The sequence below is a fragment of the Shewanella sp. NIFS-20-20 genome (assembly GCF_019209865.1).
Classification (GTDB): domain Bacteria; phylum Pseudomonadota; class Gammaproteobacteria; order Enterobacterales; family Shewanellaceae; genus Shewanella.
In genome coordinates, this window is sequence record NZ_JAHUTT010000002.1 from 1 (window position 1) to 57,671 (window position 57,671).

The window sequence follows — 57,671 nt, forward strand, 5'->3', positions numbered from 1 at the left end:
TAATGCGAGACAGTTCAAGCTTGATGGGAAACGGGATAGGGCCTATCCACGTGCGTTAAAAATGAGTAAAAACAAGTATCCCATTAAGTCTAAGAAAAATGCCGTTCACACTAAGTGAACGGCATTAAGCAAATGCCGGGCTTTGATTAGAGCTTATCCATAATCCTCATCGATTATGCTTAGAAGCTGATGGTAACACCTAACTTATAACGGGCTTCACCATCAAAGCTCCATACTGGGTAATCGGCCATAAACTCGGGATTAACTTCCGCATTTAATGGCGAGACACCTTTTTGGATGCTGTCTTCTTCAGTGATATTAACCGCTTCGAATACAATCGTCAGATAATCGGTCACATTATAGTTAGCACTCAAATCTAGCTGACCATAATCTTGGTGCATACGGTTACCATAGAAGCCAGGTAATTCACGGATCATGTACTCACTGCGCCAGTTATAGGCTAAACGCGCGGCAAAATCATCCATTTCATAGAAGCCCACTAAATTGACGGTGTGCTTAGATGAATCAGAGAATACCCCAACTAAGTCAGGATAGTTTTCTGCAGGAGAACCGGCATCAGCATAGGTATAGTTAGCGGCGTAACCTAAACCGTTATCGAACGAATCTTGGATTTGTAATTCGATGCCGTCAATTTTACCGCCATTGGCATTATAGCGCTCACTGACTGTCCAGCAATCGTAGATACCCACACCACAGCTACTACCGCCAGCATCAATCAAATCATTATCATTGATACCAATTTGTTGGTTTAACACCTGACGGGTAGATGAGAATGAACTAACGTCTTTGATAAAGTAAGTCGCTGCGACTAAACCATCGGCACTAAAGTACCACTCCAGCCCTAAATCTGCTTGAGTTGCCTTAAATGGATTTAATGACACACTGCCCTGATTCACGACTTCGTTACCTGGCGTACCATCATTGAACCCTGGTAAGGTTGAAGTAGCAAACAGATCCGCATAGTTAGGGCGCGAGATCACTTGCGCCGCAGAAGCACGCAGGATGACATCGGGTGCTACGTCGAATGCTAAGTTAATACTAGGCAACACATCGCTATAGTCGTGCTTATCAGTGCTCAAGTTGTTAGCAAATTTACCGTCAGCACCTAAAGCATAGTAATCCGATTGAACATCACTTGAAATATAACGCAGACCAAAGTTACCACGCAGACCATCGGCTTCAAAATTAGCCATCACATACAAGGCTAAATTCTTTTCATCCAAGGTACCGTAACCGGACTTATCTAATTGGAAACCGGTAATGGCGGCATTGGCACCATTGATCATGGCGTCATAATTAGGTTTTGGCAGCGTGAAACCCGCACCAGATGAGATAGTGCCACTGTAGTAATCTGCAGCCGTTCCGGTTGCTGCGGCGATGCTCGCATCGGTAGTGATTGCAGCTTCAGTGGTTTGGGTTACCGTATGGTCGGCGTAACGAACCCCAGTCTTGATGCTATTGATAGCGCCAAAGTCGACAGGAACGGTGAGATTAAACTGCGCGTAGGTTTCTTCATCAGAGTTTGGTTGCTTCTTTAGCGACCAACCGGCAGGACCAATCGCACCATTAAAATCTTCCGGACCAAAGCTGTTATTGGCGATATTAATGTTGATTTTGTCACCAGTGGCATCATAAGTGCCTTTGAAATCACCTGGTTGACCAATGGAGTTACCATAATTCGCCGTCAGATCGGTACCACCATCTGACTTAGTCGTTCCCACTAACCCGTCGAGGGTATAACCATTACCTTCATAGTTGATATCAAAGGTATAGGTATCAGACGTCATGCTCGCTTTACGAGCCCAAGTTTGTGCCCACGCAAATGCACCTTCACCCGTGTGCTCAACCGAGGTACACACCCCAGCAGCGTTGACACTATTACAGGTGTTGACACCTTGTTGGGTTGGGAATAGGAAGATGGAAGTGTTGGCGTTGTTCGCATCCAACTGCAAACTTAAGATATTGAGTCCGAACTCTAAATTATCGGTTGGACGGTACTGCATGGCCACGTTATACGCTTGGCGCTCACGCTCTTGTTGGAAGGTAGTTGGAACGATTTCGCCCCAGCCTAGCAGAGATTCAATACCGTTACGTTGATATTCGGTTTTTGAAAAAGAGGCCGAGCCCATGATCCCAAACGTTTCATCATCATTTGCCCAAGAATACAGGCCTGATAATTCTGGATCCGTGGCTTCAGACACAGTCCCGTAATCACCTTTGACACTTAAGAAACCCGTATTGGCTTTGATATCCAGTGGCTTGCGAGTATTTACAATCACAGTACCACCAATACCGCCTTCTGGCAGATCGGCTTGCGATGATTTGTAGACTTCAATCGAACCGATAGCTTCAGGGGGTAATAAGCTGTAGTTAAAGCTGCGGTCAATGGCTTGTTGATCATACCAACCGGTTGAAGCAACCGTGTGGCCGTTGAGCAAGGTACGGGTCAGCTGATTCGAGGCGCCGCGGATCGACACTTGTTGACCTTGACCAAATTGACGGTTGACTGTGATACCTGGAATACGCGCCAGAGACTCACCAATGTCACCGTCTGGGAACTGACCAATGTCCTCAGCGGTGATGGCATCAACGACAGCGTCGGAAAAACGCTTGGTGTTAAGACTCGCTTGCTGTGAAGCTCGAATACCAGTGACCTCGATGGTTTCGATATCTGCATCAGCCGTATTGGTTTTAGTATCAGCTTCAGCAGCAATAGCGCCCATAGATACAGCACCGCTTAACAGCAGTGCTATCTGTGACGCCAGTAGGGTTTTCTTTAAGTTAGATGATTGCATCTTTGTTTCCCTTCCATACGGTTTTTTATTGTTTTCATCCACAACCATTCACAAAAGAATGACAACGCTGTCATGACCGAGCAAACATTACACAAAAAATAACAGCCATGCCACAACAAAATAACGTAACATGTAAAAAAACCGATCTAAAATGGGCAATACCCTCGATGACGACATTTTATTTAACATTGATAAACAAGAGGTTAGAACTAATTAGATCACAAAGATGCAACATTCTGACTTAAAAGCCCTATTTTGAAGGACATTTTAAGAGTAATATACTGACAATTAAGACAATATTAAGTAAACGCTCGCTGGTATGACCATCAGCCAGCCCTGCCTAGTGGTCAAACCAGCTAGCGCGTTTATTGCCGGATAAAAAGCAAGAATACTCATGAAAGTAACCATTAATGATGTCGCTAAATATGCTGGAGTCTCGATAAAAACCGTTTCCCGAGTCACCAACAATGAGCCTCAGGTCAAACAAAGCACCATAGATAAAGTCAATGAGGCCATTAAGGCATTGCATTATCAACCCAATCAGTCGGCGCGAAACCTCGCATCGTCCAGTGCTTATGTGATTGGCTTTGTTTATGACAACCCTAATGCTTACTATATTATTGAGATGCAAAACGGGATTTTATCTGCCTGTCGCGATCAAGGTTATGAGCTCTTAATTCACCCCTGCGATGCGAGCTCTGATGATATTTGCCAAGAGCTGTGCGACTTAATTTTACACACCAAATTAGCCGGCTTAGTGTTAACCCCGCCGTTATCTGAAAACCCGCATGTCTTAGCGGCACTGGATAACATTGGCGCTCAATATGTGCGGATTATTGCCGGCGCGAGCCCAGATACGCAAACGCCAGCCCAAGGATTACAGGTATTAGTCAATGATAAAGTGGGGGCGATTGCGATTACCGAACACTTGATTGAACTTGGCCACTCACAAATCGCGTTTATCAGTGGTGATACCCAGCATCAATCCACCAAACAACGTTTTGATGGCTTTTTGCAAGCCTTAGATCAACACGGACTCAGTGCCAATCCGGATTACCTGATAGATGGCCAATACAGTTTTGAATCAGGGGTGGCTGGCGCGAATACCTTGCTCGCGCTGCCAACACCGCCGACTGCCATCGTCGCCTGTAACGATGAAATCGCCGCTGGCGCCTTGTTTGCTGCACGATTGTCAGGCGTAGCTATCCCGGCACAAATCTCGATTGTCGGCTTTGAGGATAGCCCGTTTTCTCGCCAAACCTGGCCAAAACTCACAACCGTACATCAACCCAATCAAGAGATTGCCCAGTTAGCGACGTGTAATTTAATCAATAAATGTCGGCGACGTGATCATATTGATGGTCATATCTTTATTCCCCAACCCGTGGTGCGAGATTCCACCGCCAAACCAACAGATTAAATTAAGCCTACGAAATCAACTTTTGATAATTTTCAGCTACCCTAATAGCAACATAACAATATTTAGGGGGCATGACATTGAAGTTATTACTTATTGGTGGCGCTATTGCAGGATTGTCGCTATCACTTTCGGCTCATGAAGACGATCATCATTTGGTTTCAACCCCAGCCAGTCAGCAGACATTCACCGGTGTCGCGGGGCTGCATCCGGCCAAAGATGTGTATCAATTAACCTTATTTGACACTAATTATGTCTTGCCCGTCTTTCAAACCCAATCAGTCAATCAAGCGTATTACCGACCGCAAAATCCCAATGGCGATGCCGTCGGCAATACCAATGTGCAATTTCAATTCAGCCTCAAATATGGCTTAGCCAATAATCTGTTTACCGCTAACGACGGGCTCTATTTGGCTTACTCACAAATATCAAACTGGCAGGCTTATGATAAATCAGCGTACTTTCGCGATAGTCAATATCAGCCGCAACTGTTTTGGACGTGGATCCACGGTAAGCCCGATCACCTATGGCAAAGTACCAGTGTCGGTTTCGAGCACCAGTCTAATGGCAAGGGCGGTGTGTATGAACGCAGCTGGAATCGTGTTTACGCCGAATTTTTCTTAGACTTAGGCGAGGTTAAACTCAGTATCAAGCCTTGGCTCAGAGCCAATGTCACCAGTACCAACTATAACCCAGACATCGAAGACTACTTAGGCTATGGCCGCATCAAGGCAGATTGGTATCTTGGCCAACATCAATTGAGTTTAACGGTGCGTAATATCGTTGAAAGTGGGTTGTCCAAGGGATATGAAGAACTCAGTTGGCGCTTCCCACTCTATAAAGGATTGCAAGGATATTTAACCCTGCAAAGTGGCTATGGCCTGACGATTTCAGACTATAACCACTACGACAATGCCGTGGGTATTGGTATCGCCTTTTAAGGGGCTAATCCAGATCACAAGAGGCCTACACGGCCTCTTCGTTTTCTTCCCCGGTACGAATTCGGATGACTCGCTCGACCTCGGTCACAAATATCTTACCATCACCGATTTTGCCGGTGCGAGCCGTGTCCACAATCACATCTAACGCCTGCTCTAGCATATCGTCTTGAATGACTAATTCAATTTTGACCTTAGGGAGAAAATCGACCATATATTCGGCACCACGATACAGTTCGGTGTGACCCTTTTGGCGACCGAAACCTTTGACTTCAGAAACCGTCATGCCGGTAATTCCAATTTCAGCTAAGGCTTCGCGTACATCATCCAATTTGAAAGGCTTAATCACGGCCTCAACTTTTTTCATCATCCACTCCAATCACTTACCAATATTATTAAAGCTTACCAGTTAGCCTGCGTTTGCTAAAGCCCCTTAATCGGATATCTGCATCTATAATTAAGTTCAAATAAAGGACCTTATTTCGCTGGGATGCCTCAATGGTATCGACGTATGTCACTTTATCGTCCACACGCTTTCAGCTTAGTTGAACTGATGATTATCATGACCATCTTGGTTATCTTAATCTTAATTGCCGCCCCCAACTTGACTGGCCAATGGCAAGCCTATCGAGGCAAAACACAGATTGCACTGATCCAACAAACCTTGATGTTTGCTCGTAATCAAGCCATCAGTTTTGGCAGCCGCGTGACCGTGTGTCCGTTGGCGAATAATCGTTGTGATAGCCACTGGCAGCGCGGGTTAAGCGTATTTATTGATATCAATGCCGATGGCCAGCTCGGCAGCAATGATCGCCTGTTACTCAGCACCCATTCATTTCATGCCGATGATACCGTGCAATTTAATCGTGCGCGCATCCGATTTTTACCGAGCGGACTGAGCTCCGGCAGTAATGGAACCTTTACCTACTGCCCCGGCCACAAGGAGAGTCAGTATTCCCAAGCCTTAATCATTAATAATGCCGGACGAATTAGGCTCAGCCAACGTCAGCCTATTCGTTGTCAATAAATAGGTTTAGCGGCAAATCATCACAACAAGGGTATGTTTAACCTGAACCTGATAACGAAATGATTGGGTTATTAATTTATGGGTTGAGTCCGTGCGTCTCATGTATACTTAGGGTATCAGCGGAGGACACCATGAAAACACGGATTAATACTCAGATAGGGTTTACCTTAGTCGAATTAATGATCACCATGACCATAGCCATTATTCTATTGACCATTGGCGTGCCATCATTAACTAACATGTACCAACAAACTCGCGCTGACAAAGGCTTAGAACAACTAGAACAAGCCATCATCTTGGCGCGCTCGCAGGCGGTGAGCTATCAATCCATTGTCAGCATATGCCCACTGAGTAGCATTGATATGACCTGTGGTAATAACTGGAGCAATGGCTACCAAGTATTTAGTGATAATAGTGATGCAACGCGTCCGGATAAAGTGTTAAAGCGGGTAACCGATATTCCGTCAGATGATTTCCTTTCTGGCTCAATCGCCAAGATCAGTTTTGATACCAAAGGTCATTTTGTTTCCGCAAACGCAGTGACCTTTAGTTATTGCCCCTCAAGCGTCGACAGTAGCAATACAAAAAGCCTGAGTGTCGACAATAGGGGCAACATTAATCCCAGCAGTCAGGTAGCCTGCGACAGCAATTAACCGCAACTACCGCACGGTTTGCTCATCTTTAGCCACCGCGTCGACGAGAGTAAAACTCTCGTCGCTTGCCACGCACTCCAACACATCTTTTATGTACACCATACCTTTGCCATCAGCATTGCCAATCTTAGTCGCTACTAAACCAGAGGCAATTTTACTGGTGTGTTTCACTTTGCTGCTAAAAAAGTGAATTTGATTGCCCACCGTGGTTTCCACAAAGCACTTGTAGTCTTTACGCTCACTATGTTGATTGGTGCTAGCGCTAGTATTCGCACTGAGGTTCGCGCTGATAGCTATCAATACCATCGTTATCAACCATTTCATTACCAACACTCCTTCGGTGCTTTAACACCCAATTGAGTTAACGACAACTCTGGGCAGTCAGGATCGCGAGTGGCTTGCACCCCGGTGGCTGTCGCCTTCACGATAAAAGTGCCATCACTGAGTTCGCTAGTCACAGTGTAAAAGCCAGATTCACTTACAAACGGACTGACCCCTAGCCCTAAATTTGTCATATCCGTGGTAAACACCTTATGATCCATATAATACTGCTCTTGTAAATTGGCCACTCGCAGCGCGGCGGCTTGGCCCTCGGCGCGAGCGCCTTGGGCAACATAGCGGGTATAAGATGGATAGGCTATTGACGCTAAAATCCCGACAATAACCACGACTATCATTAACTCGATTAACGTAAATCCCTGCTGAATATCAGCCTGCTTCATCTTGCTCGTCCTATTCGTCTATGTGGTAGTAGATACGATTAACCCCTAAGCCACCACCCACACATTTATTATCGCCCTCGGCGCAGCCATCACTGTTATCGGCGGGAATTTTAAGCATTTCATCGCCGGCAGCACCGATACCAATCAAGTACATGTAATTATCGTTACCATCGCCACTAGAGGGAGGTATAACCAATTGCGGCGTATCCGGTACGCGTTCACCCATCACCATATATTCTTGTTGATAACTTCGGGTACCTTTATGCAGATCAAAGCCATATAGGCGCCCTTCACCAGCAACTAAGCATGAATCAGACGCATTGGTATTTCCTGGCAAATACGATGTGAAAAACACCCGCCCTTGTAAAATTGTTGCTCCAGCTAATGTCTTCTCGCCAATGCCACCAAAATCATAATACCAGCCACGTTTTAACCCAAACTCCACATTATCCGCCTGACTTTCAGGCGCGGCATGGGTGACATTGTACAAATCACTCAAACTCAACGGCGCAGGCACGGGAGTTTGTGATGTACCAAACGATTGACTAACAACATTTCGGTCCTGTAAGACAAAAAACATATCATTACGGCGTTTATCTGTAGGATGCGGCCGATGCCCTGAACCGACCACCACGGCATCGTAAGGGACATTTTGATAACTGAGTTTAGTCGTCGTCGTGCCATCGACTGTAACCTGGACTTCATTGAGGTTACTAAACACGGTTTGGGCGACTACGGGCTCAGCAAAAAAACGGCGATCTTCAGAAATTGTATCATTCCCCAAACTGGCAAATTTAAATGCCGTCCAAGGCCTATCGCTATCAGTAGGATTAGGCCCAGGCAAATCAATTCGCCACACATTGGCCGCAGTATCGGTCGCATATATTCTATCGGTTAACCGATCGCCGTTACTGTCAAGCACGGCCACCGAGTTAGGAATACTGTCTTTCATGCTGGGGACAGACAGCACCTTACCACCAGAGCCCCGGCCAATGTGATACACCAAGGCTCCCGTTGCAGCGTCTAAGATAAAGATACCACGGCCGCGACTATCATCGAGGCCGATATCTTCAGCATCTTTACCCGCAGGCGAATAGCCCGCTCCGATGATCACCACAGGTTTCGCACTGCCACCGTCAGTATTACCGATTGGCCAGCCTGGGATCTTAGTAATAATGGGTTCAGCCCAGCTTTGACCAAGTTCACTCATGCCGTCGGAGTCTGAACCGACTTTCCACATCATTTTAGGGCTGTCAGGGTTACTAATATCTAAAGCGTAGTAGCTATTACCGCCACGACGCATCCCAACAAACAACCACACTTTCTGTTGGCCAGAGGCATCTTTAAACACATGGGCAATCGGCGGGCTATCTATGCCATACACCGAATGAACACCGGTTGGCACATTCGCTCTGAGTTCACGCACATTCGGCAATAACTCATAAGGCATAAACGCCCATGACTCAGTCACCGAATGACCGGCATCTTTGAACATATGCAAGAAACCATGATTGGTTCCCACTAAAATACGAATGTCTGGCGATGTTTCACTGCCAAAATTAATCGCTAACGGTTTAGAGTGCAGTGGGTCGCCCAAAATATCAAGACGACGCTCTGAGGTATTATTATTACCATCATCATCGTCAACATCTTGGCCTTTCAGCCAATTAAATAAGTGACTAAATTGTTGACTACTCACCCCTAAATGGTCACTAAGCGCGTCCGAACCACCGGCAAAATTGGTGGCATTATTCACGTTTAATGCCGCTAAACTGCCATGACTGCCGATGTTGCTATACAGCACTCGATTGGCAGTATCCCTTAACACTTCAGCCGCGCCGCCTAACGCGACTTCATTACCATCGCCGCCATTACTGGCACGAGTACAGGTTTGCGATTTAGTCCAATAGGAACAAGCAGAAGACTTCAACGAGCCATCACTACCAATGGCTTTAACCCCATTGACATCGACAATATCCCCCCGGCTCGACACTTTGAACTTCTTGAGGTTCCCCATCCAACGTGGGCCTTTGTTGGGCAGGAACATGGCGTAATACACCGAATCGAAAGTTTGCGTTCTATCGAAATTATTACTGGCAATGGAAGGGGAGGTGAAACTGGCATTCACTTCCAGAATCTCAGAAAACACTTGCTGTAAAGCGGCCTGCAATTGTGACGCATTCTTCGCGGCATAATATTCTCCGCCACCGAGTTCAGCCGTTTTTTTCAATAAGGGGGCCGCATCATTGGCGCCATCACTAAAGCCAATGGTATAGGTGTTAACGGTTTGCATATCGGGCAAACTGTCGTTGACATCATGCTTATGCATCCACTCGGCAAGGTTAGGTAAATAACTGCTGATATTATTTTTAGAATCGTAATACTTGGTGCTATTGACCCCCGGTAGACTGGTTATCTTGGCGTTAGCCGCTTCATCAACCGTAGGTTTACCATCAGTAATATAAACGACATAAGCTTGATTTTGGCAACTCTTGAATGGCGACTCATACCGGCCATTTTTCTCAATTGTCATATCTCGTGGCGGCGTATTAGGTCGGTAGTTGTAGTTGCTAGGTTTCTTATCATCATCACCAAAATCGACGTTTAAACCACCAAAATATTGACTGGCTTCGTACAGGGTTTCGCACAAGGGGGTATTAGTTTCGGGATCTAAATCATTAATAGTCGATAGGATTGACAGCTTAGTTGCTTCATCCATATGGCTAATGCCCTTAATGATTCGACCACCATCGGCAAAATTTTCTCTGGGATGATTAATATTAAATACCGCTAAGCCAAAATCGACCCCAGGCGTCGTGACAATGGTATTGGAAATTACTTCTTTCGCAATTTGCAACCGAGATTTCGGTTCAGTTTCTTTATCACCATGGAACCAACGTAAATAATTATCGGTATACAGCGTGAGGGGTTCACCGGTACCAAACCCGGTTAATTTCGCTTTAGTTAAGGCCGCATCAAATTGTTGTTCGGTTGAGTGGTTATCGGCATAAGTATAACGAACAGGGTTTTGTTTACTTCCTTCACTATCAACCGGGAAGCCAAAGGGTTGACCATCCGCATTGCGCCACTTTTTATTCTCGATATCTTCAAAGCAATCAAGAATCTCTAAGTTAGCACCATTGCTGTCTGGTACTTGTTGCCAGCTGCCATTTTGTCCTTTAAAACCATACTCACGAAAAAAGCCGGTAAATACCCCATAACGTTCTAAATAGGTCCAAGACGACTCACAGCCATTAATTGTCGCAAGAAATCGACGGCTCTCAGAAGGGCTGTCTGGCACTGGCATCGCGCTATTGTCTACCCCCCCTTTGGTAAAGTAGATCATACGTTCTTGCAAAGAGTTATCGCTGCCGACCGCTGGGTATGTCACGGCAGGATCATAATTCGCCTCCGCATCATTCTCGATGGTTCTCATACTGCCGGAGTTATCAAAAATGATCAGGACTTGCGGACGAGCGCCTGCACGTGCTGACGATTCATACACATAAAGTTCGGTATCATCGGCCACACTCATACTGGCCCAAACAGCCGACGCAACAAGCAGCGCCACCATAGATTGTTTCGCTAACATGGTTAACTCCCTGAGAGCACTTCTTGCTCCACTCCGGTCACTGTGGTTAAACGTCCAAGATCGTGTTGACCAAATTTGACTTGCGTCCGTATTTCGATGCGCCGACAACTAATAATATTATTGGCATTGGCTTGTGAACTACGCTGGCAATCAAGATCATCCGTTTGCATCGGGATCACTCGGCTACTAGCGTCAAGCTTTTGGTCGACATTAGTTATTTCAGCCGTGAGATTGGCTAAACCTTGTGCCGGCTGAGTTATTATTAGCCGCTGACTGGCCCCGTTTGCCCTGGCTAATGCACTGACTCGATCAGAACCTGAACCAGCCATTCGCAATGATTGGGTGGAATTAGTGGCTAAAGCCACACCAATTAACGTCATCAATAATAAGATAATCAATGACAAGAACAGCACGACTCCTTGCTGCTTTTTCCTGGTCTTCATATTAATTCCTTATCAATACTGGATTTTCTAGCATGATGGTCGTCGCCATGATCCGGCGGCGGAAATTATCATTGGGCGCAGGGATAACTTTATCTCCAAGGCGGTAACTGATGTCATTGGTATAGGTAATATCTTGATCAATCGCCCGCACTAACAAAAAAATTCTTACCGCGACCAAGCGTTGAAACAGTTCGTTATCCCACATTAAGCTGGTGACATTTTCCGCCGGCATAAAGCTATTAGCACTATCATCGCCATTACTATCGAAGCCATATAAAATACGCATATCCTCGATGCCGGCGACCAATTGCTCATCATTAGTCATGCCACTTTTGGTTAGTGTTTTGCGGCGTAGCACCGGCACGCCGTTATTGTCATCGCGAATATAGTACACATGATGCTGATACTCCCAGAAACGTGCATTAAATAGCCCTGGGGTAATTTGATCACCGGAGAAAATAACGGCTTGATTCGGCGTAACGCCCATATAAAGCCGATTAATATCATCGGGCGCGGCCATATCGGGCCCGATTAATCGTTTCAGTTGCAAAACATCCGTGCCGTCTTTAACTTCGTTGGCCCCCGCAAGGCAAGATAAGCTGTCAGGGCCCCCTTGCTCATAACCCCACAAACGCCGAAAGTGCCCCGAAGCGGCGTCAGGAAAAGTCGCATTATTGACCCCAGCCCCGATACAATCATTAGCTGGGGCAATCGGGTTAGCTAGGATTTGGGTATTGATATTCGGGATCATTTCTGTGCCAGTGATATCAGCAAAGAAACCGAGCTGACTGACATCAGGTTCCATCAAGGCGAATGCCAAACGGCCATTCTCTTGCAGTTGATTAAATTGACTGGTGGTAGTGACATTACTGGAAGACATGTTGAACATGGTGAATAAGCCCAAGGTCAAAAACAGGGCGATCAACATGGTCACCATAAGTTCGACTAACGATAATCCACCCTGATATAGCCCTCTCACGAATGACACCCTCTCAGTTACACTATGACAGTTGAGACAGAATACTGCCGACGTTTGGGATTGGCGCTTCCACAGCTCTTAGCAAAGTCGTTGGCCAATGCCGCACCATCACTGAGTTGTCGAACGCCTTGCCAGCTAATCACTACTTGCACCTCGCCACTGGCATTGACATCGATACATGCCGTCGCTTGGTTTAATCCACCGACGGCAGAGCCATTGAGCGTTTCATAACTACCATTGAGGCCAAATTGCCATTGATAGGTATCCCACGCCCGAATTTCACCGCTATTGCACAGCACTGCAGGATCCACCACATCACATGATTTGGGCGCTGTAGCCGTGGCGCCGGTGGCGACCACGTAGGTCCCTTTATAATTGATAAGCTCTGGCGTGTTTAATTTCATGCGACTAAGCATATCGTTCGCATAATATGCCGCCAATGTTTGCTGGTAGGATTCAAAACTGCCGCGTTTTGCCACGATATGTAAATTGAAGATGCCAACGAGACCGACGACTAAGATCACTAAAGCGACCAGCACCTCAATCAAGGAAAATCCTTTGACATTTGCCCCCATGGTGTCAATTCTCCGTAAGTCGGCATTATTTTGACGCAGATGTAGTCAAAATAATCTTTGAAATCTGTGATTTATACACACAAAAACCATTACACTAATGTTATATAACAAATCAAATACTAGCCAGCAATATTTAGCCAATAAAGCCCACATTTACGGGCTATTTTCAGTCATTGCTGGCCAAAAAAAAGAGACCATAAGGTCTCTTTTCTGTTAAAACAATTGCTTAGTTAAAAACTCATCTCAGCTCTGCGGGCACCGCGAATACAATATCTTCTTCACGGCCTTGAACTTCGGTGATGGTATTAGGCGCCATGGCAGCGATCGCATCAACCACCTGCTTGACTAAGACTTCGGGAGCAGAAGCCCCAGCGGTAACCGCAACCTTGTTGACGCCAGAAAACCAAAGGCCATCAATATCGTCAGCGTTATCGACCAAATACGCTTGGGTGCCGGCTTTTTCAGCCAATTCTCGCAAACGATTCGAATTGGAGCTATTTTTCGAGCCCACAACCAACAACAAATCGACATCATCGGCCATCTTTCTTACTGCATCTTGCCGATTTTGTGTTGCATAACAGATATCATCTTTACGTGGCCCTTCAATCGTTGGAAACTTTTGCTGCAACGCCGCAATAATATCCATCGTATCATCGACTGATAGGGTAGTTTGGGTAACAAAGCACAAGTTGTTAGGGTCTTTCACTTGCAGCTTAGCTACATCCAGCGGAGACTCCACCAAATAGACGCCACCTTGCGGGTTATCATATTGCCCCATGGTGCCTTCGACTTCAGGATGTCCCTCGTGACCAATCAAGATACACTCCACCCCTTTGCGGCTGGCACGCGTAACCTGCAAATGGACTTTAGTTACCAGCGGACAGGTCGCATCAAACACCTTAAGTCCCCGCTGTTTTGCTTCTTTACGTACCTGCTGCGACACCCCATGCGCACTAAAAATCACTATGCTATCATCCGGGACTTGATGCAATTCATCCACGAACACGGCGCCACGTTGCTTGAGGTTGTCGACCACGTATCGGTTATGTACCACTTCATGGCGTACGTAAATCGGTGGATTAAACAGCTCTAATGCACGTTCAACAATGCTGATCGCTCGATCGACGCCCGCACAAAAACCGCGGGGATTCGCCAGAAAAATATCCAATTGTTTTACATCCAGTCGCGTTGTCATCACAGTACCTGCAACACTTCTAATTCAAAGGTTAATTCATGACCTGCCAGCGGGTGATTAAGATCAACAGTCACCGAGTCGCCAGCAATCTCTCTGATAATGCCTGGAATTTCACTGCCACCTGGGCCGGCAAAACTAACAATCACACCGACCTCTAGCGCCATATCAGCAGGGAAGCGACTGCGGTCGAGATGGTGGATAGCATCAGGATTAACTTCACCAAATGCATCTTTAGCGGCCAAATTGAACCTGTGGCTATCGCCTTCGTTCAAATGACTAATGTGAGCCTCAAATGCTGGACTCAAACTCGCGTCGCCTAACATAAGCTTGGTCGGCTTTCCTGACACTCGCGTGCTTTCAGCCGTGCTGCCATCCGCTAGCAGAATATTCATATGACAGACTAATGCCGTTGTCATGTTAACCTCCTTGATTACGACTTAGGCTCTACGGCCTCAGGTTTTGGTTGTTTAAAGGCGTCCCAAATCATTAATATCGCCCCAACACAAATTGCTGAGTCAGCAATATTGAACGCGGGGTAATGACTGGTTTTCCAATAAAAGTCGATAAAGTCGACCACATAACCATGCATTAATCGATCGACCAAATTACCAATCGCGCCGCCAATCACTAAGGTGTAAGCCAAATTTAAGCGCCATTCACTGGCAGATTGTCGTCTTAGCCAATAGGTCAACACCACGCTAAAGCCAATCGCGATAGCCGTAAATAACCAACGCTGCCAACCGCCAGCATCGCTTAAAAAGCTAAACGCTGCGCCATAATTTCGCACATAAGTAAAATTGAAAAACGGTAATATATTCACCGACTCATATAATGAAAAATTGGCCAGTACCCATTGCTTTGAGAGCTGGTCTGCAATGAAGACCAGCACCGCTACAAAGTACCAACGCAAGCCACTGTCCTTCCAGCTTGTTGGCATGTCTTAATCCCTATGCAAATTGGCGAACTTCGCCATCGCCGTCAATATTAGTCACACAGCGTTGACACAAGGTTGGATGGGCATCGATGCTGCCAACCTCGTGACGATGATGCCAGCAACGCTCACACTTTTCGGCTTCACTCTTAGCTAACACTAACTTCAAGTTCGCCATGTCAGTGGCAATCGCATCACTTGGGGCGCTTGCAAAGGACTCAACCTTGACCATAGAGGTTAACAGTACGAAACGCAGCTCATCGCCAATGCGAGCCAATTGCTCGGCCAATTGATCATCGGCAAACAATGTGATTTCAGCATCCAACGAGCCCCCTAAACGCTTATCGCGACGAGCTTGTTCAATCACCTTGTTGACTTCAGTACGAACGGCTAACAGCTGTTGCCAGTAATCGTCGGCCAAGTCATCTGCCAGAGTGACGGCCGCTAAACCTTGATACCATTCTTGGGTAAATACAAAGGTGTCGCGCTCACCAGGCAGTAATTGCCACACTTCATCAGCCGTGAAGCTTAAAATTGGAGCAATCCAACGCACCATGGCTTCACTGATATGGAATAATGCGCTTTGGCAGCTACGACGTGCATGACTTTCAGCTTTAGCCGTATACTGTCTGTCTTTAATGATGTCTAAGTAGAACGCACCAAGCTCAACCGAGCAGAATTGCATCAACTTTTGGGTCACTAAATGGAAGTTATACTGCTCGTATGCTTCTACAATTTCTTGCTGCAAGTTAGCCGCACGACGCACAACCCAGCGATCTAAGGCCACCATATCTTCAACCGCAACCATATCGGTCGCCGGATCAAAGCCATTAAGGTTAGCCAATAAGAATCGCGCTGTATTACGAATACGACGATACGCATCCGCACTGCGGTTTAGGATCTCATCAGATACGGTCATTTCACCGCTATAATCGGTCGCCGCCACCCACAGGCGCAGAATATCCGCGCCCAATTTATTGGTAACAGTTTGCGGTGCAATCACGTTACCGATGGACTTGGACATCTTGCGGCCCTTACCGTCAACGGTAAAGCCATGAGTCAACACTTGCTTGTATGGTGCTTCACCATTCATCGCGGTTGAAATCATTAACGATGACATAAACCAACCACGGTGTTGATCTGAGCCTTCTAAATACAAATCAATTGGATGACCATTAAATTCAGGGCGAGCAGCCACTACAGTTGCAAAGCTAGAACCCGAGTCATACCACACATCTAAAGTATCAGTGACCTTACGGTATTGATCGGCTTCGTCACCCAACAGCTCTGTTGCATCGAGATCCCACCAAGCTTGAATACCCTGTTGCTCAACCCGACTAGCAACGCGCGCCATCAGAGAAACACTATCAGGATGCAGCTCTTCGGTCTCACGATTAACAAATAAAGTAATCGGTACGCCCCAAGTACGTTGGCGCGAAATACACCAATCAGGACGGTTCTCAACCATTTTTTCGATACGGCTTTGACCCCAATCAGGGATCCATTGGGTTTGCTCGATTTCAGTCAAGGCTTGCTGACGTAAGCCATGGTTATCCATAGAAATAAACCATTGCGGCGTCGCACGGAAAATAATGGGTGTTTTATGGCGCCAGCAATGTGGGTAGCTGTGACGATACGCTTGATGATGCAGCAATACGCCCTTTTCTTTTAACAGCGCAACCACCGCGTCGTTGGCTTTAAATACATGCTGCCCGGCGAAAATCTCGGTGTCGGCTTTATACACACCATTATCCGCCACCGGGTTAGCAATTTCTAAACCGTATTTTTGTCCCACCACGAAATCGTCTTGGCCATGGCCTGGTGCAGTGTGCACGATACCCGTACCGGCATCAGTGGTCACATGGTCGCCGAGAATCGCCGGGACATCGAAATCGTAAAATGGATGATTAAAGCGCAATAACTCAAGCTCTTGGCCTTTAACAGTGCCCAGTTCTTGATGAGATTCAGCGCCGAAACGACTCAAACAGGCTTCAGCCAGCACAGAGGCCAAAATCACCGCCCGCGTTTGACCTTCTTTTTCAAACTCAACCAGCACATAGTCGAGTTCTGGGCTCAACGATAGCGCGCGGTTAGCGGGTAATGTCCAAGGGGTCGTGGTCCAAATCACCATGGCCACTGAGTGTGGGTAATCACTTACACCAAACTTAGCTAATACCGCGGCTTTATCGCTAGCCTCAAAAGCCACATCGATAGCAGGTGACGTTTTATCTTCGTATTCAACTTCCGCTTCAGCCAGCGCAGAGCCACAATCAGTACACCAATGAACGGGCTTAACCCCTTTATGCAAATGACCATTTTCGATCACTTTTGATAATGAACGAATGATATTGGCTTCGGTGCTGAAATCCATGGTCAGGTACGGGTGTTCCCAGTCGCCTAATACACCTAAACGAATAAAGTCATCACGTTGGCCATCGACCTGGGTACGAGCATACTTGCGGCATTCTTCGCGAAACTGAGCCGCCGTGATTTTCTGACCAGGCTTACCCACTTTTTGCTCAACTTTTAATTCAATTGGCAAACCGTGACAATCCCAACCCGGTACATAAGGCGCATCAAAGCCTGACAAGGTTTTAGACTTGATAATAATGTCTTTAAGGATCTTATTTACCGAGTGACCAATATGAATACTGCCGTTGGCATAGGGTGGGCCATCGTGCAGGATAAAAGGTTTTTTACCAGCGCGGCTATCACGGATCTGCTGATAAAGTTGCTCTGAGGTCCAACGCTCCAGCATTTGTGGTTCCCGATTAGCCAGGTTGCCACGCATTGGAAACTCGGTTTCCGGTAAATTCAAAGTTGATTTATAGTCGCTCATTGATCCCATACCATTCACTCAGCTAGAAGGCTAGCTTGCATCATTGCTAAATAAGGCCCGAGCCTTATCCGCATCATTTAAAATCTGTTTTTGTAACGCCTCGAGAGAGTCAAAGGGTTGTTCGTCGCGGATCTTCGCCACTAACTCAACCTCAATGCTCTTGCCATAAATTGACTCATTAAAATCAAAAATATGCACTTCGAGTTGGCACTTTTGGCCGTTAACTGTCGGTCGAAAGCCAATATTGGCAACGCCCTCATAGATATCACTACCAGGCCAAAACACCCTGACAGCAAACACACCGCGCACCGGCACGACTAAGCGCTTGAGCGCAATATTGGCTGTCGGAAAACCGAGGGTTCGGCCAATTTTTTGGCCGTGGGCCACTCGCCCACTCATAATGTAAGGATGGCCAAGCAAACGTCTAGCTTGCTCTAAATTACCCTTAGCCAGTTGTTCACGCACTTCTGTTGAACTGACTCGATGCGAACCCACCATAAAACTTTGGGTACTCTCGACGGCAAATCCAAATTTTTCACCCGCTCGGCACAGCATGGCGTAATGGCCTTGGCGTTGGCGGCCAAAACAAAAATCATCACCGACCACTAAATACTTAACGCCGAGCTTTTTCACTAGCAGTTCTTCGATAAAATCTTCAGCGGTCATGTTCGCAAATGCACGATTAAAATTAACGCACAAGACGCGATCTATGCCCAATTCATCGAGCAACAGTAACTTATCTCGCAATAAACTCAAGCGAGCAGGCGCTTGATTACCGGCAAACATTTCTTGAGGCTGGGGCTCAAACGTCATCAATACTGCAGGTAGACGATACTGCTCGGCTTTAGCCCGTAAATTGGCGATGACCTTAGCATGCCCTCGATGAACACCATCGAAATTACCTATGGTCAGTACGCAGCCTCGATGCGTCGGTAATATATTATGTATTCCGCGGATTAATTCCATATGTACCCAGCATTACCTAACGCAAATGGGCGGATTATATAACAGCTAGCCAAGAGAATCAGCACCGCTGTTCAATTTCCACGGCTTAACGCCGCAAATAATCATCATCCCTAAGTATACTCCCGCACCGACACCAATCAGTTTCAGCAAGATAGCGGTTCGCTCAGCGATGTGCCAATCGAGCCACGCTTGCTGTTCCGGCATCATGTATAACAAGCAGGCGACCATGGCGACGGTAGCGAGTAAGGTTTTAGCGAAGAACACGACCGTTTTACGACTAACTTGGTACACCCCTTGGCGATGCAAGCCCCAGTAAAGCATACCGGCGTTGAGCAAAGCCGACATCGAGGTCGCAATGGCTAAACCGACATAACCAAACGGCACGGCTAAGACTAAGTTGAAAGCCATATTACTAACCATGGCAATAATGCCGTAGCGTACCGGCGTTCGAGTATCTTGACGGGAAAAGTAACCGGGCGCTAATACCTTGACCATCATAAAACTGAGTAAACCAGAGCCATAAGCGACTAAGGCATAAGATGCCATTTCAACATCCTTGATCTCGAACTCACCGCGCATAAACAACACCATGAGCATTGGCTTAGCCAAGATAATCAATCCAAGCATGGCCGGCATCCCCAACAACAAGATAGCGCGCACCCCCCAGTCCATGGTGGCCTTAAAGCCATCGCCATGGTCATTCACATGGCGCCGCGATAACGCAGGCAAAATCACCGTACCAATGGCAATGCCGAAAATGCCTAACGGGAACTCCAATAAGCGATCCGCGTAATACAACCAGCTGATCGAGCCCGTCATCAGAAAACTGGCGATAAAGGTGTCGAGCAGCAAGTTGATTTGCGACACGGAAACCCCAAATAGCGCCGGTATCATTAAGGTGCGGATTTTGACCACCCCAGGGTGATGCCAGCCCCAGCGAGGTTTAACTAAGGCATCTTCGCGCCACAAAAACGGAATTTGAAACAATAATTGCACCACCCCGCCCATAAACACACCAATGGCCAAGCCGATTTCCGGCTGTTCCATACTCGGCGACAACCAAATAGCCGCAGTAATAATGGCAATATTTAAAAACACCGGGGTAAAGGCTGAAACAGCGAAGCGACCACGGGTATTTAAGATGGCTCCGGCTAACGCGGTAAAGGTAATAAACCACAAATAGGGAAAGGTAATCTTTAACATTAAAGAGGCTAATTCATACTTGGCTCCTGCAGGTTCATCATGCAGCCAAGCCCAAAACCAGCCGCCGCCAAAGAGTGCCGTTAATACCGGCGAGGCAATCACGCCGACAATGGTCACGCCAGTCACAAGCACCCCCAAGGTGCCACACACTTTAGCGATTAATTCTTTGGTCTCAGCGCTGGTTTTTTTTTCTTGATATTCAGTCAACACTGGCACAAATGCTTGTGCAAATGCGCCTTCCGCGAACAAACGCCTTAAAAAGTTGGGGATTTTGTTGGCAAAGAAAAAAACATCGGCACTGCTACCAGCCCCCATTAAATTGGCAATGACCATATCGCGGATCAAGCCTAATATGCGTGAAATAAACGTCATGGCACTGACAATTGCGCCAGAACGCATCAATTTTTTACTCAAATGAGCCTCTCAAAAGCTATTTCTTATCAATATCGGTGGCTTTGTAAGCCAAATTCGAGCATTTAATCTGCGTTAAACCCCAGCTAGCTAAAGGGATGTGCGCCAGTTCGTAAAAAATCATCACTCACGCTGTCATAGCAATCCATTTACTGGTAGAATTGCGCCACATCTTACACGAGTTGGGTTGAAGATAGCCAAGTCAGGTTGGATTATTTTGTATTAATGACCGATATTCACTCATTGGCATTGACAAAATCACAAAATGCGGGCATATTCCTCGGCCTTTGAAAAATATTAAACCCAGTTTTTAGGAGTTGCACCTTGGCTAATAGCAAGTCTGCAAAGAAGCGCGCGCTTCAATCTGAAAAGCGTCGCCAGCATAACGCCAGCCGTCGCTCAATGTTACGTACCTACGTTAAGAAAGTTATCGCTGCTATCAAAGCTGGCGATCACACTAATGCTGTTGCTGCGTTCAACGCTGCCCAGCCTATCGTAGATCGTATGGCGACTAAAGGCCTGATCCACAAGAACAAGGCTGCCCGTCAAAAGGCTCGTCTGAACGCAAAGATCAAAGCACTGGTTGCTTAATCTTTACGTTAATAAAAAAAACCGGCCTAGGCCGGTTTTTTTATTTGTAACGCTTAACTACAGCGGTTGATGATTTCCGTAAAGGTCATTCAGCAGCTGAATAATCGCCTTCACTTCATCACTCTTCAGTGAATAGTAGACCGTTTGCGCTTCTTTTCTTGTTGTGACTAAATTATCTTTGCGCAGCCAAGCTAAGTGTTGAGACAGGGCTGATTGGCTAAGTCCCAATTTCTTGTTCATTTCGCCGACGCACATTTCACCTTCTGTCAGTAAATAACACAGAATAAAAAGACGACGCTCGTTCGCTAATGCTTTTAATAATACAACCGCATGGTCTGCGCGTTGTTGAATTAATTCTATACTCATTTTGAGCTCTATCTCCGTAAGCAATCACCACCCCTAATATAGCCTTAGCTTAGGAATATAGTCGGGACATATCCCACACTTTTTGCTAACTTGTTTTTAAAAATGAGAGGTACGTAAAGAAATATAAGGATAGCTATGAAATTACCTAAGTATAAATGGCCGATTTTGCTGTTATCAGCCTTATTAACTGCATGCTCTACTAACGAACCTATTGTTAAAAATCAAAATGTTAGCTTGCAATTATTGCAAAAAGGTCAAGATTCAGAGTTAGCATATCAATTACTCGAATCATTAACAGTTGAAGTGGGTCCAAGATTGCCGGGATCGCCTGCTGACTTACAGGCGGTTAATTGGGCTGTAACCCAATTGAATCGCCTAGGGTTTGATCGCGTCTATAAAGAAGCGGTGACCGTTCCCGTGTGGCATAGAGGTCAGGCTCACGCCGACATTGTTGCCCCCTACCCCCAACCACTAGTGATCACGGCTCTCGGAGGCAGCATAGCCACCCCAGCGGAAGGCATCACCGCCGATATCATTCGCTTTACTAGCTTAGCCGCCCTCGAGCTCGCATCTGTGGATGAGGTATTTGGTAAGATCGTGTTTATCGATCATAAAACTGAGCGTCATATCAATGGCCAAGGCTATGGGCAAACGGTACCCGGCCGCAGCAAGGGCGCTGTCAGCGCCGCGAAGAAAGGCGCGGTGGCGATTCTTATTCGCTCCATAGGTACTGACAGTGATCGCATGCCTCATACTGGCATGATGCGCTATCAACCGGATGTGAAGCCCATTCCGGCGGCCGCGCTCTCCAATCCGGATGCCGATCTGATAACCGCCATGCTCAAGCGCCAACAAGGCGTGCGGATCCAGCTTGACCTATCGCCACAGGATCAAGGGACGGCCACCTCTTACAATGTTATTGCTGAGCTCACCGGCAGCAGTAAGCCTGAAGAAATCGTCCTGATAGGTGCTCACCTTGATTCTTGGGATGAGGGCACTGGCGCGTTAGATGACGGCGCAGGCGTTGCTATCGTCACTGCCGCCGCTAAATTAATTGCCGATTTGCCGACGCGGCCCGCTCGCACCATACGAGTGGTACTCTTTGCGGCTGAGGAAATTGGGTTAGTGGGTGCCAAACAATATGTCATCGACCATCAACATGAACTGAATCTGCACTATATTGCGGCAGAATCTGACTTTGGTGCCGGCAGCATTTATCAACTGGACGTCAATGTTAACCCGGAAGTATTGACTGCCGTACAGCATTATATGATGCCCTTGGCTGACTTAGGGGTCAACGCCGGTAACAATCAAGCGCGGGGGGCTCCTGATGTTTCTCTATTTCCTGCGCTCGGCGTTCCAGTGGCGTCACTAAGGCAAGATGGTCGGGATTATTTTGATTATCACCACACCCCCAATGACACCTTAGACAAGGTTGACCCTATCAGCCTTAAGCAAAATGTAGCGGTGTGGAGCCAATTTACCTATTTGATGGCCCAATCAGAGTTACCCTTGCGCCCGATAGTAGAACAAGACTAAACCGTTAGGCCTCAGTTACTAAGGCTGAGGCCAACCTTGCTTGCACTGTGGACAGTTATCATCAATGCGATTAAGGGGCGTCGCGCAAAAATACCGGCGAGTCAGCGCTTGAGCCTTGCGGGCTGTAATAATATCCATCACGATTAAAAGCCAGTATTTGCTCAACACTATCAACTTTATTTTCAAGTAAATAGCGTGTCATCAAGCCACGCGCTTTCTTGGCGTAAAAACTAATAATTTTATACTGACCATTCTTAAAGTCTTTAAAGACTGGGGTGATAACCCGAGCCGCCAATTGCTTTGGTTTAACGGCCTTAAAATATTCATTAGATGCCAAGTTAACCAACAAACCATCTTGATGGTGTTCCATTTCGAGATTCAGCTCATCAGTGATGATGTCGCCCCAAAAAGCGTAAAGGTTGTTACCACGAGGATTGTTAAGGCTGGTGCCCATCTCGAGTCGATAGGCCTGCATTAAATCCAAAGGTTTCAGCAAACCATATAAGCCCGATAATATTCTCAATTGCTGCTGAGCTTGGTTAATCACCACGGCATCCATGGAATCAGCATCTAAGCCGGTATACACGTCACCGCGAAAAGCAAACATCGCTTGCTTGGCATTGCTGAGGCGAAATGGCGGTTGCCAGCTGGCAAAACGCGCCGCATTTAATCCCGCAATTTTATCACTCACCTTCATCAAACTCGCGATATCTATTGGCGTTAGCTCGCGACACACTGGGATTAATGCTTGGCTGTGGGCTAATAGTTTGGGTTGCGAAAATTGCTCAGTGGGCGCTGGCTGCTCAAAATCCAAGGTTTTGGCCGGTGAAACTAAAATAAGCATGAGATATTTCTCCATAAATTCTTTTATCATCATACCTAACAGACCAAAAAAAACCACGCACTGCTGGCGTGGTTTTTTCGATAATGCTAAACGAAACCTTTAATTTGACTTAACCGAATGGTCATCTGGCAACCAGATATCATCATCTAATTGCTCATTCAATTCTGGAAACTGACTACGGTCAAACTCAGGGGTTTTGCCTTGATCCACTTGGCTGCGATAATCATTAATCACGCGAATAGCCAGGCCCGATAACAACAGCAATGCGATAATATTGACTAGTGCCATCAATCCCATCGAGACATCAGCTAAATTCCACACCAAATCGATCTTCGCTACAGCGCCAAACATCACCATCCCCAAGACACAGACTCGGAACAAAGGCAGCGCTTTTTTGCTATTGCCGCATAAGAACATGACGTTGGTTTCGGCGTAAGAGTAATTGGCAATAATCGAAGTAAAACAGAATAATAAAATTGCCACGGCGACAAAACCGCCGCCCCAAGAACCCACATGTTGAGTCATGGCAGCAATGGTCACTTGAATACCATCACCAGAGCCTATGGTATCGCCAGCCAATAAAATAATGGCGGCAGTGGCCGTACAGATCACTATGGTATCAACAAATACCCCCATCATTTGCACAAACCCTTGTGAAGCGGGGTGATTAGGGTTAGGTGTTGCGCTAGCAGCAACGTTTGCCGCCGAGCCCATGCCGGCTTCGTTAGAAAACAATCCGCGCGCAATCCCCGACTGCATCGCTTGCGCTATGGTATATGCCACACCGCCCGCGGCAACTTCTTGCCAACCGAAGGCGCTTTTGACCACCAGCACTAAAATTGCGGGTAACTGCTGGATGTTCATAATCACAATCACAAAAGCAATTGCGATATAGGCCAGTGCCATAATTGGTACAACGATTTCTGATACCTTGGCAACTTTTTTCAAGCCGCCCATGATCACCAAAGCACTCAAGAACACCAATACAATGCCCATATAAGTAGGCGGTACATCAAATACCTGATCCATGGCCGCTGAAATGGTATTGGACTGGACGGCATTAAACACTAAGCCGAACGCCACGATCAAGAAGATAGAAAACAAGATCCCCATCCAACGCTGACCTAAGCCCTTTTCCATGTAGTAAGCTGGGCCACCACGGAACTGACCGTCATGATCTCGCACTTTATAGACTTGAGCTAAGGTCGACTCAACCATTGCGGTCGCCATCCCTAAGACGGCGATCAACCACATCCAGAACACCGCACCCGGTCCACCACCGACAATCGCGACGGCAACACCGGCCATATTACCAGCCCCTACGCGGGCCGCCATACTCGTACAAAACACTTGAAATGAAGATAAGCCCCCTTCAGAGCCTTGGCGGCTTATGGCCATAATTTTAAGGCCGTGGCCAAAATGGGTTATCTGAATAAATGCGAGGCGCAATGTGAAATATAATCCTGCGCCAACTAGGCCGTAAACTAACAACTTGCTCCACAGCAAGGTATTGAGGAAATTAATAGTCGTTTCTAACATATCGTTTTACTTCTTCCCGTTGCAGTGGCGCCAAACAACAACGCCAACTGTGGTGAATGAATACTTCTGATAACAGGTTACAGAATCTTGTTGTAATTTAATTATCCGTACACTAAAGCGGTTAGTGTTTCTGAACCAGCGGAGCAAAATAGCATAGATTTTACAAAAACCAGCGTGATCTACGTCGCAGTAAACCACTTGACTAACAGCAAGCTCACAGCCGACCAGTAGTCATAAACAAACCAGCAACCTATCTACATGCCCCATCGCACTGGTAATCTCGCGAACAACTTGCCGGAGTGACTCATCAGCATCCACAGCATAGCCTGCGAGATCGAAGCGCGCGTGTATCATAAAGATTATCTTAATCGGGGCTAATATACCGAGCCATGCCCTCAATCCAAAATATTTTCGTGTTTTTACGCCTCTCACCACAATAAACCGCCAATTTACACAAAAAAACAACGAAATCGCCGTTAAAAATTATTAATTAGCAACAAATGAACTACAACTGGTAGTTTGCGTTATATCGACTAGAATTTTCAAAACATATCACATTATAAAAAGTACCCAATGCAGTAGCGTGATATGGCTTAGGATCTCAGTGATGAGCTGATTGCATTGGCAATGGACTTGGAGAATGTATGAAACATCTATCAAAGTATGTGTTGGTCGCTGCCTGTATCCCATTTGCGGCATCAGCAGCACAAGAGTTGACACCTTGGTATTTGGGTGCTGGCCTTGGCGTCAATAACTATGAGCCTGTTTGCGATCTAAAAACCATGAAAACATGCCATGATGAGAATCCTTACGCATGGGATGTCTTCGCTGGTTATATGCTCAATGACTATTTTGGTGTGGAATTAGGTTACCGAAATCTTGGCCGAACTCAGTGGACAGATTACAGTAACAAGTTAAACGACGTCGGGGCTAAAGGCATGACCTTAGGTTTAGTCGGCGTGTGGCCATTTGCCAACGATTGGAGCCTATCGGCCGAAGTCGGGGCCATGGATTACATTTTATCTAATAATAAGCAGTGGGGAACAGAGTACTATTCTGATCGTGGTGTAGGCTCTTATTTTGGCGCTGGTATTGGCTATAACTTCACTGAAAACCTCAAGCTACAAGCCAAATATCGTCGCTATGAAAATCTCGACGACGATAAATGGAATACCTTAGATTTAGAAAGTAACTATTGGGGTTTAGAACTTAGCTATCGCTTTGGGCGTGAAGTTGCCGTACCCGCTCCAGTCGCTGTCATCCTTGATTCTGATAACGATGGAGTGCCTGACAATATCGATGCTTGTCCTGACACGCCAGCGGGTTACCTGGTCGATGCCAATGGTTGCACCGTGATGGTTGAGTCCGTACAAGAATTGGCTATCGACGCTAAGTTTGCTAACAATTCGGCCGTACTTGATCAAACCAGCTACGATGAAGTGAGTGTCCTGGCGCAATTCATGAACCAACATCCTGAATCAAGCGTCGTCATTAAAGGCTTCGCCTCAAATGTCGGCAATGCCGACTATAATATGACGCTATCACAAAAGCGTGCTGAAGCAGTCGCCAAAGTCCTTGAAGAAAAGTATGGTATTGCGGCAAATCGAATTTCAGCAAAAGGCTATGGTATAACCCAACCATTAATCGCTGGTAGCTCAGCTGAAGCCAATGCAGCAAACCGTCGTATTGAAGCCCATGTTACTGTGGTAGAAGTTGGACCTGCCATGCGTTAACACTCGCTAATACGATGCAAAAGCCGCTATTTTAGCGGCTTTTTTTTCGCATTCTGACCACGAAGGTCACCCACATAAATCTGTTTTCATTCAGAAATGTAATTTTTTTTCAGCAAAGGTTGGAAAATCGGTAAAAATCGCTTCTAATACTCGACATGCCTATTTTCGGCCACCATTGAGAAGGATGTATTCCATGGCAAGCACATTAGCGCAACTAAAAGCATTAACGACCATAGTCGCCGACACGGGCGATATTGAAGCCATTAAAAAATATCAACCACAAGATGCAACGACCAACCCATCATTGATCTTAAAAGCATCAGAAATTCCCGAATACGAATACCTGATTGATGATGCGATTGCTTATGCCAAATCACAAAGCCAAGATCTAGCCACACAAATCGCCGATGCCGGTGATAAATTAGCGGTCAATATTGGTGTAGAAATCTTAAAATCTGTGCCAGGCCGTATGTCGACTGAAGTTGACGCCCGCTTATCGTTTGATAAAACCGCCTCGATTGCCAAAGCCAAAAAACTGGTCGCATTATATCAAGCCGCTGGCATTGATACTTCTCGCATTTTGATCAAACTCGCATCAACTTGGGAAGGGATCTGCGCCGCTAAAGAACTCGAGCAACAAGGGATTAATTGTAATCTGACCCTATTATTTAGTTTTGCTCAAGCACGCGCATGTGCCGAAGCTGGTGTCTACTTAATTTCTCCATTTGTTGGCCGTATTCTCGACTGGTACAAAAAAGACACAGGTAAAGATTACAGCGCCAGCGAAGACCCAGGTGTCGTGTCGGTGACTGAAATCTACAACTACTATAAGCAGCACGGTTATAACACGGTTGTCATGGGCGCAAGCTTCAGAAATACCGGTGAGATATTAGAGTTAGCCGGTTGTGACCGCTTAACCATTGGCCCGAATTTATTAGAAGAACTTGCCAATGATGATGCCCTTGTTGTTGCTAAATTACAGCCAGCGAAGTCATTGTCACCGGCGCCGGCGCCGATGACCGAAGCTCAGTTCCGTTGGGAATACAACCAAGATGCGATGGCGGTTGAAAAGCTGGCTGAAGGTATTCGCAATTTCGCCATCGATCAAGCGAAATTAGAAGTCATGCTGGCCGCGCGTTTATCGGCCTAAATAGCAAAGGAGTGTGCAATGACTCGCTTAACCCAAAGCCAACATTGGCAACGTTTACAGCAATATGCCGCTAACATGCTGCATATGCGCCAAATGTTCGAAGACAATCCAAATCGTTTCTCAGATTACTCTTTGAAGCGCTGCGACTTATTGCTGGATTATTCAAAGAATCGTATTAATAACTCGGTATTAACAGAGTTATTTGCATTGGCAAATGAAGCTGGGCTAACGCAAAAGATTAAGGCCATGTTTCATGGCGATATTATCAATACCACTGAACACCGTGCCGTGCTGCACACGGCATTAAGAGCCGCGGCAACTGATGATATCCGAGTCAATGGCATCAACATCATTCCTGAAGTGCAAGCCACACTGGCTAAAATGGAATCCTTTGTTAATTGCGTCACCACAGGTCAATGGCTTGGTTATACTGGCAAGCCCATTAGTGACATTGTCAGCATTGGTATCGGGGGCTCATTCTTAGGACCTAAAATCGTATCAGAAGCCTTACGTCCTTATTGGAATAAGAATTTGCGCTGCCACTACGTTGCTAACGTCGACGGTACCGCCTTGACTGAAAAGCTGAGTAAGCTGAACAGCGAAACCACCTTGTTTATCATGTCATCGAAGTCATTCAGCACCCAAGAGACATTGACTAATACCTTAAGTGCCAAGGCGTGGTTTCTAGCGCAAGGGGCCAAGCAAGCCGATGTCGCTAAGCACTTTGTTGCCGTGAGCTCAAATGTCGCTAAAGCCACCGAATTTGGGATTGATGCTGATAACATTTTCCCTATGTGGGATTGGGTCGGTGGCCGCTATTCGCTGTGGTCGGCGATTGGTCTTCCTATCGCCCTAATGATAGGAATGGATAACTTCCGTCAATTGCTCAGTGGTGCCAAAGCCATGGATGATCACTTCCAGCAAGCTGATTTATCCGAAAATATGCCTGTCATTATGGCGTTGGTCAGCCTATGGCATAGTAACTTTTATGATGCCCAATCACATGTCGTCTTGACTTATGATCATTATTTGCGCGGCTTACCGGCTTACTTCCAGCAATTGGATATGGAAAGTAACGGCAAATCTGTCACCTTAGCGGGTGACCCGGTCGATCATGCTACCGGTCCAGTGATTTGGGGCGGTGAAGGGACCAATGGCCAACATGCTTACCACCAATTACTGCATCAAGGTACAGCTATCATCCCGGCAGACTTCATCATGCCACTGCAAAGCCATAACCCACTCGGTGAGCATCATACCCAACTCGCCTCGAACTGTTTTGGGCAAACACAGGCATTGATGCAAGGTCGCACCTATGAGGAAGCGTTAGCAGAACTGGCAGACAGCGACTTAACGCCAGCGCAGAAAGACCTGATTGCCAAACATAAACATATGGCGGGTAACAAGCCAAGCAATACGCTGTTGATGGATAAACTCACTCCCAAGACCTTAGGGACTATGATCGCCCTTTATGAGCACAGAACCTTTGTACAAGGCGCAATCTGGGACGTGAATTCTTTCGATCAATGGGGGGTAGAGTTAGGTAAGACCTTAGGCAATGATATCCTTAATCGCCTCAGTGCAGCACAAGATTGCAACGAACTTGACTCATCCAGTAATGCCTTAATCAATTTATTCAGAAATAAACAGATTTAACAAATTTCTCTTTAAAAACAGCCTACGGGCTGTTTTTTTATTTAAACCTTAAAAATAATTTAACAACTTTGAAACATTCGTATTGCATAGTCCTCCTCAGATATGGTATTTGTTTGTTAGACCATTTAATACACAGAGGAGGTCGCCATGGATCGTTTGGACTATGGAAGTGCACAAGATAATGTTGTAGAAAAGCCAAATCGACGCAATAGCAAAAAACGTAAATGGCGTGAAATTGAAGCAATCAAAGATAAGCGTCGCTTATTGAAAGAATTGCAAGATATTAACGGCCTCTGTGATCTCGATATTGATATTGATGCCATCTTATAAAAAAACAGCGCCAATGGCGCTGTTTATATTAGTGGCTATCTTGAGTAATAAAGTCTTTCAGCTCCTGGAAGACTTGACTATCATTATCGCTAAATAAGGGATCCTCAATCAGTTTGATCTGACAACGGTCGCCGACAGCCTCCCAATCATCAGGGGTTAGCTTTTGATCTAACATGGGGAAGATAACGTGCTCTTCATAGTGCATATGGGCCCGTTGCGATGACACATATTGATGAAGATCACGGATCAACTTGTCACGCGGGATCACCACATCGTTCAGTATCATGGTTAATGACGCCATTAATATCGCGGTATCACCACTGAGTTTAATATGTTCACTCGCGAGTCGATTAGTGGTCTTTTCATCTTGAGTGAGCTCAAGATAATACTCATAGATAATATCTTCAAAGGGATGATGGCTATGTTCTGCATAATCTTGCATATAGCTAACAATGTCCTTGATTAGACTAAAATCTACATGTTCTCCGCGCTCAAGCTTGCTCGCTTTACGATCGAGTATCGAAATTAATATACTGATATGCCGATGGTCTTGCATTAAACGTTTTAGCATCATGGATCCTTAGCCGTAAGCGGCAGTGATCGAGCGTTATTTAATCACTATACCCTGTATGTGTCATCGGGTAACATGACGCTGATCACATTTAGTCACTTGTGGTTTCAAGCACCGACATCACAGTATTTAGCGAACGCTGGAGATGCAAAAAGGCATCTTGGGCCGAGTTGGCTTGCTTGAGGTTCTTTTTCACAATACTGGCAAAGTAATCTTCTTGCTCTTCAGACATATCTAGCACATGGAAGCTAGAGTGAATGTCGGCATTGATCTTTTGCAACGCCTGATGAAACTTCTCGTCGTTTTCTGAAATAGATTTCCCCAACTGCTTCAGCAGCATTTTGATATCAATGATCGCTTTAGACATGGCTTTTTCACGGCGAATATCCATGACGCGAGCTTCGACACCTTCAACGACCACCGCAATCACATCGCGAATTCGACCATAGAGAACTTCATCGTTCATCGGCATGTTTTTAATCAAAAATGACACATGCTTATCACTACAGACGGTGCGATTTCCAAAATCATACAGTCGGCCTTGTTTGTCTAATAATTCAAGAATATTAGTTTCAATCGGACTGATCGGCATCCCCGCGGGCGCAAAGTACTCGGGTTTATCCGTGACGATTTCCAAACAAGTATTAAGACTAAATTGCGCCATTAAATCGAAAAATGCATCCGCCAAACTCTGATAGTCATTACATAAAAAAAACTGCCTAAAAAATTGCATGACGTAACCATATTGCGCTGATTCAGTCATGGACTGAAAAGCCATATTACGTGACATATTTTCGGCATGCATTAAGCTCTTTTGCTTTTGCTGATAACTGGCAACCGCACTGACCTTAAATAATAATTCTTTGATCTCAAAAGGCTTTGCTACAAAATCGACACCACCGGCATCATATGATCGAACCCGCTCTTCTAAGGTATTCATGCCAGAGACAAAAACCACCGCAATGTTTGACTGGTGTCCTTGTAATTCTTGGCACAAGGTCACCCCATCTTTATCGGGGAGATTAATGTCCATCAGAATAATGTCAGGATGGCTATCTAATAGCGCCGCTTCATAATCTTTGGCGTTCTCATAGACCCTAAGATGATAGTCATCCGTCAAAACTTCACTCATTAACTCACCATAGTCTTTATCGTCATCCACAACCCAAATTGTCAGCTTTTCCATAATTCATCCTTGTCATCAACACCAATAAACGTAACCCCAAGTTTTAACATCGCCTTAATTAACCCCTTAATATCAAAGGGTTTATTAAGTACCTGAAACGGCATCTCTTGCTGTTCACTAATGCCAATATCATGGATATAGCCAGAGATCAGTAGTACCGAAAGTTCGCTATTATTTTCTTGTAAATTCTTCGCTAATTGGTAACCATTCATGCCACCAGGCATTAGCACATCGGTAATCAATAGGTTGGCATCACAATTGCCAGCGCTGTATTGACGACTCACCGCAATTGGGTCAGTGCAGGTTTCAATTTCCATCCCTAGCATTTCACAATAATCCTGTACTACAGCGATAATTTCGGCCTCGTCATCAACGATCAACACCTTAAATGGGCCTTTGACTTGCGGACAACGCTGGAGAATATCTTCCGCTGCGCTTGGCGGTTGTTGAGCCTTCTTTTCTTGAGCTGGGAACCAAATTTTGAACTCAGTGCCATGTGGGCCAGTATCCACCACACTCATATAGCCACGAGAACGTTTTACGAAACCATAAATCATCGATAAACCGAGGCCGGTGCCCTTACTTTTATCTTTCATGGTAAAGAAGGGTTCGTAAATTTTTTCCACCAGATGCAATGGAATGCCAGAGCCAGAATCTTTGACTGAAATCCAGACATACTCACCACCGCGAACTTGGGTATCGGTCAGCGAACCGGGTAATTTGCCTTCAAGCCATTCTTGCCCAGTCGTAATGATTAGCTCACCACAGCCATCCATAGCATCCCTAGCATTAATCGCCATATTGAGCATCGCATCTTCAAGATCGCCGCGATCGATACAGATATCATCGAGTTGCTCGGCAAAGTTCATTTGAATATGGATTTGGGATGTCAGTGATTTATCAAAAATATCTTTAAGGCTACTGATCACTTCGTTCACACTGCAATTTTGGGCATTAAATTGCTCTTGCCGCGAAAATTGTAATAAGCGTCGTGTCAGATCTGTGCCTCGAGAACAAGCTTTAAACCCTGTGGTTAAATATTTATCTAAACTGTCCTGACGATTCTTAAGTTGCATTAACTCAAGATTGCCTTTCAGCACCCCCAGAATATTATTAAAGTCATGGGCAATGCCCCCCACCAGCTGCCCCAATGCCTGCATTTTTTGGGTACGCGACATGGCTTGCTGCATTTGTATTTCTTCGGAGATGTCATGAGCCATTAACACCATTAATGGTTCAGGAGTTTCGATACACAACAACGTGGCTTTCATCGAGGTATATTCGCCATCACCACATGTCATCTTAATTTCGCCATCAAATTCTTGTTGCTGAATGATGGCTTCATTAAAGAATTTAATGCCAGACAGTTGCTTGTCGTGTTCAGCAAATAATATGGATAAAGGTTGATTGAGCAGTTGTTCATGACTGAACTGACTAATTTTGCTCGCGGCCTCATTGGCATAAATTATCTTGGCGCCATTACCGGCATTAACGATAACCAAGGTCATATATTCAAAACTGTCAACGATGGCTTGGAAGATATTGCTGTCACTTGGCTGACTGACCACCACCGGTGCTTGCAGGCGAACAGCGGGCTCCAATAGCATTGGCATCAATATTGCCGTTAATGTCGAGGTATGCGCTTCGAGTAATGACAGCCATTGTTGATGGGGTTCAACAAAGAAAAACACCAAGTTTGGGGTTGGGGAAGGCCACACCGTAAAATGAAGCCAAGTGTGGGCACACTTAGGATCGGTCACCAATGGCCATTGCCGCACTTGTTGCCATAGGATCTGATTCTGTTGCGGTTCATTTGGCCAACACACTGTCGTGGCCGGTAAGTCTTCACAGTCAAGCGCATTAATATCCACTAACAGCACGGTTTTAGCACCACTCGCTTGGGCCAAGCTAGTGCAAAGAGAGATAAGAACACTTTCTCCTTGTATCGACTGAGCCTGTAACCTGCCTAGATTGGCCAGCAACTCTGCCGGAAGAGAAATTAGGTCATTGGCTGTCCCGACCTGAGTTTGAGATAACGCGTTAGAGTCCATTCCAACTATTCCACTGTATTTGATTGCTTCCTTTTATCAGCATAGTTCAAAATACAGTATGCGCACTCGAGGGGTTATTTTTTACAAATACAGCATGGATCTTGATGATATTAATGACTGACAACAACCCATGGCTTAGTGAAACATAGTCCATGGAGGTGCTGTCAACGTCGACCACCACAAAATAAGGGGGTATTGGGTATGGGTGCTACTGTAGGCATTTATAGACAACGGCAACCACTCGGGTCGGATCCCCCATATCGGTTTGTAACCAAACGATATGTGTGCCACCCAATTCTTCAGCTTGGCCCTTGGCAGAATCTTGCGCTTGTCTCAAATTATCAGCTTGACGGCTGACTCCTGTGACTAAAGCAAAGCTATCGCAATGGCTCACTTCAAAATTATACGCTTCGTTGATCCTTGAATATAATTTTGGCGGTTCACTGACGCAGGCCGTCAATAGGCCGGTCAATAGTAAGCAGACAAATTTTAACATAATCGCCCTCTTCAAGATGAGGGGCGATTATTAGAAAATGCAACCTTGGTGTAAACCGTTAAAATCACGTTTCTTAGGTTAACTAACAATTAATTCGCTGAAACAATCCCCTTGTTTGCAGAGCTCACAGTGGCGAAACATGCCAGCAACACCGCCACCCACCAATACACTACAAGTAGCCAACAAGCGCATCATTTCCCTGCCGCCACCGTGGTAAATAGATAGCTCTTTAAATCAGCAAAGCTCACTGGCATGCTCTGCGCCAAACACTTAGCATTGGCCACTTGGCGTAATGCTGGCGGCAACGGCACATCGATAGATAATGCCTCATCAACTACATCTTTGAATTTTGCCGGGTGGGCAGTAGCCAAGAATATACCAGCTTCATTGTCAGTTAAATTCTCGGCTAAGGCTCGTGCAGCTATCGCGGCATGGGGCTCAGAGAGATAACCTCCTTGATGTAATGCGAGGAGCTCTGCAATGGCTTGCTGATCACTGAAACTGGTTCCAATAAGATCTGATAATGGCCATGACATGACCTCACAACACGCCTCCACACGAGGCCAGTTACTGGGCTCTGACACATCCATGGCATTACTTAAGGTCGCCACTGTTTTATGGGGTAACCACTGACCGTCGGCTAAATAACGCGGCACTGTGTCGTTAGCATTGGTGGCCGCCACAAAACGGCCAATAGTAAGTCCCATCGCTTTGGCTAATAAGCCTGCCGTTAAGTTACCGAAATTACCACTGGGTACAGCAATCACTGCTTGCTTGTCAGGGTGCCGTTGCTGGAACTGAGCGACGGCCTCAAAGTAATAACAGACTTGTGCAAGTAAGCGACTGATATTAATTGAATTTGCAGAGTTTAACCCCAAGCCTTGACGAATATCTTGATCCTCAAATGCCTGCTTGACTAAGTCCTGACAAGCATCAAAATCGCCTTCAATCGCTACGGTATGAATATTACCGCCTAAGGTAGTGAACAACTTTTGTTGCAGCTCACTAATCTTGCCTTTGGGGAATAACACCACCACTTTTACATTCTCAAGCCCATGAAACGCATGGGCAACTGCCGCACCGGTATCGCCTGAAGTGGCGGTTAAGATAGTTAAGGGCTGACCGTCACCAAGTGCATCAATACATTGCGCCATAAAGCGCGCACCAAAATCTTTAAAGGCTAAGGTCGGCCCATGAAACAACTCTAAGCAATAACGCGCTGCATCGACCTGTACGAGTGGAGCCCCAAACTCAAAGGCCTTAGCCACCATGTCGTCCACCACCTCATCGGCTAACTCGCCTTGAAGAAACTGCTTAATAATAAATTGGCTGCGCGCCACAAATGGCAGCGCTAATACCGCATCAATATTGTCGAGTTTGGGAATATTACTTGGAAAAAATAACCCGCGACCTTGGCCGAGCCCCAAACGCACTGCGTCACTAAAACTGACTTTCTGTTCAGGATGACTCAAATTATATAATTGCATATTGTTGTCCTTAAAGCTGGCGACTACCCTGTTGATCGATGTGACACACATGGGCAAAGCCGGAATCTGATACTAAATAATGTTGCTGCAACCACTGCTTAGCTGCTACAGCTAATGCCTTATCTGTGGTCACCGCAAACAACGACGGGCCGCTGCCCGATATTCCGCAAGCACTAAGTCCCATGGCTAATAACTGGTGTTTGGCCTCATTAAATTGCGGTATAGCATCGCAACGATAAGGTTCGGCGATAACATCTGTCAGCAAGGACAACGCCAGCGTGGAATCGTGAGTATGCAACGCATGAATAAAACCACTGAGCTGTTGTCCAAATTGTAAGGCAATCGATGTCGGCAGTGATGTCGGTACCAACTCTCGCATCATAGAAGTTGATAACGAAATACCCGGGTAGGCGACCACCCAATACCACTCCTCCATCACCGGCATACCTGCGCATAACATCGATGGCGCCGATAGCATTAATTGCATGCCTCCCAAGAAGCTCGGGGCCACGTTGTCATAATGTATGCTGCCGCTGATCTTGCCTTCAAACTCCCCCATCATCAGTAATAATTCATCTCTCGAGTAGGGCTCGCCGAAGAAGCTGTTGATGGCCACAAATGCAGCGACTACCGAGCTGGCACTAGAACCAAGACCACTGCCCACAGGCAAGTTTTTGCTTAATACCAGCGAGAGGCCACCAGTGTATTGTCGCTGCAGAGCAAAATACTCGGCACATTGATAGACAATATTATCCTGCACTTGTGCGGGTAATTTATGAGCGAATGGGCCGGTGACGGTTAAGCTAATCCCCGTAGCCGCAGCCTCAATACTGACGGTATCGCCCAACAAACTGCCATCAATGGGGGCTAATGCCGCCCCTAATAAATCAAAACCGACACTGACATTACCCATTGACGCAGGGGCATAGACGGTGATCATGCTGTCACCTCCCGACTCCAGTTTAAGGTTCTTAACACATCGGCAAATACCCCTGCCGCCGTGACATCAGTACCCGCACCATAGCCCCGCAACACAAATGGGATCGGTTGATAGTATCGACTATAAAAAGCTAAGGCATTTTCTCCGCCTTTAACGCTATATAAGGGGTTATCAGCGCTCACCTCAACCACTTCGACTCGGCATCCGGCCTCATCGATAACGCCGACATAACGAAGTAAGTTATTGTTTGCCTTGGCAGCCGCCACTCGCTTGGCAATCGCAGCATCGACCTCGGGTAAACGTGCCATAAATTGATCGACATCACCGCTGGCATCGAAATCGCTGGGTAATACGCTCTCTACCTGAATATCACTAAGCTCCAATACCATGCCTGCTTCGCGCGCTAAAATTAACACCTTGCGCGCCACATCCATGCCATTAAGATCATCACGCGGATCTGGCTCAGTAAAGCATTTTTCCCGCGCCGTCGCCGTGGCCTGAGATAAACTCAGTCCGTCATCGAGGCAACCAAAAATATAGGACAATGAGCCTGACAAAATGCCACTAAATTTGTGTAACTCATCGCCGGCACATAATAGTTTTTTAAGATTATCAATAACTGGTAAGCCAGCACCCACGGTGGTTTCATATAAAAATTGACGTCGCTTAGCGCGCGCCATCATCTGCAAGTTATGGTAGTAAGCAAATTCACGAGTATTGGCTTTCTTATTGGGGGTTACCACATGCAAGCCTGCATTTAGGGCCTGCAGATAACAGCCAGCAACCTCGGCACTGGCGCTGCAATCCACCAGCACAGGATTCACCAACTGTTGCTCCCGAGCGAAGGTCAACATGCTGGCAATGCAAGCATCTTGGCCATGATCACTGAGCAGACTGTGCCAGTTGGCTAAATCGATGCCATCGATATTAAGTAGCATCTTGTCAGAATTCATAATGCCGCACACTCGCATCCGAATGTCTTGCTTAGCCAAGGCCGCTTGCTGACCTTTTATCTGCGCGAGCAAGCCCGCCCCCACATTGCCGCAGCCAACTAAAAAGACATCCAAATATTGACTGGCACCAAAAAAGCCTTGATGACAGGCGCGAATAGATTGCGATACCTTGCGTTGCTCTACCACCGCCGAAATCGAGCGCTCAGACGAACCTTGAGCCAAAGCAACAATATTCGCTCCAGCTTGTGCTAACGCCTTAAAGAAACCTGCCGCCACGCCACGATGAGTGCGCATGCCATCACCAATCAATGACACAATGGCCAGTTGATGGCGCATCGCGACCGGTTCGAGTAACTCAGTTTGCAGTTCCAACTCAAACTCAGCCTCTAACGACTGTTTAACCTTGGCAGCATCGACACTGGCAACACAAAAACTGATACTATATTCACTGGAACTTTGGGTAATCAATGAGACCGACACCCCGATTTGCGCAATGGCGCCTAACACTCGGCTCGCCATGCCCACCATACCTTTCATGCCAGGGCCCGAGACATCAAACATGGTTTGCTGATCTAGATTTGAAATGGCTTTTACTTGCAGGCCGGTTTGATCTGGCTCGTTGGAGACCAAGGTGCCTATCGCTTGTGGATTGAGGGTATTTTTGATGTAACAAGGGATATGAAATTGTGCAATCGGAGCCACAGTTTTAGGATGTAATACTTTGGCGCCAAAATATGATAATTCCATGGCTTCTTGATAACTGAGTTGAGTCAATAATTTTGCGTCTTGCACCAGCCGCGGGTCGGTATTATAAACACCATCAACATCGGTCCAAATTTCACACATCGAGGCGCGCAAGCAAGCCGCTAACACGGCCGCGGAATAGTCAGAGCCATTTCGACCAAGACACATCACCTGCCCTTGACCATTACCCGCGGTAAATCCGGGCATTAACCATACCTGAGCTTGCGATAAATCAAGATCGGCAAAATGTAATTGACTGGCACGAATATCAACCACAGCTTCCATGACAGGGCCTTGACCACTCAATAACACGACCGGATCTAATACGCCGACACGCAGCCCTTGATGATTGAGGATCGCCGCCATCAGCGCCACAGATAAACGCTCACCACTGGTTAATACTTCCGCGCGCACCCCGTCGGGGCATTGCTGCAACAGCGCGATGCCGGTGAGTTTTTGCTGCCATTGTTGCCATTGCAATTGCCACTGCTGATCAAGCCTTGCCATGGCCTCATCGCTAAGCACAGGTTTAGCATCAGCAAATAGTCCATCAAAGATGGCTTCCAGTCCCGACAATACCTCGTGAGTATCTTGCCCTAAGGTGGCGCGCTCCATTAAATCGACCAACAGATTGGTCACCTTAGCAGGCGCAGATAACACCAGCGCCACAGGCTCAGCCTGTGTGGCAACGATCGCAGCGGTCTTCATAAAACGCTGCCAATCACCTAGCGAGGTGCCACCAAATTTCATGACTTTCATTGTTAACTCTCCATGTGCCGCCCACTAAGAAACAAAAAAGCCCGCTCCTTGGTGGGGAGCGGGCTTGTGTAAGTGATTTTCAGGGTGTTGTTAGCCCGCCCCCATTATGGTGATAATGGTGGTGGTAATAATGCGAGTGAACATAGCTAACTGTGTCATCGACCTAACCCTGATTAAAATGTGATTTTAGAATTGCTTGAAAGGTCTATGTTTGTCAACCGACTTTATGTACTTTTTAATCATGGCTTTTAATCGCTTGCGACTGAAAGTGGGCTGAAACTCATATAAGAATCAATAGAAATATATATATCACTTAAATATCAATGACATAAGCTTTACCCTTACGTCAAATGCTAGGTGATTGTCGCCCACTCCCCTCAACATGAAGTCTTTTCAGCATCAAGGCCAATCCCTTAAAGCTCAACAATGAGGGCCACCAAAGCAAAAACGTGGCAAGGATTACAGAAGCAAGCGGTAACTATCGCACTGGCAAATAAACCGATGTATGATGCGCGGTCAATTATTTTCGGAGGCGATATGAACATCACTCAACATAATGCGGTAACCATTCACTACCGCTTAACCAACCAGCAAGGTGAATTGCTGGAAAGCTCTTTTGAAATGGAGCCAATGGTCTATCTGCACGGCGCTCAAAACCTGATCCCAGGTCTTGAAAAAGCGCTCGAAGGCAAAGTGGCTGGCGATGTGTTAGATGTGACTATTGATGCTGAAGAGGCCTATGGCCCATATCATGATGGCTTACGTCAGGAAGTGCCTTTAGCCGCATTTGGTGATATCCAAGATATCGTCCCAGGTATGCGTTTTGTGGCTGAAACTGAAATGGGCCAACGCCCAGTGCAAGTCACTGAAGTACTCGATGACACCGTGATTGTTGATGGTAATCACCCTTTGGCAGGGCAAGCGCTTAATTTCCACGTTGAAGTGATGGATGTGCGTGCCGCCACTGAAGAAGAAATTGCTCACGGTCACATCCATAGCCATGGCGGCTGCGGTGGTGGTGGCTGTGGTGGCCATGGTGAGTGCGGTGACAACGAAGAAGGTTGCTGCGGCGGTAAAGAAGAAAAGCAAGGCTGTGATAGCCACGGCGGCTGTGGCTGTCACTAAATGAGTCAATCATCAACGCGCCAATGGCGCGTTGTTGTTAATCCAAGTGCTATCGCTGTAAACTCAGCGCTCACGCTCTAAAATCAATTGACTGATCTGCATCCGCATTTGCGGCGGCATATGCTTTAGATAATTGGAGCAACGGGTTATCGTCGCGATACTCACGCCTAATTCAGCGGCTATTTGTCGCTGGCTTTTTTCGGCAGCTAACAACAATTGAAACACCCGTAAGCGCCCAGCGATTGCGTGCCGCTCCTCTTCGGTCATTAATAATTCAAACCAAAGTTCAAGCTGATGACGCTCCGTTAACCCCATCAGATTATCTATCGCCATATTCCACTGTGGTTTCATTATGCAATATTCAAGTACTAGTACATCAATACAGTGTACAACAGTTACGCAGCGCTGTCCTGATGGCTGTGCTTTGATAAATTTGACAAACTTTTACATAAAACTCATAGAGTAAGCACATATTTACAAGGTACACTTGCCAGTGTAAGTCACACTAACTACTAAAACTGTGAGGGAACCATGAAACGAATTGCTGCTGTACTGCTTTCTGGCTTGATCTGTGCGCCGGTGTTAGCCGCTGATAACTTCAAAAATAACGAAGATGCCATCGAATATCGCCAAGATGCATTCGGTTTGATTGCCTACAACTTTGGTGACATGGGTGCCATGATGAAAGGCAAAAAACCTTTTGATGCGGCTGTATTTGCCGTTCGTGCTCAGAATGTTGCGGCATTATCCCTATTACCTGCCGAAGGTTTTATCAGAGAATCCAGCCAAGGCGACACCGGCGCAAAGGCCGAGATTTGGCAAGATAAAGCCGAGTTTGATGCTAAAATGAAGCAATTCCAAACTGATGCAGCGAATTTAGCGGTAGTGGCTAGCGCCGGTAACGAGAAAGAAATCAAGCAAGCCTTCCAAGCCACAGCCAAAAACTGCAAAGCATGTCACGACACCTTTAAGAAAGACTAACAATCATCAAGCTCAAGATGTCAGTCTAAAAAAAGCGCCTAAGGCGCTTTTTTTGTCACATGAGTCAGTTACATCCACTCGACCACGGGCCATATCAATAGATAGGCGATAGGGAAGGCAATCACCAAAAGCAATCCCCACGCAATCCAACTGGATGTAAACTGTAATTGAGATGGGGGAACTTGCGAGGGCGTCTCATGCCAATGTCGTGTTCCGGTGAACATCGCACCAATAAGCTTATCGCCTGCCACTCTATGCCCAATGACAGCCACAACGTGAATGCCTGAACAGGCCAAAATTAAGTTGAAGTTCCATTTATGCAACCAAGTTAACCATTGACTTGTGGCCGCAGAAACACTGCTATATAAAGGCCCTTCCGTAAACACCTCATCACTGGCAAATAAGCCGCTAACTAATTGGATCATCAATAGCACCAATAAACCGATGACCATATACCCCCCCAAAGGGTTATGACCAATATGTGGCTTAATACCTGTGACTAACAATTGACGAGTGTAGGCCAATACCCGTCGAGGTGATTTGACGAAGTGCCTAAAGCGAGCGGTCTCACTGCCAAACCAGCCCCACAATAGGCGAAACAGAATAAGCACCATCACGCTATAGGCTAAGACTTGGTGCCACTCCATATAAGCTTGTTCGGCTGTCCACCATAAACCCGCCAGTAAAACCACAGTTAACCAATGAAACAGGCGCGTCGGTTTATCCCATACCTTAATTTGTATTGCCACTGTCACCTCCAAGTGAGCAAATGAAGAGCGCACATCATAGCGATTATTAACAATGGCACCAAGAAGGATGCTGATAAAATGTGGCAACGAGAGGGGAAAGTCGGGGGTGAAAAGCTAAATCTGGCACAATAAATCCTATCAAATATGCCCCCTTGCGGATCAAGATGCAATCAAAAATCGCCAGTTTTCTCACCATTTTGCTTGTTGGCTCAAATTGTCAGCAATCAATCCCATTGGTGCAAACAAGTGTGATCTAGATCACGACTTTCTTGTGAAAGATTGTTAGTCTGATCTCAAGGGAAACAAAATAAGGTTCAACATATGCTAAAGATTACCAGTAAGCACCTTGAAGTCACCGCTCCCATCCGCGAACGAGTAGAAAGCCGTCTAGCGAAACTTGAACGCCATGATATAACGATGATTAACCCCCATGTGATCATCACCGAAGAAAAGCCCTTATTCAAAATTGAAGCATCGATTAAATTACCTCAAGGGGAACTCTTTGCTCAGGCATCCCACGAAAATTTATATTCCGCCATTAACGCCATGGGGCAAAAACTAGAGAAGCAACTTAATCGGTTAACTCATAAACCCGAAGCATCCAGAAATTCAGGCAAAGCCGATCATAAAGAGGCTTTAGTCGATGATGCCATTGACGATGACTTTGAAGACGAATACCAATTTGCTTACGAAACCGAAAAAGCATAAGCCACTAATTTAGGAATAAAAAAAGCGCACTTAGTGCGCTTTTTTTATGGATTTCAAATAGCTGAGAATTTTTTGATTGACAGTCTCGACCACTGGCCTTAGTTTTTCAAAGAGACAGCGTAAAATTATCTTCTATTGCTTACTGATATTTCGCCACACGACTGCAGTCAATGACCCTTAATGAGACCTGATCATGGATAAACCCCAGCCTTTAGACAATTTACGCATCGCCATCAGCAGTCTCGATGAAGACTTATTAAAATTGTTGGCACAACGACGTCAATTGAGCATTGAGGTTGCCCGCAGCAAGGCAGTTGATATTCGCCCGATTAGAGACATTGAGCGGGAAAAACAGCTACTTTCTCGTTTGGTAGCACAAGGCAGAGAACAAGGCCTAGATAGCCATTTTGTCATTAACTTGTATCAGGCAATCATCGAAGATTCTGTATTAAATCAACAGGCTTACTTACAGAATATTGCTAACCCACAAGATAAAAAACAACAATATTGCATCGCCTATTTAGGCGCCAGAGGCTCTTACTCTCATATCGCGGCCAGCCGTTATTGCCAACGTCGTCAAATGAGCATGCTTGAACTTGGCTGCCAAAACTTCGATGACATCATCTCTTCCGTCGAAAAAGGCCACGCCGATTATGGATTTCTCCCCATCGAAAACACCTCTTCAGGCTCAATCAATGAAGTGTATGATTTACTACAACATACGCGCCTTTCGATCATCGGCGAAATCACCATCGAAGTGGGTCACTGTTTGCTAGCAAAGCCTGGCTCGCAACTGACGAATATTACTCAGCTGTGTGCACACCCTCAGCCAATTAGCCAATGCAGTCAATACTTGCAACAACATAGCCACTGGCAATTGCAATATTGTGCGAGTAGCGCCGAAGCCATGAAAATCGTGCTCGATAACCCCAGTGACACTATCGCCGCCATTGGCAGTGCCGAAGGCGGTGAGCTGTATGGATTAGAGGTCATCGGTTCGGGATTAGCCAATCAAAGCATCAACCAGAGTCGTTTTATTGTTGTCGGCAGAAAACCGGTATCGGTCCCGAGCCAACTTCCAGCGAAAACCACGCTAATTATGGCCACAGGCCATAAACCGGGCGCCTTAGTCGATGCCTTGTTAGTGCTAAAACAGCATCAACTCAATATGGCTAAATTGGAGTCGCGGCCGATAGCTGGCACCCCATGGGAAGAAATGTTCTATCTCGATATCGAGGCTAACCTAGCCGATGCCAATTTAATTGCCGCCTTAAAAGAGCTGGAAAAACAGACCCGTTACATTAAGGTACTCGGTTGTTATCCAATAGAAACCGTCAAACCGGCAGAATTAACTCAGCAACAATTACTGATCGAGCCGCCCTCATCGAAAGAAGAACCCGCTGCTGATAGCAGCAACAGTCGTTCAAGTTTGAGTTATAAAGCCGACTGCTCGAGTATTCAATTAGCAGGTCACGCCTTAGGTGATGAACATAAACTCGCCATGGCAATGGTAAGCCAAGTGCCGCAACAGGGATGGCGTTCGTCGTTGCAAGCCCTTAAGAACAGCGGCTTTAGCGCCATTATTCTCGCAAAAGAAATTTGGCCCCAATGCCAAATGGAAGTGATACACCCTATTTGCCAACAACTTGGCATGGCCTTGATCATTGAGGTCACTCAAGTCCAACCGCAATTGCCCGCTTGGATTGATGCGATTTACCTGCCCGGACAACAAATGAATAACCCGGCATTGATCCGGCAAATGGGCCAACAAAAGCGCCCGGTACTATTGGAAAAAGATCCGAGCTCAGATATCAAAGCCTGGTTGGCTGCTGCCGACAAATTATTAGAGCAAGGCAATCAACAATTGGCCTTGATTGAGGCGGGGATGCAAGATTATCAGGGCAATAGCCGCGCCGATCTCGAAGCCATCAGCCAGCTAATTAATGTCAGTCATTTGCCGGTCATTCACCGTAGCCGCAGTGATAGCCTGCATGCAAAAACCAATATCATGGCGGCAAAAAATTTAGGGGCAGAAGCGGTGATTTTATCGGCCAGTTTACCGACTGAGACCTTAACGCATTTGGTTGCGCACTTTATTCACGATAAGCAGGGTTAAGCTCATTGGCAGCTTAGGGCCACTTAAGCTGCCAATGAAGCACCTACACGGTATTGCCGTCGAGCAAGCTTAGCCAGCCGCGAATGATGCGCAGGCAAAACCAGGCTAACGCAGCAGCGTAACACAACAGCCCCACCCAACCTTGGCCAGCAAAATAGCCTAAGGTCAATAAAAATACTAAGCCTAAAACACTGTGACGCTGATAACGCAGATGTGAGTTAAGTAATGCTCCTTGTGGGCGCTGAACTAAATTAATCAGCAAGCTCACCAACACAGGCAGCAGAAAGAGCGCAAAGGCAGACTGTAAGCCGTAAAGCACGTGGCCAAGACTGACATCTTCGGGCATAACATTTTCAGTGGAGCTTATTGACATAATGCCCTCTCTTGGCTCGAAAACATTCCTCTGGTCGGTATAAACCTTACCAAAGCGCTATCTCAACAATACGTTCTAGAATTCAAAAGTGCAATATAATGTCAACTATCTTCCACGTTATAAAGCCGCGATAACCACATCGGAATTGAGCGTGGTTGAACATGCCAGTACCACACCCGCTTCGATTTCTTGATGAGTTAAATGGGTTAGCTTATGTTTAGTCACCTGACCAGACACTAATTGGCATTTACAACTCCCGCAAACGCCACTACGGCAGGGGCTAATAACAGGTAATCCCAACGCCTCTACGCCGTCAAGGAGCGTAGCACCTTTAGCAAGAACATGCTGATGCTCACCACAGGTCAGGCTCACAGTGTCATGGGAAGATACCATGCTGGCTCTGGGGGTTGCCTCAAAGCTTTCTTGATGAAAACGCTCCATCTCGAATCCGCTGTTTGCAAGCTCATCCTGTAATGACTGGATAAAGCCGCCTGGTCCGCAAACAAACACCGTACGCTGCTTGTAATCTGGGATACTGTGCTGCAATCGTGCGATATCAAGCCGCCCTTGCGCCCAATGGGTCCCGAATTGATCACCTAGCTGCCCATCGCCATGGGTTATAAAATAACTAAGCTGCCTATTGCGACTGGCACACTGCCATTGCTGTAATTCTTGCCGAAAAATAATATCTGCCGCAGTAGATGCGCAATGTACAAAAGCGATATCAGCATGGGGATCACTATCCGCTAAAAAGGTGAGCATCGACATCATGGGCGTAATGCCACACCCCGCACTGATGAATAAATATTTGTCTGCTGCAATATCAATCAGATTAAATTCACCTGCCGCTGGCTGTAACGTCAAGCTATCGCCACAATTAAATGCATCAACAAGGTAACTAGATACCTTACCATTCGGCACTTTCTTAATGGTCAGAGCCAACGTCAGCGGCCGCGAAGGTGACGAAGAAATCGAGTAACTGCGATAATATGCTTGCCCATTGATCATGACTTTTATCGTGACAAATTGACCGGGCTTAAACATAAATGGCCGTGGCTGCTTAGCTTGAAACACCAATGTGACCACATTGGCAGTTTGCCAGATCTTATCGACGCACACTGACTCAATTGGGCTATCTGTATCAGCCTGCTGCTGCAATGCCCGCCATGATAACTGCGTCGCTGCCGCAGGTTTAATGGTTTCGATCGCAGTGACCACGCCTGAGTCGCACCTTGGCAGCGCCCTTGTTTTAGCGTGTATTTGAGATAACACCAGCGCCAGTGGATTGCTCATCATAACTCCTCATGTGATGATTTGATGCCTTGCACCCTGCTTAATGGTGTGATGCAAAGCGCTTTGCATAACCTTGCCATGCAGACACAAGGTAGTGCCTGGTGTCTGCGCTGATTGCCTTGTGAGTCGCGCCTAGTACGGCTTCAATTCATCAACTTAATGGTTAGTGAGATGGATATAAGCTCGCTAAATCAGCCTCAACGCTTGTGGTGGTTTTTAGCCCAAATTGTTGTTCAAGCACTTGCAATAAGTTGGCGCTAAGAAACGCAGGAGGCGTTGGCCCAGTGCGGATATTGTTCACTCCGAGCGACAACAAGGTAAGGAGGATCACTATGGCTTTCTGTTCAAACCATGAAAGCACTAAGCTCAAAGGGAGTTGGTTAATATCACACTCAAAGATCTCACTAAGCGCTAGAGCCAATTGAATGGCTGAGTAGGCATCGTTACATTGACCGATATCCAACAATCGAGGGATCCCATTGATATCGCCAAATTCCAACTTGTTGAATTTGTATTTACCGCAGCCCAAGGTCAAAATGACACTGTCCTTAGGAGCGGCTCGGGCGAAGTCGGTGAAGTAGCTACGTTGCGATTTGTCCCCATCGCAGCCACCGATCAGGAAAAAGTGCTTAATACTGCCATTTTTGATATTTTTAACCACCGCTGGTGCCGCCGCCATCAGCGCATTACGGCCAAAGCCAATGGTGATTAAATGCGGAATGTGGTCATAGTGAAAGCCATCTAATTCAAGCGCTTTATTGATCACCGCGCTAAAGTCATCGCCTTCAACATGCATCACGCCGGGCCAGCCGACGATGCTCCGAGTGAAGATACGTGCGGCATAATCTCCAACAAATGGATCAATAATACAGTTAGATGTCATCACCACTGCACCGGGAAAATTAGCAAATTCTTGCTGCTGATTTTGCCAAGCACTGCCATAGTTACCGACTAAATGTGGGTATTGCTTAAAGTGCGGGTAAGCCAGTGCCGGTAGCATCTCGCCATGGGTATAGACATTAATTCCAAGCCCCTTTGTTTGTTGCAAAATGAGCTCAAGATCTTGCATGTCATGACCTGACACTAAAATGGCTTTGCCTTTCACTGGTACCGTATTGACTTGCGTCGGTTCTGGATGACCAAAACATGTGGTTTCGCCTAAATCCAACATGGCCATGATGCGATAGTTTAATTGACCGATCGCCATCGCAGTGTCAAATAAGGCCGCGGCATCGGTACTATCTGAGCCGAGAAAATCCATCAAACGGTGGAATTCGCCTGCGACCTCATCGCAGGTTTGACTGAGCACTCGCGCATGTTCCATATAAGCGGCAGCTCCTTTTAGTCCGTAAAGACACAAGAGCCTAAGGCCAATAATATCTTCATGAATTTGCTGACTCCCCCGATTGGGGGCGGCGCGTTCAGCCAAAGTTAATAGCTGCTCTTTAGTGGCTTCAATGGTGATTGACGCATAATCCGGAGCGGTTGCGAGGTCTTCATCGTTGTATAGAGGTGCGTACGCTTGCAGCAATTGCTGACGGTACTTAAGGGCTTGCCTGACAAGCTCAATGATCCGCGCATCATCGAAATTGACATTGGTTAAGGTCGCGAAAAATGCTTTAGGGACAAATGCGTTGAGCTCACGGTCAATAATGCCCACCGCTCTTGCCTTTAAGGCATGATAGGACAGCCCTTGTAAGAGATAGATCAACACATCTTGTAGATCCGAAGTGGCCGCTAATTTACCACACATGCCTTGTGAGTAACTGCAACCATTGCCCGCTGGAGTTCTTATCGTTTGTTCACACTGAATACAAAACATACTGCCGCCTATTACATGCATTTAAATTACATGTAAAAGCATAACGGGGACTCAACGAAGACAAAAGTTAAACATTCATAGTATTTACATGTTTATAGTAAGGATCTCATTTTGAGGATTTTCATGATCAGGCTCACATCCAGCGTCGGCGAATTGTTAGGCAACAGACACCGAGATCATCGCCATGACTCGGTGTTGACTGTGCAGCGTAGGGTTTATTGAGGTGGACGTGCGAGCGAACTAATATCATTGACCGATTGTAGCATTTGCCGGCTTTCCAATTGGAATTGCGGCGCGAAATCACCAAACCATTGCGCCACCTCATTAAACCATGCCACAAACGTGTCACGATCACGATTCTTTAGTAATTCAAGCGCCTGAGTATAATTATCCAGGTAATCTGCAATCACAGTTTCGCAGCCAAGCTCGGCAAAAATAATATCTGCATACAATTCAGGGCTTTGGGCAAATAAGCGCCCGACCATGGCCAATTCTAATCGATATATCGGCGAACTAAACTGGAGTAGTTGCGCGATATCAGCCTGCTCTCTGCATAAATTAAGACCATAAACAAACGTTGAAAAATGACGCATGGATTGCACTAACTGCATGGCATCATCATGGACTTTGGCATCTGCTTCTACCAGTTTTGCCCCCCAAATCGTGATTTGATCTAATAACCATTGATACTGACTTGCACCGCGGCCATGACAGATCACCACGACTTGCTTAGCTAAGCTGCCAACATCGGGACCAAACATAGGATGCAGACCGACAACCGGACCGCGATGAGCAGTTAACATGCTCGTCAATGGCGCCGATTTTATCGAGGTCAGATCGGCCAAAATACAGCGTTCAGGCAGGCGAGTGAGCTGGTTACGGATCAACTCGCAAGTTTGGGCTATCGGCACGCTGACAATCACCAATCCAGGATTAGCGAGTAAATCATCGGCACGATGCCAATCCTCTTTATCCAATACATCGACCTGATAGCCCGATAGCGTCAGCATTTGCACAAAGACCTGACCTAAGGCGCCAGCCCCACCGATGATCACCACACGACCAAGATCTGGGTTAACTTGCTTGAAGCCAACATCCTTTTCATTAAGATAAGATTCGCGCATCATTCGTCTAAGCAAGTCTTCTATTAACTGAGGAGGAATGGCAAGGTCCATGGCCTCTTGCCGGCGTTTAGCCAACATTTTAGCCTCACGCTCAGGCGCATAGATGGGCAAGCCCGCTTGATGTTTCACCATGCCAACGCGGGCCACTAAATCTAAGCGGCGCCTAACCAGCGCTAATAACTCCTTATCGACCCCATCAATTTGCTCCCGCAAATGTTCGAGCGCCTCTGTCGTTCCTTCACTCATCATACCTCTCCTTGGGATCTGTCACGCAACGCTTGCCTGACAAGCGCAGCACTTTGTCGTAATAAGGTCTCAGTGGCCGACCAATCAATGCAAGCATCGGTGATCGATTGCCCATAGACTAACTCACTTGCCACGGCTTCCTGCTGACCTGCGACCAGATGACTCTCCAGCATGATGCCAATAATACTGGTATTGCCAGCAGCAATTTGAATCATCACATCCTGACATACAGGGACTTGGCGACGATAATCTTTATTGGAGTTGCCATGACTACAATCGATCACTAACCGCGCAGTTTGCCCCGCCGCATGTAGGGCATCAGCGGCCATAGCTACGGCACTGGCCTCGTAATTAGGTTCTCGCCCGCCGCGGAGGATCACATGGCCATCGGGGTTGCCGTCAGTTTGTAGCAAAGCCACTTGGCCATCGCTATTAATCCCCATAAAACGGTGGCTACTGGCGGCAGACATGAGGGCATTAATCGCTACCTCCAGCTTACCATCGGTACCATTTTTAAAGCCAACCGGCATCGATAAGCCTGAGGCCATTTCACGATGAGTTTGCGATTCGGTGGTGCGTGCACCAATGGCCGACCAGCTAATGAGTTCTGAGAGGTATTGGGGACTGATAGGATCGAGGGCTTCAGTGGCCGCCGGCAATTCAAGTTCGGCCAAGAACAATAAAAACTCTCGCGCTTGTCGTAAGCCTTTTTCAACATTAAAAGAACCATCGCGATCGGGGTCATTAATTAGCCCTTTCCAGCCCACAGTAGTGCGCGGCTTTTCAAAGTAAACCCGCATAACAATAAAAAAATCGTCACACAGTGCTTGCTGTAATGCCTTTAATTTATGGGCATATTCTTTAGCGGCAGTTAAATCATGGATAGAACATGGACCGGTGATCACCAACAAACGCGGATCACGTTTATGGACGATATCAGCAACCGTTTGTCGCGATTGACGAACAAACTCAAGATGACGCTCTGTCAGCGGTAATTCTTGTTTTAGCTGGTTGGGGCTCTTCAGCACCTGTTCATTACTGATGTGAATATTGTCAATCTTGGCGTCAATCATAGCGGCTCCTAAATCCTGTAACAGCGTAATGCTACACCATTACACTGCCTGAATTTACCGTGACTGGCAACTGAATTTTTTTCGTTAAAAACAAAAACCCGCCTCAAGGGCGGGTCTTCGTGCGAACACTTTACGTCGGTTTGTTGGTCTACTAAATAATTACTTAGTAGCCAGCTTTTCACGGATACGTGCAGATTTACCTGAACGCTCACGCAGATAGTACAGCTTGGCGCGACGAACGCGGCCACGACGCTTAACTTCAATGCTTCCGATAGCAGGGCTGTGAGTCTGGAAAGTACGCTCTACACCTTCGCCATTAGAGATCTTACGTACGGTGAATGCAGAATGCAGACCGCGGTTACGCTTAGCGATAACTACGCCTTCAAACGCCTGCAGACGCTCTTTTTCACCTTCTTTAACACGTACCTGTACAACTACTGTATCACCAGCGCCGAAATCTGGTACGTCTTTCTTCATTTGCTCATCGTTGAGCATTTTAATGATGTTGTTCATAAAAACTCCGTTCTAGATTTAACTGAGCATCGACTGTTTACGTCTTCGTTGTCGCAACGAATTGGGCCAGCAGTCTGGTTTGTTCGTCAGTCAGAGCTAGATTGTCAAATAATTCTGGTCGTCTAAGAAAAGTTCTTCCGATACTCTGCTCAAGACGCCAGCGTCTAATTTCTTCGTGGTTACCGCCAAGTAACACTGCCGGTACAGTCAAACCATCCAAACACTCAGGACGGGTATAATGCGGGCAATCGAGTAAGCCATCAGAGAAGGAATCCTGCTCTGCACTTGCTTGTTTACCGAGGACGCCTGGCACTAACCTGGCGACCGCATCTATCAATGTCATGGCTGGTAGTTCACCACCTGAGAGCACATAATCGCCCACAGACCACTCTTCATCGATTTCCGTCTGAATAATGCGCTCATCAATACCTTCATATCGACCACACACTAAAATCAGTTTATCTGATTGTGCTAGTTCAGAAGCGCCAAGCTGAGTCAGCTTACGTCCCTGAGGCGACAGGTAAATTACCTTAGCGCCTTCACCTGCTGCAGCTTTTGCAGCATGGATAGCATCACGTAAAGGCTGCACCATCATTAACATCCCGGGGCCACCACCATAAGGTCGGTCATCCACAGTACTATGTCTATCATGGGTGAAATCACGAGGATTCCACGTGTGCAGTTCCAGCAGGCCATTGTTAACGGCCCGACCCGTCACTCCAAAATCGGTTACGGCACGAAACATTTCAGGAAACAGGCTTATCACCCCTAACCACATATGTTGTACCTCGACTTAGAAGTCAGGATCCCAATCCACTGTAATCTGTTTGGCCGCAACGTCCACCTCGAGGATGAACTGTTCCGTGACAAAGGGGATCAATCGCTCCGCTTTGCCAAAAGCATCTTTGGCATTGGCTTTCACCATGAGAACATCGTTAGACCCTGTTTCCAAGATCTGATCGACCACGCCCATGTTGTAACCTTTAGTGTTGGTTACAGTACAACCGATAAGATCACGCCAGTAAAACTCGTCTTCTGGCAATGAATCCATCTGTTCAGGCAGAATGGCAATTTCACTGTGTGTTAATGCCTGTGCCTCTTCCCGGGTGTTGATCCCTTCAAGTAAGGCGACTACCGCTTTACCTTGAGGACGCCACTGTACTACCTTCACTTCTCGCCATTCACCTTGCTGCATCAGCAGTATGGGTGAATAGTTAAAAATACCTTCAACAGAATCGGTATAAGATGTGATTTTCATCCAACCTTTAACACCAAAGCTGGCGCCAATTTTTCCCAATACGATTGGTTGTTGGTTACTGCTCATCAATCTATACCCTTAACGCTATTAAGCAGCTGCTTTACGAGCGTCTTTGATCAATTTGGCAACGCGATCAGTCGTCGCAGCGCCATTAGCAACCCAATGCTCAACACGATCCAGGTCTAAGCGCAGAGCTTCTTCCTGACCGCGAGCCATAGGGTTGAAGAAACCAACACGCTCAATGAAACGACCGTCACGAGCATTGCGGCTATCAGCAACTACGATGTTATAAAATGGACGCTTTTTTGCGCCGCCACGAGCTAAACGAATGGTAACCATGCGTTCTTAATCCTCTAATGATTTGCTTGAAGCAAAAATAAAAACTGGAACTCCGTGTTCGCGAAGAGTCCCAGCATAGAAAGCCGGAAGATTTTACCTGACTTTTCAACGAATGCAACCAAATCTGCCGATTTTTACGCCTCGATGGCCGTTAGGCCAAGCTAAGTCAGGCCAAGGCTTTGACCAATTTGGTCAGTCTCCGAGCCCTTAAATTTTAGGTTACGCCTGCAACATCAACGTCCTGGAAACTTCATTCCCGGAGGCAGCATACCTTGCATACCGCGCATCATTTTTTGCATGCCGCCTTTAGCAGACATTTTTTTCATCATTTTTTGCATTTGGCTAAACTGCTTAAGCATCCGGTTGACGTCTTGGATCTGGGTACCAGAACCGGCCGCAATCCGGCGTTTACGAGAGCCTTTAATGATGTCGGGATTACGGCGTTCTGCTGCTGTCATCGAATTGATGATGGCTTCCATTTGACCGGTCATTTTACCATTTTGAACTTGCTCTAATGCCTCAGGCGGTAATTGTCCAACGCCTGGCAACTTTTCCAGCATGCCCATCATGCCGCCCATGTTCTTCATTTGCTGAAGTTGGTCGCGGAAATCCTCTAAGTCAAACTTGCCGCCTTTTTTAACCTTAGTCGCCAATTGCAGCGCTTTTTCTTTATCAACGCCGCGCTCGACTTGCTCGATTAAAGACAGCACATCGCCCATGCCCAGAATACGAGAGGCAATACGGTCAGGATGGAAAGGCTCTAATGCATCAGTTTTTTCGCCAACACCTAAGAACTTAATCGGTTTACCCGTAATATGGCGAATCGACAGTGCGGCACCACCACGGGCATCACCATCAACCTTGGTTAATACCACCCCGGTTAATGGCAGTGCTTCATTAAACGCTTTCGCGGTATTCGCCGCATCTTGACCCGTCATGGCATCAACCACAAACAGGGTTTCCACCGGATTAATTTCAGCGTGTAGCTGTTTAATCTCATCCATCATGGCTTCGTCAACGTGCAGACGGCCTGCCGTATCCACTAAGACCACGTCGATGAATTTTAGCTTAGCATGAGCAATCGCCGCTTTAGCAATATCTACCGGCTTTTGCGTTACGTCCGATGGGAAGAATTCAACTTCCACTTCAGCGGCTAAGGTTTCAAGCTGCTTTATCGCTGCAGGACGGTACACGTCGGCACTGACCACTAATACCGACTTTTTATGCAGAGTGCGTAAAAACTTAGCCAGTTTAGCCACACTGGTGGTTTTACCGGCCCCCTGCAAACCTGCCATCATAATAATCGCTGGAGGCTGGGCCGCTAAATCCAAAGCTTCATTGGATTCGCCCATGGCTTTTTCCAATTCACTCTGAACAATTTTAATGAAGACTTGACCTGGGCTCAGGCTTTTGCTGACTTCTTGGCCGACCGCACGTTCTTTTACGCTATTGACGAACTCCCGCACCACAGGCAGAGCCACGTCAGCTTCAAGTAAAGCCATGCGCACTTCGCGTAGCGTTTCTTTGATGTTGTCTTCAGTTAAGCGACCACGCCCGCTGATGTTCTTTAGCGTTCGTGACAATCTGTCAGTAAGATTCTCAAACATCGTCCTGTCTATTACCTATGTTGCGCCATCTAATGGGTCTGTATTATAACGAGGTGCACGTATTATGCTACCGACTTCCATCTCGTTAAGGACTGCAATGTGCGATTACAGAAAAAAACCCAGTTTATCATCAATTACTGCTGCTTTTTGCCACCTGTATCACTGCCCATTCTTGTCAGTGTCATGGTATTCTAATGAGGTTGGGGAATATCATGACCCGAACAACACTATTTTTTAATATTCATACTTAACAACAGGTTTAATGCCATGGTCATTTATTCTGCTGCCGCCATGTTTTTCTACTGCATCGCCTTAATCTTGGTGACCAGCAGGTTATTTCATGCCGAGGGACCCCGTCGCCCCTTAGTAGCCGCCATGGCGGGTGTCGCCGTAATGTTTCATGCCGCGGCACTGTACCAAGCCATTTTTACCCCCGAAGGTCAAAATTTTAGCCTGACCAATGTGATCTCCATGGTCAATTGGATTATAGCTTTTGCCTTTACCGTGATGATGTTCCGCCTTAAGGTGATGATTGCAGTACCTGTGGTTTATGCCTGTTCGGTTATCTCAGTCGCATTATTATGGCTAGTTCCGCCTGAATATATCACCCACTTTGAGCTTCATCCTGAAATGCTGGTGCATGTAGTCTTATCGCTGATGGCCTACTCCACCCTGATGATTGCGGCACTGTATGCCATCCAACTGTACTTCATCCAAAAAAAGTTAAAGCAAAAACAGTTTATGTTAAACAAAGCCTTGCCACCGCTGATGACGGTTGAAAAACAACTGTATCATTTAGTCTTTATCGGCATGATATTACTAAGTTTATCCCTAGCAACTGGCTTTGTGTTTCTCGATGATATGTTTGCTGATGGCAAAGGCCATAAGGCCATACTGTCCATCCTCGCGTGGGCAGTATACGCGCTGATGTTATGGCAACATTACCGGGTGGGTTGCCGCATAAAGACCGCCATTTTATACACCCTCTCGGGTGCCACATTATTATCGTTGGCCTATTTTGGCGCACGAATTGTCAAAGAATTGATCATTAGTTAAGCTTGCTGAGGGAGGATGGGTCCGTACCTCCCTACGGTTCACAGCCGTTGCCCTCGACACTAACGTAATGGAGCCATTTTTTGGAAACCATATCAACAGGTACATTGTTTTTATTGCTGTTTTTGTTTTTACTGATTTCAGCGTACTTTTCGAGTTCTGAAACCGCCATGCTCAGCCTTAATCGTTATCGGTTAAGACACCTCGCCAAGCAGGGTCACCATGGGGCAATGAGAGCCCAAAGCCTCTTAGATAGACAAGATAAACTCATTGGCTTAATTTTAATTGGCAACAACCTAGTCAACATCGGCGCCTCAGCGATTGCCACATTACTCGGTTTACGCCTGATGGGTGATGTCGGTGTGGCCATCGCCACCGGCGTGCTAACCCTAGTGGTGTTAATCTTTGCAGAAGTCACCCCCAAGACTATCGCCGCCCGCCACCCTGAGATGGTAGCGTATCCTGCTAGCTGGTTACTCAAACCGTTATTATGGCTATTTTCGCCCTTAATTTGGTTCGTTAACATTTTCACCAGCAGTGTATTAAAACTATTAAATATCGGTGATGTCGACTCGCAACACGCCCTCAGCCAAGAGGAATTAAGAACCGTAGTACACGAAGCCGGTTCCATGATCCCGGCCAATCACCAAGAAATGCTACTGTCGGTACTCGATCTTGGTAGCATTACCGTTGAAGATATTATGGTGCCGCGCGCCGAGATCTACGCCATTAATATCAATGATGATTTCCGCTCGATCACCAAGGCGGTTACCCAAAGTCCTCATACTCGGGTCATGTTATACCGCGATACCATTGATGATGCCGTGGGCTTTATTCATTTACGTGACGCATTAAGGTTGCAATCAAAGAATCAGTTCAGTAAATCCTCGTTGCTGCGTGCTGTCAAAGAGCTCTATTTTGTCCCTGAAGGCACGCCGTTAAATACCCAGTTACTCAATTTTAGACAAAACCGTCATCGTGTGGCGTTAGTTGTTGATGAGTACGGTGATATTCAAGGTTTGGTTACCTTAGAAGATATTCTCGAAGAAATCGTGGGCGACTTCACCACCTCAATGGCCGCCAGTCCCGAAGAAGAAATTTACCCGCAGCAAGATGGCAGCTTCTTGATTGAGGCCGCCATCAATATTCGCGATTTAAATAAGCAAATGGCTTGGGAATTACCGACCGATGGCCCGAAAACATTAAACGGATTAATTATTGAGTATTTAGAGGATATTCCATCGGTAAACACTAGCCTGCGGCTGTTTGGTTATCCGATGGAAATCGTGGACGTGTCCGGCAATATGATTAAGAGCGTTAGAGTGATGCCACAATATTATCAAGCATCAAATTAGCGTCTGTTTCTTCTGCTCTATCTCAAGGCGAATAGCTTCCGCCTTGGGGGTAATCTCAGCCAATAATTCTGACTCCCAGCCCAACATAAAGTACAGCTCTGCCATCAAGAATATGGGGCCTATTAGCAATTGATTGATATCGTCAACAAATGCGGGTTTTGCGCCTTCAAACTTATGCCCTACCCCTTGAAAAATCCAGCCGACAATAAACATAGCCACCGCGATTGGTAGTCCATATTCGAGCTGACTGGCCCACTGCGCGCTATACACCAGCGGGATCATGACTATCAACAT

The 57,671-nt window shown here is 46.5% G+C and carries 53 protein-coding genes (1 of these 53 running past the window's edge); 16 read left to right on the top strand and 37 right to left on the bottom strand.

Annotated features, from left to right (window positions below):
* Positions 1–179: 179 nt before the first annotated feature.
* Positions 180–2,816, bottom strand: coding sequence for a TonB-dependent receptor (locus KU855_RS00585; protein WP_218528406.1), 2,637 nt, complete (start codon positions 2,814–2,816; stop codon positions 180–182).
* Positions 2,817–3,210: 394 nt separating this feature from the next.
* Here KU855_RS00585 and KU855_RS00590 point away from each other — a divergent pair, with 394 nt between their 5' ends.
* Both KU855_RS00590 and KU855_RS00595 read left to right on the top strand, forming a co-directional pair.
* Positions 3,211–4,236, top strand: coding sequence for a LacI family DNA-binding transcriptional regulator (locus KU855_RS00590; protein ID WP_218528407.1), 1,026 nt, complete (start codon positions 3,211–3,213; stop codon positions 4,234–4,236).
* A 77-nt stretch (positions 4,237–4,313) separates the two neighbouring features.
* Positions 4,314–5,174, top strand: a complete 861-nt coding sequence (locus KU855_RS00595) for a phospholipase A (protein WP_256260815.1) — start codon at positions 4,314–4,316, stop codon at positions 5,172–5,174.
* Positions 5,175–5,199: 25 nt separating this feature from the next.
* Here KU855_RS00595 and glnB read toward each other — a convergent pair whose 3' ends face one another.
* A complete protein-coding gene (gene glnB / locus KU855_RS00600) occupies positions 5,200–5,538 on the bottom strand; it encodes a nitrogen regulatory protein P-II (protein WP_218528409.1) in 339 nt (112 codons plus the stop codon).
* Positions 5,539–5,682: 144 nt separating this feature from the next.
* Between glnB and KU855_RS00605 the strand changes: the two genes are divergently transcribed.
* Both KU855_RS00605 and KU855_RS00610 read left to right on the top strand, forming a co-directional pair.
* Positions 5,683–6,198, top strand: a complete 516-nt coding sequence (locus KU855_RS00605) for a GspH/FimT family pseudopilin (RefSeq protein ID WP_218528410.1) — start codon at positions 5,683–5,685, stop codon at positions 6,196–6,198.
* Between the two features lie 131 nt (positions 6,199–6,329).
* Positions 6,330–6,851: a GspH/FimT family pseudopilin gene (locus KU855_RS00610; RefSeq protein ID WP_218528411.1), complete on the top strand. Its 522-nt coding sequence runs from the start codon at positions 6,330–6,332 to the stop codon at positions 6,849–6,851.
* A gap of 6 nt (positions 6,852–6,857) precedes the next feature.
* On the opposite strand, the gene KU855_RS00615 is transcribed toward KU855_RS00610, so the two are convergent.
* From KU855_RS00615 to murJ, 12 genes are all read right to left on the bottom strand, one after another.
* Positions 6,858–7,175 (bottom strand): TapY2 family type IVa secretion system protein, encoded by a 318-nt coding sequence (locus tag KU855_RS00615; protein ID WP_218528412.1) that lies wholly within the window; start codon positions 7,173–7,175, stop codon positions 6,858–6,860.
* Positions 7,175–7,573, bottom strand: a complete 399-nt coding sequence (locus KU855_RS00620) for a type IV pilin protein (protein ID WP_218528413.1) — start codon at positions 7,571–7,573, stop codon at positions 7,175–7,177. Before KU855_RS00620 ends, KU855_RS00615 begins: the two co-directional genes overlap by 1 nt.
* A 10-nt stretch (positions 7,574–7,583) precedes the next feature.
* The gene (locus KU855_RS00625; protein WP_218528414.1) at positions 7,584–11,165 is read right to left on the bottom strand and encodes a pilus assembly protein; all 3,582 of its coding nucleotides are present in this window, start codon (positions 11,163–11,165) and stop codon (positions 7,584–7,586) included.
* A 2-nt stretch (positions 11,166–11,167) separates the two neighbouring features.
* The gene (locus KU855_RS00630; protein WP_218528415.1) at positions 11,168–11,608 is read right to left on the bottom strand and encodes a PilX N-terminal domain-containing pilus assembly protein; all 441 of its coding nucleotides are present in this window, start codon (positions 11,606–11,608) and stop codon (positions 11,168–11,170) included.
* A gap of 1 nt (position 11,609) precedes the next feature.
* Positions 11,610–12,545, bottom strand: a complete 936-nt coding sequence (locus KU855_RS00635) for a PilW family protein (RefSeq protein WP_218528529.1) — start codon at positions 12,543–12,545, stop codon at positions 11,610–11,612.
* Between the two features lie 59 nt (positions 12,546–12,604).
* Positions 12,605–13,162 (bottom strand): type IV pilus modification protein PilV, encoded by a 558-nt coding sequence (gene pilV / locus KU855_RS00640; RefSeq protein WP_218528416.1) that lies wholly within the window; start codon positions 13,160–13,162, stop codon positions 12,605–12,607.
* Positions 13,163–13,400: 238 nt separating this feature from the next.
* A complete protein-coding gene (ispH, locus tag KU855_RS00645) occupies positions 13,401–14,330 on the bottom strand; it encodes a 4-hydroxy-3-methylbut-2-enyl diphosphate reductase (RefSeq protein WP_218528530.1) in 930 nt (309 codons plus the stop codon).
* 26 nt (positions 14,331–14,356) lie between these two features.
* Positions 14,357–14,773: an FKBP-type peptidyl-prolyl cis-trans isomerase gene (gene fkpB / locus KU855_RS00650; protein WP_218528417.1), complete on the bottom strand. Its 417-nt coding sequence runs from the start codon at positions 14,771–14,773 to the stop codon at positions 14,357–14,359.
* A gap of 14 nt (positions 14,774–14,787) precedes the next feature.
* Positions 14,788–15,294, bottom strand: coding sequence for a signal peptidase II (gene lspA, locus KU855_RS00655; RefSeq protein WP_218528418.1), 507 nt, complete (start codon positions 15,292–15,294; stop codon positions 14,788–14,790).
* Between the two features lie 10 nt (positions 15,295–15,304).
* Positions 15,305–18,127: an isoleucine--tRNA ligase gene (ileS, locus tag KU855_RS00660; protein WP_218528419.1), complete on the bottom strand. Its 2,823-nt coding sequence runs from the start codon at positions 18,125–18,127 to the stop codon at positions 15,305–15,307.
* A gap of 30 nt (positions 18,128–18,157) precedes the next feature.
* Positions 18,158–19,093: a bifunctional riboflavin kinase/FAD synthetase gene (ribF, locus tag KU855_RS00665; RefSeq protein WP_218528420.1), complete on the bottom strand. Its 936-nt coding sequence runs from the start codon at positions 19,091–19,093 to the stop codon at positions 18,158–18,160.
* A gap of 45 nt (positions 19,094–19,138) precedes the next feature.
* On the bottom strand, positions 19,139–20,710 hold the full coding sequence (gene murJ, locus KU855_RS00670; protein ID WP_218528421.1) for a murein biosynthesis integral membrane protein MurJ: 1,572 nt from the start codon (positions 20,708–20,710) through the stop codon (positions 19,139–19,141).
* A gap of 321 nt (positions 20,711–21,031) precedes the next feature.
* Between murJ and rpsT the strand changes: the two genes are divergently transcribed.
* Positions 21,032–21,298 carry a 30S ribosomal protein S20 gene (gene rpsT / locus KU855_RS00675; protein ID WP_218528422.1) on the top strand — a complete coding sequence of 89 codons (267 nt, stop codon included), beginning with the start codon at positions 21,032–21,034 and terminating at the stop codon, positions 21,296–21,298.
* Positions 21,299–21,355: 57 nt separating this feature from the next.
* On the opposite strand, the gene KU855_RS00680 is transcribed toward rpsT, so the two are convergent.
* A complete protein-coding gene (locus tag KU855_RS00680; protein ID WP_218528423.1) occupies positions 21,356–21,664 on the bottom strand; it encodes a metalloregulator ArsR/SmtB family transcription factor in 309 nt (102 codons plus the stop codon).
* 135 nt (positions 21,665–21,799) lie between these two features.
* Here KU855_RS00680 and KU855_RS00685 point away from each other — a divergent pair, with 135 nt between their 5' ends.
* A complete protein-coding gene (locus KU855_RS00685; RefSeq protein WP_218528424.1) occupies positions 21,800–23,203 on the top strand; it encodes a M20/M25/M40 family metallo-hydrolase in 1,404 nt (467 codons plus the stop codon).
* Positions 23,204–23,273: 70 nt separating this feature from the next.
* Here KU855_RS00685 and yaaA read toward each other — a convergent pair whose 3' ends face one another.
* Both yaaA and KU855_RS00695 read right to left on the bottom strand, forming a co-directional pair.
* Positions 23,274–24,047: a peroxide stress protein YaaA gene (gene yaaA / locus KU855_RS00690; protein ID WP_218528425.1), complete on the bottom strand. Its 774-nt coding sequence runs from the start codon at positions 24,045–24,047 to the stop codon at positions 23,274–23,276.
* A gap of 99 nt (positions 24,048–24,146) precedes the next feature.
* Entirely contained in the window at positions 24,147–25,586 is a 1,440-nt protein-coding gene (locus KU855_RS00695) for a sodium:alanine symporter family protein (RefSeq protein WP_218528426.1), read from the bottom strand.
* 644 nt (positions 25,587–26,230) lie between these two features.
* On the opposite strand from KU855_RS00695, the gene KU855_RS00700 reads away from it, so the two are divergent.
* From KU855_RS00700 to KU855_RS00715, 4 genes are all read left to right on the top strand, one after another.
* Positions 26,231–27,319, top strand: coding sequence for an OmpA family protein (locus tag KU855_RS00700; RefSeq protein WP_218528427.1), 1,089 nt, complete (start codon positions 26,231–26,233; stop codon positions 27,317–27,319).
* A gap of 193 nt (positions 27,320–27,512) precedes the next feature.
* Positions 27,513–28,469, top strand: a complete 957-nt coding sequence (gene tal, locus KU855_RS00705; RefSeq protein ID WP_218528428.1) for a transaldolase — start codon at positions 27,513–27,515, stop codon at positions 28,467–28,469.
* A gap of 18 nt (positions 28,470–28,487) precedes the next feature.
* The gene (pgi, locus tag KU855_RS00710; protein ID WP_218528429.1) at positions 28,488–30,125 is read left to right on the top strand and encodes a glucose-6-phosphate isomerase; all 1,638 of its coding nucleotides are present in this window, start codon (positions 28,488–28,490) and stop codon (positions 30,123–30,125) included.
* A 147-nt stretch (positions 30,126–30,272) separates the two neighbouring features.
* A complete protein-coding gene (locus tag KU855_RS00715) occupies positions 30,273–30,455 on the top strand; it encodes a DUF3545 family protein (RefSeq protein WP_218528430.1) in 183 nt (60 codons plus the stop codon).
* A gap of 28 nt (positions 30,456–30,483) precedes the next feature.
* On the opposite strand, the gene KU855_RS00720 is transcribed toward KU855_RS00715, so the two are convergent.
* The 7 genes from KU855_RS00720 to thrA all read right to left on the bottom strand — a co-directional run bounded on the left by KU855_RS00720 (position 30,484) and on the right by thrA (position 39,642).
* Positions 30,484–31,029, bottom strand: coding sequence for a hemerythrin domain-containing protein (locus KU855_RS00720; protein ID WP_371316297.1), 546 nt, complete (start codon positions 31,027–31,029; stop codon positions 30,484–30,486).
* Between the two features lie 88 nt (positions 31,030–31,117).
* On the bottom strand, positions 31,118–32,212 hold the full coding sequence (locus tag KU855_RS00725; RefSeq protein ID WP_218528431.1) for a response regulator transcription factor: 1,095 nt from the start codon (positions 32,210–32,212) through the stop codon (positions 31,118–31,120).
* On the bottom strand, positions 32,200–34,263 hold the full coding sequence (locus KU855_RS00730) for an ATP-binding protein (RefSeq protein WP_218528432.1): 2,064 nt from the start codon (positions 34,261–34,263) through the stop codon (positions 32,200–32,202). The genes KU855_RS00725 and KU855_RS00730 overlap by 13 nt, the downstream gene beginning before the upstream one ends.
* Positions 34,264–34,471: 208 nt before the next feature.
* A complete protein-coding gene (locus KU855_RS00735) occupies positions 34,472–34,759 on the bottom strand; it encodes a hypothetical protein (RefSeq protein ID WP_218528433.1) in 288 nt (95 codons plus the stop codon).
* Positions 34,760–34,950: 191 nt separating this feature from the next.
* Entirely contained in the window at positions 34,951–36,246 is a 1,296-nt protein-coding gene (gene thrC, locus KU855_RS00740; protein ID WP_218528434.1) for a threonine synthase, read from the bottom strand.
* A 10-nt stretch (positions 36,247–36,256) separates the two neighbouring features.
* On the bottom strand, positions 36,257–37,186 hold the full coding sequence (thrB, locus tag KU855_RS00745) for a homoserine kinase (RefSeq protein WP_218528435.1): 930 nt from the start codon (positions 37,184–37,186) through the stop codon (positions 36,257–36,259).
* Positions 37,183–39,642 carry a bifunctional aspartate kinase/homoserine dehydrogenase I gene (gene thrA / locus KU855_RS00750; protein WP_218528436.1) on the bottom strand — a complete coding sequence of 820 codons (2,460 nt, stop codon included), beginning with the start codon at positions 39,640–39,642 and terminating at the stop codon, positions 37,183–37,185. The genes thrB and thrA overlap by 4 nt, the downstream gene beginning before the upstream one ends.
* 537 nt (positions 39,643–40,179) lie before the next feature.
* Here thrA and KU855_RS00755 point away from each other — a divergent pair.
* Positions 40,180–40,767 carry a peptidylprolyl isomerase gene (locus KU855_RS00755; protein ID WP_218528437.1) on the top strand — a complete coding sequence of 196 codons (588 nt, stop codon included), beginning with the start codon at positions 40,180–40,182 and terminating at the stop codon, positions 40,765–40,767.
* 63 nt (positions 40,768–40,830) lie between these two features.
* On the opposite strand, the gene trpR is transcribed toward KU855_RS00755, so the two are convergent.
* Entirely contained in the window at positions 40,831–41,118 is a 288-nt protein-coding gene (gene trpR / locus KU855_RS00760) for a trp operon repressor (protein ID WP_218528438.1), read from the bottom strand.
* A 180-nt stretch (positions 41,119–41,298) separates the two neighbouring features.
* On the opposite strand from trpR, the gene KU855_RS00765 reads away from it, so the two are divergent.
* The gene (locus KU855_RS00765; RefSeq protein WP_218528439.1) at positions 41,299–41,748 is read left to right on the top strand and encodes a cytochrome c; all 450 of its coding nucleotides are present in this window, start codon (positions 41,299–41,301) and stop codon (positions 41,746–41,748) included.
* Positions 41,749–41,816: 68 nt separating this feature from the next.
* Here the strand turns inward: KU855_RS00765 and KU855_RS00770 are convergent, their stop codons facing one another.
* Positions 41,817–42,503, bottom strand: a complete 687-nt coding sequence (locus KU855_RS00770) for a cytochrome b/b6 domain-containing protein (RefSeq protein ID WP_371316298.1) — start codon at positions 42,501–42,503, stop codon at positions 41,817–41,819.
* Positions 42,504–42,818: 315 nt separating this feature from the next.
* Here KU855_RS00770 and hpf point away from each other — a divergent pair, with 315 nt between their 5' ends.
* Together hpf and pheA are read left to right on the top strand one after the other, a co-directional pair.
* Complete coding sequence (gene hpf, locus KU855_RS00775) at positions 42,819–43,205, top strand: ribosome hibernation-promoting factor, HPF/YfiA family (RefSeq protein WP_218528440.1); 387 nt, start codon at positions 42,819–42,821, stop codon at positions 43,203–43,205.
* A gap of 193 nt (positions 43,206–43,398) precedes the next feature.
* Positions 43,399–45,321: a prephenate dehydratase gene (pheA, locus tag KU855_RS00780; RefSeq protein ID WP_218528441.1), complete on the top strand. Its 1,923-nt coding sequence runs from the start codon at positions 43,399–43,401 to the stop codon at positions 45,319–45,321.
* A 43-nt stretch (positions 45,322–45,364) separates the two neighbouring features.
* Here the strand turns inward: pheA and KU855_RS00785 are convergent, their stop codons facing one another.
* The 10 genes from KU855_RS00785 to ffh all read right to left on the bottom strand — a co-directional run bounded on the left by KU855_RS00785 (position 45,365) and on the right by ffh (position 54,969).
* A complete protein-coding gene (locus KU855_RS00785) occupies positions 45,365–45,694 on the bottom strand; it encodes a hypothetical protein (RefSeq protein ID WP_218528442.1) in 330 nt (109 codons plus the stop codon).
* 117 nt (positions 45,695–45,811) lie between these two features.
* Positions 45,812–46,990, bottom strand: coding sequence for a flavin reductase family protein (locus tag KU855_RS00790; RefSeq protein WP_218528443.1), 1,179 nt, complete (start codon positions 46,988–46,990; stop codon positions 45,812–45,814).
* A gap of 160 nt (positions 46,991–47,150) precedes the next feature.
* Positions 47,151–48,809 carry a hydroxylamine reductase gene (gene hcp / locus KU855_RS00795; RefSeq protein WP_218528444.1) on the bottom strand — a complete coding sequence of 553 codons (1,659 nt, stop codon included), beginning with the start codon at positions 48,807–48,809 and terminating at the stop codon, positions 47,151–47,153.
* A gap of 215 nt (positions 48,810–49,024) precedes the next feature.
* Complete coding sequence (gene tyrA, locus KU855_RS00800) at positions 49,025–50,179, bottom strand: bifunctional chorismate mutase/prephenate dehydrogenase (protein ID WP_218528533.1); 1,155 nt, start codon at positions 50,177–50,179, stop codon at positions 49,025–49,027.
* Complete coding sequence (locus KU855_RS00805) at positions 50,179–51,252, bottom strand: 3-deoxy-7-phosphoheptulonate synthase (RefSeq protein ID WP_218528445.1); 1,074 nt, start codon at positions 51,250–51,252, stop codon at positions 50,179–50,181. Before KU855_RS00805 ends, tyrA begins: the two co-directional genes overlap by 1 nt.
* 159 nt (positions 51,253–51,411) lie before the next feature.
* Positions 51,412–51,765 (bottom strand): 50S ribosomal protein L19, encoded by a 354-nt coding sequence (gene rplS, locus KU855_RS00810; RefSeq protein WP_218528446.1) that lies wholly within the window; start codon positions 51,763–51,765, stop codon positions 51,412–51,414.
* A 37-nt stretch (positions 51,766–51,802) separates the two neighbouring features.
* Positions 51,803–52,543 (bottom strand): tRNA (guanosine(37)-N1)-methyltransferase TrmD, encoded by a 741-nt coding sequence (gene trmD, locus KU855_RS00815; RefSeq protein ID WP_218528447.1) that lies wholly within the window; start codon positions 52,541–52,543, stop codon positions 51,803–51,805.
* 15 nt (positions 52,544–52,558) lie between these two features.
* Positions 52,559–53,089 carry a ribosome maturation factor RimM gene (gene rimM, locus KU855_RS00820; protein WP_218528448.1) on the bottom strand — a complete coding sequence of 177 codons (531 nt, stop codon included), beginning with the start codon at positions 53,087–53,089 and terminating at the stop codon, positions 52,559–52,561.
* A 21-nt stretch (positions 53,090–53,110) separates the two neighbouring features.
* Positions 53,111–53,362, bottom strand: a complete 252-nt coding sequence (gene rpsP, locus KU855_RS00825; RefSeq protein WP_140931542.1) for a 30S ribosomal protein S16 — start codon at positions 53,360–53,362, stop codon at positions 53,111–53,113.
* Between the two features lie 233 nt (positions 53,363–53,595).
* Positions 53,596–54,969: a signal recognition particle protein gene (gene ffh / locus KU855_RS00830; RefSeq protein WP_218528449.1), complete on the bottom strand. Its 1,374-nt coding sequence runs from the start codon at positions 54,967–54,969 to the stop codon at positions 53,596–53,598.
* Positions 54,970–55,236: 267 nt separating this feature from the next.
* On the opposite strand from ffh, the gene KU855_RS00835 reads away from it, so the two are divergent.
* Together KU855_RS00835 and KU855_RS00840 are read left to right on the top strand one after the other, a co-directional pair.
* A complete protein-coding gene (locus KU855_RS00835) occupies positions 55,237–56,025 on the top strand; it encodes an inner membrane protein YpjD (protein ID WP_218528450.1) in 789 nt (262 codons plus the stop codon).
* A gap of 80 nt (positions 56,026–56,105) precedes the next feature.
* Entirely contained in the window at positions 56,106–57,377 is a 1,272-nt protein-coding gene (locus KU855_RS00840; protein ID WP_218528451.1) for an HlyC/CorC family transporter, read from the top strand.
* On the opposite strand, the gene KU855_RS00845 is transcribed toward KU855_RS00840, so the two are convergent.
* A protein-coding gene (locus KU855_RS00845) for a DUF962 domain-containing protein (protein WP_218528452.1) crosses the window boundary here: on the bottom strand, positions 57,369–57,671 show its 3' portion. Its footprint extends 234 nt past the window's final position; the window shows 303 of its 537 coding nt (coding positions 235–537); the start codon falls outside the window, past its right edge — the gene reads right to left on this strand; it ends in the stop codon at positions 57,369–57,371. The two genes, KU855_RS00840 and KU855_RS00845, sit on opposite strands and share 9 nt — an antisense overlap.

Bases quoted from the DNA above. Each gene is read 5' to 3' on its own strand.
- KU855_RS00585 (WP_218528406.1), bottom strand. From the start codon at position 2,816: ATGCAATCATCTAACTTAAAGAAAACCCTACTGGCGTCACAGATAGCA.
- KU855_RS00590 (WP_218528407.1), top strand. From the start codon at position 3,211: ATGAAAGTAACCATTAATGATGTCGCTAAATATGCTGGAGTCTCGATA.
- glnB (WP_218528409.1), bottom strand. From the start codon at position 5,538: ATGAAAAAAGTTGAGGCCGTGATTAAGCCTTTCAAATTGGATGATGTA.
- KU855_RS00605 (WP_218528410.1), top strand. From the start codon at position 5,683: ATGTCACTTTATCGTCCACACGCTTTCAGCTTAGTTGAACTGATGATT.
- KU855_RS00610 (WP_218528411.1), top strand. From the start codon at position 6,330: ATGAAAACACGGATTAATACTCAGATAGGGTTTACCTTAGTCGAATTA.
- KU855_RS00615 (WP_218528412.1), bottom strand. From the start codon at position 7,175: ATGAAATGGTTGATAACGATGGTATTGATAGCTATCAGCGCGAACCTC.
- KU855_RS00620 (WP_218528413.1), bottom strand. From the start codon at position 7,573: ATGAAGCAGGCTGATATTCAGCAGGGATTTACGTTAATCGAGTTAATG.
- KU855_RS00625 (WP_218528414.1), bottom strand. From the start codon at position 11,165: ATGTTAGCGAAACAATCTATGGTGGCGCTGCTTGTTGCGTCGGCTGTT.
- KU855_RS00630 (WP_218528415.1), bottom strand. From the start codon at position 11,608: ATGAAGACCAGGAAAAAGCAGCAAGGAGTCGTGCTGTTCTTGTCATTG.
- KU855_RS00635 (WP_218528529.1), bottom strand. From the start codon at position 12,545: ATGGTGACCATGTTGATCGCCCTGTTTTTGACCTTGGGCTTATTCACC.
- pilV (WP_218528416.1), bottom strand. From the start codon at position 13,162: ATGGGGGCAAATGTCAAAGGATTTTCCTTGATTGAGGTGCTGGTCGCT.
- fkpB (WP_218528417.1), bottom strand. From the start codon at position 14,773: ATGACAACGGCATTAGTCTGTCATATGAATATTCTGCTAGCGGATGGC.
- lspA (WP_218528418.1), bottom strand. From the start codon at position 15,294: ATGCCAACAAGCTGGAAGGACAGTGGCTTGCGTTGGTACTTTGTAGCG.
- ileS (WP_218528419.1), bottom strand. From the start codon at position 18,127: ATGAGCGACTATAAATCAACTTTGAATTTACCGGAAACCGAGTTTCCA.
- ribF (WP_218528420.1), bottom strand. From the start codon at position 19,093: ATGGAATTAATCCGCGGAATACATAATATATTACCGACGCATCGAGGC.
- KU855_RS00680 (WP_218528423.1), bottom strand. From the start codon at position 21,664: ATGAGTATAGAATTAATTCAACAACGCGCAGACCATGCGGTTGTATTA.
- KU855_RS00685 (WP_218528424.1), top strand. From the start codon at position 21,800: ATGAAATTACCTAAGTATAAATGGCCGATTTTGCTGTTATCAGCCTTA.
- yaaA (WP_218528425.1), bottom strand. From the start codon at position 24,047: ATGCTTATTTTAGTTTCACCGGCCAAAACCTTGGATTTTGAGCAGCCA.
- KU855_RS00695 (WP_218528426.1), bottom strand. From the start codon at position 25,586: ATGTTAGAAACGACTATTAATTTCCTCAATACCTTGCTGTGGAGCAAG.
- KU855_RS00700 (WP_218528427.1), top strand. From the start codon at position 26,231: ATGAAACATCTATCAAAGTATGTGTTGGTCGCTGCCTGTATCCCATTT.
- tal (WP_218528428.1), top strand. From the start codon at position 27,513: ATGGCAAGCACATTAGCGCAACTAAAAGCATTAACGACCATAGTCGCC.
- pgi (WP_218528429.1), top strand. From the start codon at position 28,488: ATGACTCGCTTAACCCAAAGCCAACATTGGCAACGTTTACAGCAATAT.
- KU855_RS00715 (WP_218528430.1), top strand. From the start codon at position 30,273: ATGGATCGTTTGGACTATGGAAGTGCACAAGATAATGTTGTAGAAAAG.
- KU855_RS00720 (WP_371316297.1), bottom strand. From the start codon at position 31,029: ATGATGCTAAAACGTTTAATGCAAGACCATCGGCATATCAGTATATTA.
- KU855_RS00725 (WP_218528431.1), bottom strand. From the start codon at position 32,212: ATGGAAAAGCTGACAATTTGGGTTGTGGATGACGATAAAGACTATGGT.
- KU855_RS00730 (WP_218528432.1), bottom strand. From the start codon at position 34,263: ATGGACTCTAACGCGTTATCTCAAACTCAGGTCGGGACAGCCAATGAC.
- KU855_RS00735 (WP_218528433.1), bottom strand. From the start codon at position 34,759: ATGTTAAAATTTGTCTGCTTACTATTGACCGGCCTATTGACGGCCTGC.
- thrC (WP_218528434.1), bottom strand. From the start codon at position 36,246: ATGCAATTATATAATTTGAGTCATCCTGAACAGAAAGTCAGTTTTAGT.
- thrB (WP_218528435.1), bottom strand. From the start codon at position 37,186: ATGATCACCGTCTATGCCCCTGCGTCAATGGGTAATGTCAGTGTCGGT.
- thrA (WP_218528436.1), bottom strand. From the start codon at position 39,642: ATGAAAGTCATGAAATTTGGTGGCACCTCGCTAGGTGATTGGCAGCGT.
- KU855_RS00755 (WP_218528437.1), top strand. From the start codon at position 40,180: ATGAACATCACTCAACATAATGCGGTAACCATTCACTACCGCTTAACC.
- trpR (WP_218528438.1), bottom strand. From the start codon at position 41,118: ATGAAACCACAGTGGAATATGGCGATAGATAATCTGATGGGGTTAACG.
- KU855_RS00765 (WP_218528439.1), top strand. From the start codon at position 41,299: ATGAAACGAATTGCTGCTGTACTGCTTTCTGGCTTGATCTGTGCGCCG.
- hpf (WP_218528440.1), top strand. From the start codon at position 42,819: ATGCTAAAGATTACCAGTAAGCACCTTGAAGTCACCGCTCCCATCCGC.
- pheA (WP_218528441.1), top strand. From the start codon at position 43,399: ATGGATAAACCCCAGCCTTTAGACAATTTACGCATCGCCATCAGCAGT.
- KU855_RS00785 (WP_218528442.1), bottom strand. From the start codon at position 45,694: ATGTCAATAAGCTCCACTGAAAATGTTATGCCCGAAGATGTCAGTCTT.
- KU855_RS00790 (WP_218528443.1), bottom strand. From the start codon at position 46,990: ATGATGAGCAATCCACTGGCGCTGGTGTTATCTCAAATACACGCTAAA.
- hcp (WP_218528444.1), bottom strand. From the start codon at position 48,809: ATGTTTTGTATTCAGTGTGAACAAACGATAAGAACTCCAGCGGGCAAT.
- tyrA (WP_218528533.1), bottom strand. From the start codon at position 50,179: ATGAGTGAAGGAACGACAGAGGCGCTCGAACATTTGCGGGAGCAAATT.
- KU855_RS00805 (WP_218528445.1), bottom strand. From the start codon at position 51,252: ATGATTGACGCCAAGATTGACAATATTCACATCAGTAATGAACAGGTG.
- rplS (WP_218528446.1), bottom strand. From the start codon at position 51,765: ATGAACAACATCATTAAAATGCTCAACGATGAGCAAATGAAGAAAGAC.
- trmD (WP_218528447.1), bottom strand. From the start codon at position 52,543: ATGTGGTTAGGGGTGATAAGCCTGTTTCCTGAAATGTTTCGTGCCGTA.
- rimM (WP_218528448.1), bottom strand. From the start codon at position 53,089: ATGAGCAGTAACCAACAACCAATCGTATTGGGAAAAATTGGCGCCAGC.
- rpsP (WP_140931542.1), bottom strand. From the start codon at position 53,362: ATGGTTACCATTCGTTTAGCTCGTGGCGGCGCAAAAAAGCGTCCATTT.
- ffh (WP_218528449.1), bottom strand. From the start codon at position 54,969: ATGTTTGAGAATCTTACTGACAGATTGTCACGAACGCTAAAGAACATC.
- KU855_RS00835 (WP_218528450.1), top strand. From the start codon at position 55,237: ATGGTCATTTATTCTGCTGCCGCCATGTTTTTCTACTGCATCGCCTTA.